This window comes from Pseudomonas sp. CJQ_9 (assembly GCF_043106615.1).
Lineage (GTDB): Bacteria > Pseudomonadota > Gammaproteobacteria > Pseudomonadales > Pseudomonadaceae > Aquipseudomonas > Aquipseudomonas juntendi.
This window is the reverse complement of the sequence record NZ_JBICMS010000055.1, coordinates 54,559-107,829: the sequence shown is the minus strand read 5'-3', so window position 1 is coordinate 107,829 and position 53,271 is coordinate 54,559. Positions and strand designations below refer to the sequence as shown.

At 62.3% G+C, this 53,271-nt stretch carries 61 protein-coding genes and 3 pseudogenes (2 of these 64 cut by a window edge); 33 read left to right on the top strand and 31 right to left on the bottom strand.

Going from position 1 to position 53,271, the window contains the following annotated elements; genetic code table 11:
- Positions 1 to 295: the 5' end (the start) of an ATP-binding protein gene (locus ACF8SD_RS10555; protein WP_392484865.1), read on the bottom strand. The gene continues 1,322 nt to the left of window position 1, outside the view; only the first 295 of its 1,617 coding nucleotides appear in the window; it begins with the start codon at positions 293 to 295; its stop codon lies off the left edge, out of view.
- Between the two features lie 78 nt (positions 296 to 373).
- On the bottom strand, positions 374 to 1,429 hold the full coding sequence (locus tag ACF8SD_RS10550) for a HEAT repeat domain-containing protein (protein ID WP_144188517.1): 1,056 nt from the start codon (positions 1,427 to 1,429) through the stop codon (positions 374 to 376).
- Between the two features lie 168 nt (positions 1,430 to 1,597).
- Here ACF8SD_RS10550 and ACF8SD_RS10545 point away from each other — a divergent pair, with 168 nt between their 5' ends.
- From ACF8SD_RS10545 to ACF8SD_RS10490, 12 genes are all read left to right on the top strand, one after another.
- A complete protein-coding gene (locus ACF8SD_RS10545) occupies positions 1,598 to 2,275 on the top strand; it encodes a thermostable hemolysin (protein ID WP_125854253.1) in 678 nt (225 codons plus the stop codon).
- Entirely contained in the window at positions 2,265 to 3,716 is a 1,452-nt protein-coding gene (locus ACF8SD_RS10540; RefSeq protein ID WP_173889601.1) for an AMP-binding protein, read from the top strand. Before ACF8SD_RS10545 ends, ACF8SD_RS10540 begins: the two co-directional genes overlap by 11 nt.
- 8 nt (positions 3,717 to 3,724) lie before the next feature.
- Positions 3,725 to 4,405, top strand: a complete 681-nt coding sequence (locus ACF8SD_RS10535; RefSeq protein WP_029887138.1) for a TenA family transcriptional regulator — start codon at positions 3,725 to 3,727, stop codon at positions 4,403 to 4,405.
- Positions 4,392 to 5,198 (top strand): SDR family oxidoreductase, encoded by an 807-nt coding sequence (locus ACF8SD_RS10530; RefSeq protein WP_054912784.1) that lies wholly within the window; start codon positions 4,392 to 4,394, stop codon positions 5,196 to 5,198. The genes ACF8SD_RS10535 and ACF8SD_RS10530 overlap by 14 nt, the downstream gene beginning before the upstream one ends.
- Entirely contained in the window at positions 5,195 to 5,836 is a 642-nt protein-coding gene (locus ACF8SD_RS10525; RefSeq protein ID WP_173889597.1) for a hypothetical protein, read from the top strand. The genes ACF8SD_RS10530 and ACF8SD_RS10525 overlap by 4 nt, the downstream gene beginning before the upstream one ends.
- Positions 5,837 to 5,838: 2 nt before the next feature.
- The gene (locus ACF8SD_RS10520) at positions 5,839 to 6,501 is read left to right on the top strand and encodes a response regulator (protein WP_173889595.1); all 663 of its coding nucleotides are present in this window, start codon (positions 5,839 to 5,841) and stop codon (positions 6,499 to 6,501) included.
- Positions 6,498 to 7,862 carry a sensor histidine kinase gene (locus ACF8SD_RS10515; RefSeq protein ID WP_173889593.1) on the top strand — a complete coding sequence of 455 codons (1,365 nt, stop codon included), beginning with the start codon at positions 6,498 to 6,500 and terminating at the stop codon, positions 7,860 to 7,862. The genes ACF8SD_RS10520 and ACF8SD_RS10515 overlap by 4 nt, the downstream gene beginning before the upstream one ends.
- Positions 7,863 to 7,945: 83 nt before the next feature.
- Positions 7,946 to 8,488 (top strand): chalcone isomerase family protein, encoded by a 543-nt coding sequence (locus ACF8SD_RS10510; RefSeq protein WP_173889592.1) that lies wholly within the window; start codon positions 7,946 to 7,948, stop codon positions 8,486 to 8,488.
- Between the two features lies 1 nt (position 8,489).
- Positions 8,490 to 9,032, top strand: coding sequence for a DUF3833 domain-containing protein (locus tag ACF8SD_RS10505; RefSeq protein ID WP_173889591.1), 543 nt, complete (start codon positions 8,490 to 8,492; stop codon positions 9,030 to 9,032).
- On the top strand, positions 9,029 to 9,334 hold the full coding sequence (locus ACF8SD_RS10500; RefSeq protein ID WP_173889589.1) for a DUF6482 family protein: 306 nt from the start codon (positions 9,029 to 9,031) through the stop codon (positions 9,332 to 9,334). The genes ACF8SD_RS10505 and ACF8SD_RS10500 overlap by 4 nt, the downstream gene beginning before the upstream one ends.
- An 8-nt stretch (positions 9,335 to 9,342) precedes the next feature.
- Positions 9,343 to 10,869: a cryptochrome/photolyase family protein gene (locus ACF8SD_RS10495; protein WP_392484864.1), complete on the top strand. Its 1,527-nt coding sequence runs from the start codon at positions 9,343 to 9,345 to the stop codon at positions 10,867 to 10,869.
- Positions 10,866 to 11,045, top strand: a complete 180-nt coding sequence (locus ACF8SD_RS10490) for a DUF2256 domain-containing protein (protein ID WP_173889586.1) — start codon at positions 10,866 to 10,868, stop codon at positions 11,043 to 11,045. The genes ACF8SD_RS10495 and ACF8SD_RS10490 overlap by 4 nt, the downstream gene beginning before the upstream one ends.
- Here the strand turns inward: ACF8SD_RS10490 and ACF8SD_RS10485 are convergent.
- The 7 genes from ACF8SD_RS10485 to ACF8SD_RS10455 form a co-directional block, all read right to left on the bottom strand.
- A complete protein-coding gene (locus ACF8SD_RS10485; RefSeq protein ID WP_392484900.1) occupies positions 10,986 to 11,474 on the bottom strand; it encodes a DUF2878 domain-containing protein in 489 nt (162 codons plus the stop codon). The genes ACF8SD_RS10490 and ACF8SD_RS10485 overlap by 60 nt on opposite strands.
- Positions 11,474 to 12,736, bottom strand: coding sequence for a cyclopropane-fatty-acyl-phospholipid synthase family protein (locus ACF8SD_RS10480; protein ID WP_173889584.1), 1,263 nt, complete (start codon positions 12,734 to 12,736; stop codon positions 11,474 to 11,476). Before ACF8SD_RS10480 ends, ACF8SD_RS10485 begins: the two co-directional genes overlap by 1 nt.
- Positions 12,711 to 13,520, bottom strand: coding sequence for a DUF1365 domain-containing protein (locus tag ACF8SD_RS10475; protein WP_392484863.1), 810 nt, complete (start codon positions 13,518 to 13,520; stop codon positions 12,711 to 12,713). Before ACF8SD_RS10475 ends, ACF8SD_RS10480 begins: the two co-directional genes overlap by 26 nt.
- The gene (locus ACF8SD_RS10470; RefSeq protein ID WP_392484862.1) at positions 13,517 to 14,764 is read right to left on the bottom strand and encodes an NAD(P)/FAD-dependent oxidoreductase; all 1,248 of its coding nucleotides are present in this window, start codon (positions 14,762 to 14,764) and stop codon (positions 13,517 to 13,519) included. The genes ACF8SD_RS10475 and ACF8SD_RS10470 overlap by 4 nt, the downstream gene beginning before the upstream one ends.
- 3 nt (positions 14,765 to 14,767) lie before the next feature.
- Positions 14,768 to 15,520 (bottom strand): SDR family oxidoreductase, encoded by a 753-nt coding sequence (locus ACF8SD_RS10465; RefSeq protein WP_173889578.1) that lies wholly within the window; start codon positions 15,518 to 15,520, stop codon positions 14,768 to 14,770.
- On the bottom strand, positions 15,517 to 15,939 hold the full coding sequence (locus ACF8SD_RS10460; RefSeq protein WP_392484861.1) for a nuclear transport factor 2 family protein: 423 nt from the start codon (positions 15,937 to 15,939) through the stop codon (positions 15,517 to 15,519). The genes ACF8SD_RS10465 and ACF8SD_RS10460 overlap by 4 nt, the downstream gene beginning before the upstream one ends.
- Before the next feature lie 101 nt (positions 15,940 to 16,040).
- On the bottom strand, positions 16,041 to 16,487 hold the full coding sequence (locus ACF8SD_RS10455) for a PAS domain-containing protein (RefSeq protein ID WP_173889574.1): 447 nt from the start codon (positions 16,485 to 16,487) through the stop codon (positions 16,041 to 16,043).
- A gap of 152 nt (positions 16,488 to 16,639) precedes the next feature.
- Between ACF8SD_RS10455 and ACF8SD_RS10450 the strand changes: the two genes are divergently transcribed.
- Entirely contained in the window at positions 16,640 to 17,527 is an 888-nt protein-coding gene (locus ACF8SD_RS10450) for a MerR family transcriptional regulator (RefSeq protein WP_173889572.1), read from the top strand.
- 73 nt (positions 17,528 to 17,600) lie between these two features.
- Here the strand turns inward: ACF8SD_RS10450 and ACF8SD_RS10445 are convergent, their stop codons facing one another.
- Positions 17,601 to 18,140: a type 1 glutamine amidotransferase domain-containing protein gene (locus ACF8SD_RS10445; RefSeq protein WP_173889570.1), complete on the bottom strand. Its 540-nt coding sequence runs from the start codon at positions 18,138 to 18,140 to the stop codon at positions 17,601 to 17,603.
- A gap of 178 nt (positions 18,141 to 18,318) precedes the next feature.
- On the opposite strand from ACF8SD_RS10445, the gene ACF8SD_RS10440 reads away from it, so the two are divergent.
- The 3 genes from ACF8SD_RS10440 to xth all read left to right on the top strand — a co-directional run bounded on the left by ACF8SD_RS10440 (position 18,319) and on the right by xth (position 19,799).
- Positions 18,319 to 18,591 carry a PepSY domain-containing protein gene (locus ACF8SD_RS10440; protein WP_392484860.1) on the top strand — a complete coding sequence of 91 codons (273 nt, stop codon included), beginning with the start codon at positions 18,319 to 18,321 and terminating at the stop codon, positions 18,589 to 18,591.
- A 174-nt stretch (positions 18,592 to 18,765) separates the two neighbouring features.
- Positions 18,766 to 19,008 (top strand): hypothetical protein, encoded by a 243-nt coding sequence (locus tag ACF8SD_RS10435; protein ID WP_173889567.1) that lies wholly within the window; start codon positions 18,766 to 18,768, stop codon positions 19,006 to 19,008.
- On the top strand, positions 19,005 to 19,799 hold the full coding sequence (gene xth / locus ACF8SD_RS10430; protein ID WP_392484859.1) for an exodeoxyribonuclease III: 795 nt from the start codon (positions 19,005 to 19,007) through the stop codon (positions 19,797 to 19,799). Before ACF8SD_RS10435 ends, xth begins: the two co-directional genes overlap by 4 nt.
- 77 nt (positions 19,800 to 19,876) lie before the next feature.
- On the opposite strand, the gene ACF8SD_RS10425 is transcribed toward xth, so the two are convergent.
- The 3 genes from ACF8SD_RS10425 to ACF8SD_RS10415 form a co-directional block, all read right to left on the bottom strand.
- On the bottom strand, positions 19,877 to 21,664 hold the full coding sequence (locus tag ACF8SD_RS10425; protein ID WP_392484858.1) for a thiamine pyrophosphate-requiring protein: 1,788 nt from the start codon (positions 21,662 to 21,664) through the stop codon (positions 19,877 to 19,879).
- A gap of 116 nt (positions 21,665 to 21,780) precedes the next feature.
- Positions 21,781 to 22,113: a hypothetical protein gene (locus ACF8SD_RS10420; protein WP_173889561.1), complete on the bottom strand. Its 333-nt coding sequence runs from the start codon at positions 22,111 to 22,113 to the stop codon at positions 21,781 to 21,783.
- A gap of 91 nt (positions 22,114 to 22,204) precedes the next feature.
- Positions 22,205 to 22,348, bottom strand: a complete 144-nt coding sequence (locus ACF8SD_RS10415; protein ID WP_173889559.1) for a hypothetical protein — start codon at positions 22,346 to 22,348, stop codon at positions 22,205 to 22,207.
- A 194-nt stretch (positions 22,349 to 22,542) separates the two neighbouring features.
- Between ACF8SD_RS10415 and ACF8SD_RS10410 the strand changes: the two genes are divergently transcribed.
- Positions 22,543 to 22,770, top strand: a complete 228-nt coding sequence (locus ACF8SD_RS10410) for a hypothetical protein (RefSeq protein WP_173889557.1) — start codon at positions 22,543 to 22,545, stop codon at positions 22,768 to 22,770.
- A 95-nt stretch (positions 22,771 to 22,865) separates the two neighbouring features.
- Here ACF8SD_RS10410 and ACF8SD_RS10405 read toward each other — a convergent pair whose 3' ends face one another.
- Positions 22,866 to 23,111, bottom strand: coding sequence for a hypothetical protein (locus ACF8SD_RS10405; RefSeq protein WP_173889556.1), 246 nt, complete (start codon positions 23,109 to 23,111; stop codon positions 22,866 to 22,868).
- Positions 23,112 to 23,279: 168 nt separating this feature from the next.
- Here ACF8SD_RS10405 and ACF8SD_RS10400 point away from each other — a divergent pair, with 168 nt between their 5' ends.
- Positions 23,280 to 24,389: a Gfo/Idh/MocA family protein gene (locus tag ACF8SD_RS10400; protein WP_173889554.1), complete on the top strand. Its 1,110-nt coding sequence runs from the start codon at positions 23,280 to 23,282 to the stop codon at positions 24,387 to 24,389.
- A 41-nt stretch (positions 24,390 to 24,430) separates the two neighbouring features.
- On the opposite strand, the gene ACF8SD_RS10395 is transcribed toward ACF8SD_RS10400, so the two are convergent.
- Complete coding sequence (locus tag ACF8SD_RS10395) at positions 24,431 to 24,895, bottom strand: hemerythrin domain-containing protein (protein WP_009685522.1); 465 nt, start codon at positions 24,893 to 24,895, stop codon at positions 24,431 to 24,433.
- A gap of 188 nt (positions 24,896 to 25,083) precedes the next feature.
- On the opposite strand from ACF8SD_RS10395, the gene ACF8SD_RS10390 reads away from it, so the two are divergent.
- The 4 genes from ACF8SD_RS10390 to ACF8SD_RS10375 all read left to right on the top strand — a co-directional run bounded on the left by ACF8SD_RS10390 (position 25,084) and on the right by ACF8SD_RS10375 (position 26,479).
- Positions 25,084 to 25,380, top strand: a complete 297-nt coding sequence (locus ACF8SD_RS10390) for a DUF6555 family protein (protein ID WP_173889552.1) — start codon at positions 25,084 to 25,086, stop codon at positions 25,378 to 25,380.
- Between the two features lie 126 nt (positions 25,381 to 25,506).
- On the top strand, positions 25,507 to 25,740 hold the full coding sequence (locus ACF8SD_RS10385; protein ID WP_173889550.1) for a PLDc N-terminal domain-containing protein: 234 nt from the start codon (positions 25,507 to 25,509) through the stop codon (positions 25,738 to 25,740).
- Between the two features lie 5 nt (positions 25,741 to 25,745).
- Positions 25,746 to 25,904 carry a hypothetical protein gene (locus ACF8SD_RS10380; protein ID WP_173889548.1) on the top strand — a complete coding sequence of 53 codons (159 nt, stop codon included), beginning with the start codon at positions 25,746 to 25,748 and terminating at the stop codon, positions 25,902 to 25,904.
- Positions 25,905 to 25,954: 50 nt separating this feature from the next.
- Positions 25,955 to 26,479, top strand: a complete 525-nt coding sequence (locus ACF8SD_RS10375; protein WP_274410433.1) for a hypothetical protein — start codon at positions 25,955 to 25,957, stop codon at positions 26,477 to 26,479.
- 27 nt (positions 26,480 to 26,506) lie between these two features.
- Here the strand turns inward: ACF8SD_RS10375 and ACF8SD_RS10370 are convergent, their stop codons facing one another.
- Complete coding sequence (locus tag ACF8SD_RS10370; RefSeq protein WP_392484857.1) at positions 26,507 to 27,730, bottom strand: zinc-dependent alcohol dehydrogenase; 1,224 nt, start codon at positions 27,728 to 27,730, stop codon at positions 26,507 to 26,509.
- Between the two features lie 212 nt (positions 27,731 to 27,942).
- Between ACF8SD_RS10370 and ACF8SD_RS10365 the strand changes: the two genes are divergently transcribed.
- Positions 27,943 to 29,541 carry a histidine kinase famiy protein gene (locus ACF8SD_RS10365; protein ID WP_173889543.1) on the top strand — a complete coding sequence of 533 codons (1,599 nt, stop codon included), beginning with the start codon at positions 27,943 to 27,945 and terminating at the stop codon, positions 29,539 to 29,541.
- A 195-nt stretch (positions 29,542 to 29,736) separates the two neighbouring features.
- Positions 29,737 to 31,827 (top strand): PAS domain-containing protein, encoded by a 2,091-nt coding sequence (locus ACF8SD_RS10360; RefSeq protein ID WP_392484856.1) that lies wholly within the window; start codon positions 29,737 to 29,739, stop codon positions 31,825 to 31,827.
- A 37-nt stretch (positions 31,828 to 31,864) separates the two neighbouring features.
- Here the strand turns inward: ACF8SD_RS10360 and ACF8SD_RS10355 are convergent, their stop codons facing one another.
- The 3 genes from ACF8SD_RS10355 to ACF8SD_RS10345 form a co-directional block, all read right to left on the bottom strand.
- Positions 31,865 to 32,368 carry a CinA family protein gene (locus tag ACF8SD_RS10355; RefSeq protein WP_392484855.1) on the bottom strand — a complete coding sequence of 168 codons (504 nt, stop codon included), beginning with the start codon at positions 32,366 to 32,368 and terminating at the stop codon, positions 31,865 to 31,867.
- 114 nt (positions 32,369 to 32,482) lie between these two features.
- Positions 32,483 to 33,340: an SDR family oxidoreductase gene (locus ACF8SD_RS10350; protein ID WP_392484854.1), complete on the bottom strand. Its 858-nt coding sequence runs from the start codon at positions 33,338 to 33,340 to the stop codon at positions 32,483 to 32,485.
- 137 nt (positions 33,341 to 33,477) lie between these two features.
- Positions 33,478 to 34,485: a zinc-binding alcohol dehydrogenase family protein gene (locus tag ACF8SD_RS10345; RefSeq protein ID WP_173889535.1), complete on the bottom strand. Its 1,008-nt coding sequence runs from the start codon at positions 34,483 to 34,485 to the stop codon at positions 33,478 to 33,480.
- A 195-nt stretch (positions 34,486 to 34,680) separates the two neighbouring features.
- Here ACF8SD_RS10345 and ACF8SD_RS10340 point away from each other — a divergent pair, with 195 nt between their 5' ends.
- The gene (locus ACF8SD_RS10340; RefSeq protein WP_392484853.1) at positions 34,681 to 35,040 is read left to right on the top strand and encodes a hypothetical protein; all 360 of its coding nucleotides are present in this window, start codon (positions 34,681 to 34,683) and stop codon (positions 35,038 to 35,040) included.
- Positions 35,041 to 35,305: 265 nt separating this feature from the next.
- Entirely contained in the window at positions 35,306 to 36,853 is a 1,548-nt protein-coding gene (locus tag ACF8SD_RS10335; RefSeq protein ID WP_392484852.1) for a sensor histidine kinase, read from the top strand.
- 24 nt (positions 36,854 to 36,877) lie between these two features.
- Here ACF8SD_RS10335 and ACF8SD_RS10330 read toward each other — a convergent pair whose 3' ends face one another.
- From ACF8SD_RS10330 to ACF8SD_RS10310, 5 genes are all read right to left on the bottom strand, one after another.
- Entirely contained in the window at positions 36,878 to 37,570 is a 693-nt protein-coding gene (locus tag ACF8SD_RS10330) for a DUF421 domain-containing protein (protein WP_392484851.1), read from the bottom strand.
- 184 nt (positions 37,571 to 37,754) lie between these two features.
- Positions 37,755 to 37,991, bottom strand: a complete 237-nt coding sequence (locus ACF8SD_RS10325; protein WP_392484850.1) for a hypothetical protein — start codon at positions 37,989 to 37,991, stop codon at positions 37,755 to 37,757.
- Between the two features lie 89 nt (positions 37,992 to 38,080).
- Positions 38,081 to 39,319 (bottom strand): MgtC/SapB family protein, encoded by a 1,239-nt coding sequence (locus tag ACF8SD_RS10320; RefSeq protein WP_392484849.1) that lies wholly within the window; start codon positions 39,317 to 39,319, stop codon positions 38,081 to 38,083.
- On the bottom strand, positions 39,304 to 40,113 hold the full coding sequence (locus ACF8SD_RS10315) for a helix-turn-helix domain-containing protein (RefSeq protein ID WP_249414273.1): 810 nt from the start codon (positions 40,111 to 40,113) through the stop codon (positions 39,304 to 39,306). The genes ACF8SD_RS10320 and ACF8SD_RS10315 overlap by 16 nt, the downstream gene beginning before the upstream one ends.
- Positions 40,114 to 40,115: 2 nt before the next feature.
- Entirely contained in the window at positions 40,116 to 40,334 is a 219-nt protein-coding gene (locus ACF8SD_RS10310) for a hypothetical protein (protein ID WP_392484848.1), read from the bottom strand.
- A 248-nt stretch (positions 40,335 to 40,582) separates the two neighbouring features.
- On the opposite strand from ACF8SD_RS10310, the gene ACF8SD_RS10305 reads away from it, so the two are divergent.
- Positions 40,583 to 41,509, top strand: coding sequence for a universal stress protein (locus ACF8SD_RS10305; RefSeq protein WP_392484847.1), 927 nt, complete (start codon positions 40,583 to 40,585; stop codon positions 41,507 to 41,509).
- Positions 41,510 to 41,612: 103 nt separating this feature from the next.
- Positions 41,613 to 41,786, top strand: a pseudogene (locus ACF8SD_RS10300) (DUF6691 family protein); the annotation flags it as partial.
- Positions 41,787 to 41,817: 31 nt separating this feature from the next.
- Here ACF8SD_RS10300 and ACF8SD_RS10295 read toward each other — a convergent pair.
- The 4 genes from ACF8SD_RS10295 to ACF8SD_RS10280 all read right to left on the bottom strand — a co-directional run bounded on the left by ACF8SD_RS10295 (position 41,818) and on the right by ACF8SD_RS10280 (position 45,466).
- Complete coding sequence (locus ACF8SD_RS10295; protein ID WP_173889520.1) at positions 41,818 to 42,177, bottom strand: cupin domain-containing protein; 360 nt, start codon at positions 42,175 to 42,177, stop codon at positions 41,818 to 41,820.
- Positions 42,178 to 42,179: 2 nt separating this feature from the next.
- Positions 42,180 to 42,782 carry a GNAT family N-acetyltransferase gene (locus ACF8SD_RS10290; RefSeq protein ID WP_392484899.1) on the bottom strand — a complete coding sequence of 201 codons (603 nt, stop codon included), beginning with the start codon at positions 42,780 to 42,782 and terminating at the stop codon, positions 42,180 to 42,182.
- 224 nt (positions 42,783 to 43,006) lie between these two features.
- Entirely contained in the window at positions 43,007 to 44,350 is a 1,344-nt protein-coding gene (locus ACF8SD_RS10285) for a chloride channel protein (protein ID WP_392484846.1), read from the bottom strand.
- Between the two features lie 174 nt (positions 44,351 to 44,524).
- Positions 44,525 to 45,466, bottom strand: coding sequence for an aromatic alcohol reductase (locus ACF8SD_RS10280; protein ID WP_392484845.1), 942 nt, complete (start codon positions 45,464 to 45,466; stop codon positions 44,525 to 44,527).
- A gap of 98 nt (positions 45,467 to 45,564) precedes the next feature.
- On the opposite strand from ACF8SD_RS10280, the gene ACF8SD_RS10275 reads away from it, so the two are divergent.
- Positions 45,565 to 46,014: a helix-turn-helix domain-containing protein gene (locus tag ACF8SD_RS10275; protein WP_173889514.1), complete on the top strand. Its 450-nt coding sequence runs from the start codon at positions 45,565 to 45,567 to the stop codon at positions 46,012 to 46,014.
- 2 nt (positions 46,015 to 46,016) lie between these two features.
- On the opposite strand, the pseudogene ACF8SD_RS10270 reads toward ACF8SD_RS10275, so the two are convergent.
- The 3 genes and pseudogenes from ACF8SD_RS10270 to ACF8SD_RS10260 all read right to left on the bottom strand — a co-directional run.
- Positions 46,017 to 46,139: pseudogene (locus ACF8SD_RS10270) on the bottom strand (toxin YhaV); the annotation flags it as partial.
- Positions 46,139 to 46,324 (bottom strand): annotated as a pseudogene (locus tag ACF8SD_RS10265) (AbrB family transcriptional regulator); the annotation flags it as partial. The pseudogenes ACF8SD_RS10265 and ACF8SD_RS10270, both read right to left, overlap by 1 nt.
- 294 nt (positions 46,325 to 46,618) lie before the next feature.
- Complete coding sequence (locus ACF8SD_RS10260) at positions 46,619 to 47,533, bottom strand: LysR family transcriptional regulator (RefSeq protein WP_029884809.1); 915 nt, start codon at positions 47,531 to 47,533, stop codon at positions 46,619 to 46,621.
- 206 nt (positions 47,534 to 47,739) lie between these two features.
- Here ACF8SD_RS10260 and ACF8SD_RS10255 point away from each other — a divergent pair, with 206 nt between their 5' ends.
- The 4 genes from ACF8SD_RS10255 to ACF8SD_RS10240 all read left to right on the top strand — a co-directional run.
- Entirely contained in the window at positions 47,740 to 48,762 is a 1,023-nt protein-coding gene (locus ACF8SD_RS10255) for a zinc-dependent alcohol dehydrogenase family protein (protein ID WP_392484844.1), read from the top strand.
- Positions 48,763 to 49,246: 484 nt separating this feature from the next.
- Positions 49,247 to 50,635 (top strand): hypothetical protein, encoded by a 1,389-nt coding sequence (locus ACF8SD_RS10250; RefSeq protein WP_173889508.1) that lies wholly within the window; start codon positions 49,247 to 49,249, stop codon positions 50,633 to 50,635.
- Positions 50,635 to 51,996: an aminotransferase class I/II-fold pyridoxal phosphate-dependent enzyme gene (locus tag ACF8SD_RS10245; protein ID WP_392484843.1), complete on the top strand. Its 1,362-nt coding sequence runs from the start codon at positions 50,635 to 50,637 to the stop codon at positions 51,994 to 51,996. Before ACF8SD_RS10250 ends, ACF8SD_RS10245 begins: the two co-directional genes overlap by 1 nt.
- A 125-nt stretch (positions 51,997 to 52,121) precedes the next feature.
- Positions 52,122 to 53,271: the 5' portion of a VRR-NUC domain-containing protein gene (locus ACF8SD_RS10240; protein ID WP_392484842.1), read on the top strand. 500 nt of this gene lie beyond the right edge of the window; only the first 1,150 of its 1,650 coding nucleotides appear in the window; it begins with the start codon at positions 52,122 to 52,124; its stop codon lies beyond the right edge, outside the window.

The window sequence follows — 53,271 nt, the reverse complement described above, 5'->3', positions numbered from 1 at the left end:
TGTGCACGCGGCTGGCCGACCATGCACCCTGGGTCACCAGCACGATGGGCAGATCCGACCAGTGCGGTTGCTGGTCGATAAAGGCCTGCAGCAGGGCACTAGGGCCTGCGTTGAACACCTGCTCGGCGATGATCGCCAGGCCGGCGCCTTCTGCCAGGCGCGCATGCAGGTGCCCCAGGTCGGTGGCACACAGGCAATCGATGCCGGCCGCCGACAGCAGGTGTGAGGTTTGCGCCGCCAACGGCGGTGGGGCGAGGATCAACGCACGTTCATCCAGCGCCAACGAACTGGCCAAGGCAATTCTCCTGCAGAGTGGCCTGATAACCACTGGACCCTGGGCACAGGCTCAGGGTTCAACAGGTTTCAGGCAGGCCTAGAGGCCTTGCTGCAGGGCGGGGTCATCCGGGTTTTGCTGCTCCAGCTCGGCCAGCAGCACCTGCACGTTCTGAAGTTGGCCGGATTCTTTCCAGTACTGGATCAGCAACACCCGCGCGCGACGGTTGGCCGGTTGCTGGCTGAGCACGGTTTCCAGCTGCTTCTGCGCCGCATCAACTTGCTCCAGCGCATGCAGGGTCACCGCCAGGGTATAGCGGTAATCGACGTTGTCCGGGTCCAGTTCAACCGCGCGGGACAGTGCCAGCAAGGCGTACTCACGTTGCTGGTGGCGGATCAGCCAGCGCCCCAGCTGGTATTGCAGGAAGGCCGAGTCCGGGCTGAGGGCCAATGCCTTGCCGAGCACCTGGCGTGAGGCATCGTGCTGGCCTTGACGTTCCAGCAGGCGCACCTGGGTGGCTAGCGCGTCGAGGTTGCCTGGGGCGACGGTCAATGCACGTTGCAGGGCTACCGCAGCTTGGGTGTAGTCATTTTCGTGCATGTACAAGCGCGCCAGGTGCACTTGCGCGTCTGCTTCCTCGGGTTGTTGCGCCAGCGCTTGCTGGTATTGCTCCAGGGCCGCCTGCAGCGGGCCGAAATACAGGCCTATGTCATCCGGGGAAAGGCCAAGCAAGGCGTCCACGGCAGCGAAGCGCACGCTTTGGTCGTCATCGTCCAGCAGCGGGCCAAGCACCAGGCTGCGCTGCGCGGCAGGCAGCAGCCGGCGGATACCTGCGATGGCGGCACGGCGCACCAGTGGCTCGGCGTGTTCCAGGTCTTGCCGGGCGATTTTCAAGGCCAGTGGCGAAGGGTAGTTGGGCAGCTCGGCGTACAGGGCTGCGCGCCGGATGGCGGGCAAGTCGGTGCGTTGCAACTGCTGGTAAAGCACCCTGGCAGCGCCGGGCCGACCGTCGTGCGCCTGGCGCAGGGCCTTGGCATAGCTATGCGCCGGCAAGGCCGGCTGGGCTGGCGGGGTATCGCGCCACAGGTACCCGAACAGCGCCGATACCAGGATCAACAGCAGCACGGCGATCAGGTAGCGGTTGCGTCTGGGCATCGTGGGGTCCATGGCGGCAAGAAGGGCTGAGCTTGGGCCAGGCGATAGATAAAAGCAACGGCTTGGCTATCGCCCCTTCGGTTTCCCGGCGTTTGTTCAGCCAGCTTCAGATTCCCTTCAGATTCGTCACTGATACTTCGCTCAACCCATTCATTAGGGGGGAGTCCCATGACCCATACCCTGTGGAGCAGCCTGCTCCCACTGCCGATAGGCACCCATGCAGCGCATCACGGCTGTTTGTCCCTGCACCTGCCGGGCGACCCTGACCGGGAAGAACTCGAGCACTTCATTCATCGCTGTTTCGCTGAAGTTCACCACGCTGATGTGCACCACTACTTGCCCGAATTGTTGGCATTGCGGGATAGCCATGGGCACTTGATTGCGGCGGCGGGTCTGCGCCCGGCCAGCAGTGGGCCGTTGTTTCTCGAGCATTACCTGGACGTCCCCCTGGAAACGGCGATTTCGCGACTGACCAGCCTGCCCGTTGCGCGCGAGTGCATGGTCGAGGTCGGCAACCTGGCGTCGCTGAGCGCCGGCAGCGCACGCATCATGATTACCGCCGTGACCTGGCTGCTTGCCACCCGCGGGCTGAAGTGGGTGGCGTTCACCGGTGCCTCCACCTTGATCAACAGTTTCCAGCGCCTGGGCCTGGCACCTACAGTGCTGGCGCAGGCCGACCCGGCACGCCTGGACGAGCCCGTTGCGCAATGGGGCAGCTATTACGCCCAGCATCCGCAGGTGTACGCGGGCGAAATCGGCCAAGGCTTCGACTTGCTGCGTAGCGCTGGTGTGTTTCGCCGCCTGGGCTTTCCGGTGCTGGACGAGGAGACCGGCCATGCCGCTTGAACTTGAACGTTTCTGGCAGGCATTGCTGGCCCATGGTGATGCGCCCGCGCTGGAAGGGGCCAGTGCACGCTACACCTACAAGCAGTTGCTTGCCGAGGTGCTACAGCGTGCCGAGGCCCTGCGCCAGCGTCAGGCCGGTGTGCTGGTGCTGGGGCTGGATAACGGTCCCGAACTGCTGTTGTGGGACCTGGCCGCGCTGGTCTCGGGGCGCGCCTGCGTGACGGTGCCCACCTTCTTCAGCCCAACCCAGTTGGAGCATTGCCTGCAACAGAGCGGCGCCAGCCTGGTGCTCGGCCCGCCCGCCTGGGAGAGCTTGCTCGGGCGGCTGGGTTTCGTCGACCAGCACGGCTTCTGGTCGCGGCCAGCGCTGCCTGCGGTGGCCCTGCCTGAAGGCACCGCCAAGGTCACCTACACCTCTGGCAGTACCGGCAACCCCAAAGGCGTGTGCCTGAGCGCGCAGGCCATGTTGCGGGTCGCACACGAACTGGAACAGGCCAGCCGGCCTACGCAGCCTCGGCGCTACCTCGCTGTGCTTCCGCTGGGCGTGTTGCTGGAGAACCTGGGCGTTTACGCCGCCTTGCTGGCAGGGGCCAGTGTCATGCTGTACCCACAGGCCCAGTTGGGCATGGGGGGGGCAAGCCAGGTCGATTTCAAGCGGCTGCTCGGGGCCATCGCCTTGAGCGGCGCACAAAGCCTGATTCTGGTTCCTCAACTGCTGCTGGGGCTGGTCACTGCAATCGAGCGCGGGCTGATGGGGGTTGGCATGCTGCGTTTCGTTGCGGTGGGTGGCGCCCGTGTGGCGCCCAGCCTGCTGGCGCGGGCCGAGGCCGTAGGCTTGCCGGTATTCGAGGGCTACGGGCTGTCGGAATGTGCCTCTGTGGTGGCGCTGAACCGCCCCGGTGCGGTGCGCCCGGGCAGTGTCGGCCGGCCATTGCCGCATGTGCAGGTGCGTATCGCCGAAGACGGTGAGGTGCTGGTTGCCGGGACCCTGCTGCTTGGCTATCTGGGCGACACGCCCAGCCAAACCGCGTGGTGGGCCACCGGCGACCTGGGCTTTTTCGATGATGAAGGCTACCTGCACCTGAACGGGCGCAAGAAACACCAGTTCATCACCAGCTTCGGGCGCAACGTCAACCCTGAATGGGTAGAAGCCGAGCTGACCCAGAGCGGGGTGATCGCCCAGGCGTTCGTTCATGGCGAGGGCATGCCGCGCAACGTGGCCTTGCTCTGGCCGCTCGCCCCGGGCACCACGGACGCGGCTATCGAGCAGGCCGTGCAGCACAGTAATGCCAGTTTGCCCGACTACGCCAGGGTGCATGCCTGGCGGCGTTTGCCAGCGCCATTCTCGGTCGCCGAGCACACCCTGACCGCCAATGGCCGCCCACGCCGTGAGGCGATCCTGCAGCGTTATCAATCCTTGTTGTCCGACATTCCGTCATGAGGTCTACCATGTCATTTTTCGACACCCTGCAGCTGCAAACCAGCCACGAACGTCAGGCTTTGTTCGCGGTGCCGGTCATTCGCGAGGCGCTGGCCGGCCAGGTCAGCCGGGCCAGCTACATCGCCTTCCTCACCCAGGCCTATTACCACGTTCGCCATACCGTACCGCTGATGATGGCGTGCGGCGCGCGGCTGCCGGCGCGGCTGGAGTGGTTGCGCGGCGCGGTGTGCGAGTACATCCAGGAGGAGTACGGCCACGAGCAGTGGATCCTCAACGATATCAAGGCCTGTGGCGGGGACTGGGAGGCGGTACGCGACGGCCGGCCTGCCTTGCCTATCGAGTTGATGGTTGCCTATCTGTACGACCTTATCGCACGGGGCAACCCGGTGGGGTTGTTCGGCATGGTCAACGTGCTGGAGGGCACCAGCATCGCCCTGGCCACCCATGCTGCCGGGGCGATCCAGAGCACCCTCGGGTTGCCCAACCAGGCCTTCAGCTACCTCAGTTCCCACGGCGCGCTGGACCAGGACCACATGGTCACCTACAAAAGCCTGATGGACCGGCTGGACGACGTGGCCGACCAGCAGGCGGTGCTGCACGCCGCCAAGGTGGTGTACCAGCTGTATACCGCCATGTTCGAAGGTTTGCCACGCACTGAGCATGCCGAGGTGCAGCATGCGCTTGCATGAGTCGGTGGTGGTGCTGACCGGGGCCAGTGGCGGCATCGGCCTGGAACTGGCCGAGCAATTGTGTGCAGCCGGTGCCCGGGTCCTGGCGGTAAGCCGGCACATGGGCAAGCTGGCGGGTCTGATGAACCGCTACCCTGAGCGCCTGCGTTGGCAAACGGCCGACCTGCGTACGCCGACCGGGCGTGAACAGGTGGTCAGCCGCGCCCGTGAAATGGGCGGGGTCAATGTGCTGATCAATGCCGCCGGTGTAAACCGTTTTGCCTTGCTGGACCAGTTGGACGAGTACGCGCTGGATGAATTGCTCGACATCAACATCAAGGCGCCCCTGCAGCTGACCCGTGCCTGCCTGCCCCTGCTGCGCGAGCAACCCAAGGCGCTGGTGGTGAATGTCGGTTCCACTTACGGCTCGATCGGCTACCCCGGCTACGCCACCTACTGTGCCAGCAAGTTCGCCCTGCGCGGTTTCTCCGAGGCGTTGCGCCGTGAGTTGGCCGATACCACGGTGAATGTGCTGTATGCCGCCCCGCGGGCCACCCGCACCACCATGAACAGCAGCGCCGCGACCGCGCTCAACCAGGCGCTGAAGGTTGGCATGGACGACCCGGCTGATGTCGCCCGCGCCGTGCTCGTGGCCGTCCAGTCGGAACGCAGCGAGCTGTATCTGGGGTGGCCGGAAAAGCTCTTCGTACGCATCAACGGCATGTTGCCTGGGGTGGTCGACCGTGCCCTGCGCAAGCAATTGCCTGTCATTCGCCGCTACATTGGCGGCCATATCAAGGAGTCGAGCAAATGAAGCGACTGGCCTTCATCAGCCTGCTGGCGTTCACCCCGTTCACCTGGGCACTGGACCCAGCCGGCAACCAGCAACTCAGCGCGCTGCAACAGCGTTGGGCACAAATCCAGTACCAGACCCCCAAGGCCCAACGTGCCGATGCCTTCGAGCAGTTGTCCGGTGATGCGGCGGCATTCGTCAGGCAGCACCCCGGCACCCCCGAGCCGCTGATCTGGGAAGGCATCATCAACAGCAGCTGGGCTGGCGCCGTGGGCGGGCTCGGTGCGCTGGGCAAGGTCAAGTCAGCCAAGGCGAGCCTGGAGCAGGCCATGAAGCTGGACCCTGATGCGCTGCAGGGCTCGGCCTATACCAGCCTTGGCACGCTCTACGATCAGGTGCCGGGCTGGCCGATAGGCTTCGGTGACAGCGACAAGGCGGACCAGCTGTTGCGCGAAGCCCTCAAGATCAACCCCAACGGCATCGACAGCAACTATTTCTGGGCCGACCACTTGTACCGGCAAAAGCGCTACGCTGAAGCCACTGCTGCCTTGCACAAGGCTATGCAGGCGCCGCCGCGGCCGGGCCGTGAACTGGCGGACCAAGGCCGGCGGGCGGATATCGCGGCTTTACTCAAGGCAATCAAGGACAAACAGGACTGAACATGCGGCTACTGCTGGTTGAGGACGATACCGCACTGGGGGAGGGGATCTGCGATGGCTTGCGCCAGGAGGGTTATACGCTCGACTGGTTGCGCGACGGGCAGAATGGCATGCACGCGTTGCTGCATGAAACATTCGACCTGGCCATCCTGGACCTGGGCTTGCCGCGCCTGGATGGCATCGAGGTACTGCGGCGCGTGAGAGGCGCTGGCAATAGCTTGCCGGTACTGATCCTCACCGCGCGGGACGCTCTGGATGATCGCATCGCCGGGCTGGATGCCGGCGCTGACGACTACCTGGTCAAGCCGTTCGACCTCAACGAGCTGAAGGCCCGCTTGCGGGCTTTGCTCAGGCGCAGCGCCGGGCGTGCCAAGGTATTGATCGAGCATGCGGGGGTCATGCTCGACCCCGCTACCCAGCAGGTGCATTACAAAGGGCTGGAAGTGATATTGACCCCCAAGGAGTACCGCTTGCTGCATGAATTGCTGGCCCAGCCGGGCAAGGTGTTCACCCGCGAACGCCTGACACAGCTGCTGTATGGCTGGGATGAAGAGCCTGAGAGCAATACCCTGGAAGTGCACATCTACCACCTGCGCAAAAAGCTCTACAACGGCCTGATCCGCACGGTGCGGGGCATTGGCTACCTGGTCGAGGGCAAGGCATGACCTCGTTGCGGCGAAGGACGTTGTGGCGGGTCATGCTGCTGTTGCTGCTGGGCACAGGCCTGCTGACGCTGTACAACTACCATGACAGTCGCCATGAAATCAACGAAGTGTACGACGCCCACCTGGCGCAGAATGCCCGCCTGCTACAGGGGGTCATGAGCCTGCCGGTCCAGGGCGGCTCGCGCCAGGCCATGTACCAGGCTTTCAACGACGCCTTGGCCCAGGCCGGCCACCACCGGGTTGGCCACCCCTACGAGAGCAAGCTGGCATTCCAGGTATGGGGTGAGGGGGGCGTGTTGCTGGTGCATACACCCAGTGCCCCGCAGCTGTCGCTGCCGCCATCCGAACCCGGGTTCTACGACTTTTCCAGTGGTGACCGACAATGGCGCGGCTTCGTGTTACCGGTGCCCGAAAAGCACTGGGTCATCTGGGTGGGTGAACGCGATGATGTGCGCTACGACCTGATCGACCGGATCGTGCGCCATACCTTGTTCCCCTTCCTGCTCGGCAGCCTGGCCCTGGTGTTGCTGGTATGGGTAGCGATCGGCTGGGGGCTGCGCCCCTTGCAGAACATGGCCACGGTCATTCGCGCGCGCCACGCCGATTCACTCGAACCCTTGCGCCTGGCGCCATTGCCCTCGGAGCTGGAACCCATGCAAGCGGCCATCAACCGCCTGCTGGCGCAGATCGAAGACATGTTGCGGCGCGAGCACCGCTTCATTGCCGACGCCGCCCATGAAATGCGCACGCCGCTGGCGGTATTGCGCCTGCATGCCCAGAACGCACTCGAGGCCGCGAGCGAGGCCGAACGGCACAAGGCGCTGGGCTTTCTGATTGGCGGTGTGGACCGGCTGACCCGGGTGGTCAACCAGTTGCTGACCCTGGCCCGTGTCGAACCGCGCCTGGGCCAGCACGCCGCGGTCAAGGTCGACCTGGGTGAAGTGGTCACCGACACGATGGCCGAGCTGACCCCCTGGATACTCGACCGCGGCCTGGAGCCATCGCTGGATATCGGTGAGGGTGATCACCACCTAGGCATCGACGCCGGTGCGTTGACCATCGCGTTCCAGAACCTGGTTTCCAACGCCGTCGAGCACTCGCCCCCGGGAGGGCGCATCAGCGTACTGCTCAGGCGCCTGGAAAACCGTTTCGAGCTGATCGTGGAGGACGATGGCCCAGGTATCGAACCGGCCGACATCGCGCGCGTATTCGAGCGCTTCTACAGCCGTAACAGCCCCAACGGTGCCGGGCTGGGGCTGTCCATTGTCGCCACCATCATTGACCGCCTGGGCGGTCATGTTCACCTTGAGAACCGACCGAGCGGGGGCTTGGCGGCAACCCTGCGGCTGCCTTTGAAGTGATGCAAAAAACTGTACGTTCTGGGTGACAAACCTGTACAAGCTGCTATGTTTGTACAATATTAGTCACGGCAGCCGAGGCCAGCATGGCAGTCCCAGCCCGATTCGCATCCCTGTGTCTGTTGCTGACCGCCCTGGCCACGGCGGCTGTGGCGGACTGGCGCGTGGATGTGCCGGCCGCACAACGGCTGGGTGAAGGCGATTTCAGCTGGTGGGGCCTGCGTTTGTACAGTGCGCGGCTGTGGGCAGCTGGCCCCGTGCAGCGCTGGGATGAGCCGTTCGCGCTGGAGCTGCGATACCACCGCTCGCTGTCCAGAGACACCTTGGTCGAAGCCAGCCTTGCAGAAATGCGCAGGCTCGACGGGGGCAGCATGACGGCACAACGCAGCGCGCAATTGACCGGGCTATTGCAACAGGCATTCGTCGACGTGCACCCCGGCATGCGCATCACGGGTGTTTACCTGCCGGGCCAAGGCTGCCGGTTTTACGTTGACGGCAAACTCAGCCGCGCAATCACCGACCCTGTCTTCGCACGGGCATTCTTCGCCATCTGGCTTGGCCCGAATGCCAGGGACCCACAATTACGGCAGCGCTTGCTTGGGCTGGCCGGCACCGATGGAGAGCCGTGACATGAACGTTGGCAAAGCGCTGTTACTGGTTGGCTGCCTGCTGTTGGGCAGTTGCGGCAACGTGGGGGTCGAGCATTATGCCGGTGAGCAACCCAAGTTCGACCTGGCTGCGTTCTTCTCCCGACCGGTTCAGGCCTGGGGCATGTTCCAGAAGCGTTCCGGCGAGGTGGTCAAGCGGTTTCATGTGCGCATCGACAGCCGCCGGGAAGGTGAGCGGCTGATTCTCGACGAGCACTTCGTGTACAGCGACGGTACGCGCCAACAGCGCACTTGGACCTTGGTGCCGGATGGGCCTGGGCGCTGGCGGGGCACGGCCGGCGACGTGATCGGCGAGGCCCGCGGCGAAGTGGCGGGCAATGCGCTGCGCTGGCGCTACCGGCTGGACTTGCCGGTGGACGGCAAGCACTGGGAGGTGGACCTGGACGACTGGATGTACCTGATGGATGACGACACGCTGATCAACCGCTCGAGCATGAGCAAACTAGGTGTGGAGATCGGCCAGATCACGCTGTTCTTCCGCCGTCTGCCGGAGGCTACGCCATGAACCTGAATGCATTGGCCCAGCACGTGGATGCGGGCGAGATCGAAGAGCTTGAAGTGCTGTCGCTGGAAGGTGGCTTCTACGTTCTGCGTGCCATTACCGCAACCGGCCCGGTTACCTTGAGCGATGCGCAAGGGCAGCCTGTGCGGGTGCGCTCCACCACCGAACTGCGCGATTTGCTGGCCGACATGGCAGAGGTGCCATGCGTGCTGGTGCAGCAGTTGGTGCATGATGAAATGTGCGGGCAACGTGACGGCCCCATCGCGCCATTGCGCGTGCCGATTACCTTGGCCAGCCAGTGGTAGGCCGCCCCATGCGCCTGGGCCTGGTCCTGGGCGACCAATTATCGCTGGAGCTGCCAAGCCTTAGGGCACTGGACCCTGCTCAGGACGCTATCCTGATGGCAGAGGTGGAGGGCGAAGCGCGCTATGTGCCCCACCATCCGCAAAAGATCGTGCTCATCTTCAGCGCCATGCGCCATTTTGCCCAGGCGCTGCGCGAGCGCGGCTGGCAAGTGCACTACGTGCCGATTGATGACAGCGAAAACAGCGGCAGCATCGTTGGCGAATTGCGACGCTGGCAACAACAGCTTGGCGCGGCACAGATCGACCTGACCGAATGTGGCGAGTGGCGGCTCGAGCACGCGTTGCGCGATTCCGGGCTGCCCTTGACGTGGCACCGCGACACCCGCTTCCTGTGCTCGCGTGAGGCCTTCGCGCGCTGGGCCGAGGGTCGCCGGCAGTTGCGCATGGAGCATTTCTATCGCGGTATGCGCAAGCGGTGCGGCCTGTTGCTGGAGCCCGATGGCAGCCCTGCCGGGGGGGCTTGGAACTTCGACAGCGAAAACCGCAAGCCACTGCCTCGCAACCTGGGCGCTCCGTTCGCGGCGCGCTTCACGCCCGATGCCATTACCCTGGCGGTCATGGCGCTGGTACGCCAGCGCTTCGGCGACCATTATGGCGAGATAGACGGGTTCGAGTACCCCGTCACCCAGCAGCAGGCGGGTGAGCTGTGGCAGCATTTTCTCGACTTCGGTCTGGCCGCATTCGGTGACTATCAGGACGCCATGGCCGAAGGTGAACCTTATCTTTTCCATTCACGCATCAGCGCGGCCCTGAACATAGGCTTGCTCGATGTGCGGCAGTTGTGCGAAGACGTGCAACGGGCCTGGCGCGACGGCAGGGTGCCGCTCAACGCGGCCGAAGGTTTCATCCGCCAACTGATCGGTTGGCGTGAGTATGTGCGCGGCGTGTATTGGCTGCGCATGCCGGACTACGCCGCACTGAACCATTTCGGCAACGCCCGCGCCTTGCCCGAGTTCTACTGGACCGGCAACACCCGCATGCGCTGCATGGCGCAAGCGATAGGGCAAACGCTGCGGCTTGGGTACGCGCACCACGTGCAGCGGCTGATGGTGACCGGCAACTTTGCGCTGTTGGCAGGCATCGCGCCTGCCGCCATCTGTGAATGGTACCTGGCGGTTTACATCGACGCATTCGACTGGGTCGAACTGCCCAACACGCTTGGCATGGTGATGCATGCCGACGGTGGCTACCTGGGCTCCAAACCGTATTGCGCCAGTGGGCGCTACATCCAGCGGATGTCCGACCACTGCAAGGCCTGCAGCTATCGGGTAGACAAGGTGGTGGAAGCCGATGCCTGCCCGTTCAATGCGTTGTACTGGCATTTTCTTATCCGCCACCGTCAACGCCTGTCAGCCAACCCGCGCCTGGCAATGGTGTACCGCAACCTCGACCGCATGGCTGCCGCGCGCCGTGATGGTGTGTGGCAACGTGGCGAGCAGTTGCTCGCCGAGCTGGATGCAGGCAGGCCGCTGTGAAGAAGCAAAACCTGCCAAGCAAGGTGTGCGTGGTGTGTGGCCGGCCATTCACCTGGCGCAAGCGCTGGGCGCGTTGCTGGGACGAGGTGCATTATTGTTCCGAGCGCTGTCGCCGCTCAGCGCCACGCAGCCAGGCGCACCAGCAAGGGCAGGGCCAAGGCCCAGATCGGCACTAGAACCAGGGTGGTTGCCAAAGGCCCCAGGGGCAGCGCGACATCGGCCAGCCTGGCGCCGCCCAGATACGCCAGGGGGCCGGCAACCGCGCCGACCACGGCGCCGCGCAAAAACGGCCGACCAGCCCAAGCCAGGCTATGGCGCAAACCGCTGGCCAGCACCAACCACATCGATGCCAGCCACAAGGGTAACGGCCAGGCATGAAAATCAAATACACCAAGGCCGCCTAGCAGGCTGTCCAGCAGGCACCCAGCCATGGTCACGCGTAACAGCGCCCAAGCTTCTGCCCGCGGTTGTGTGCATGTCCATAGGTGCAGCGCCAGCCCCAAAGGCACCAGCATCAGCACCCAAGGTGTGCTGGCACCCCATACGCACAACCACCAGCCCAATTGCAGCCACAGCCCATTGGCAACCTGGCCGCGGGTAACCATCACGCCGGTACAGGCAGCGGCGCGCGACGCGCGTTCGGCGCCGCCCACAGCAGCTGCGCCACGCCAATGGCACGCTCCTCGAAACCGCCCTGGCAGTAGCACAGATAAAACTCCCACAGGCGCTGGAACGTCTCGTCATAACCCAACGCCGCGAGCGAGGCGCGCGACTGCTTCAGGTTGTCGTGCCAGTGCCGCAGCGTCAGGGCGTAGTCGACACCGAAATCCTCCAGGTGAACCAGGTTCAGCGCTGTCTGGCGGCTGGCCGTATCGACTAGCACGCTGAGCGAGGGCAGGGCGCCGCCGGGGAAAATATAGCGCTGGATGAAGTCCACCGAGCGCCGTGCCTGGGCATAGCGCTGATCGCGAATGGTGATCGCCTGGATCAGCATCAGGCCATCGGGCTTGAGCAGCGCCCCACACTGACGGAAGTACGTGGGTAGGTAGCGGTGGCCTACAGCCTCGATCATCTCGATCGACACCAGTTTATCGAATGTGCCGCGCAGGTCGCGGTAGTCCTCCTGCAGCACGGTGATCTGCCGCTCCAGCCCCAAGTCTTTGACCCGTTGCAGGGTATGGCTGTACTGGGCCTGTGACAGGGTCGTGGTAGTGACCCGGCAACCATGATGGCTGGCGGCATGGATGGCAAGGCTGCCCCAGCCAGTGCCGATTTCCAGCAGGTGGTCTTCCGGGCCCAGTTCAAGCTTCTCGCAGATGCGTTGCAGCTTGCGAAGCTGGGCTTGTTCAAGGGGTTGGTCGGGGTGCTCGAACTGCGCAGCCGAGTACATCATGGTCGGGTCCAGCAGTTGTTCGAACAATGCGTTGCCCAAGTCATAGTGGGCCAGTATGTTGCGTCGCGCACCGCGCCTGCTGTTACGGTTGAGCCGGTGCAGCAGGCGCAGGGCGGGCCGGCCCAACCGCGCCAGGCCCCCTTCGAGGGCGTCGAGCACCTCGAGGTTGGCGACAAACAGACGGGTGACCAGGGCCAGGTCGGGGCTGCGCCAGTAACCATGGATATAGCCCTCACCGGCACCGATCGAACCATTGCTCGCCAGCAGGTTCCAGGCAGCATCATCGAGAATTTCCACCTCCGCCTGCAGGGCACTGGCGGCATCACCGAAGGCCCATTGTTGCCCATGGCACAGCACACGAAGGTGGCCATGGCGCAGCTTGCCCAGTTGTGCCAGTACAGCGTTGCGCGCCAGCGCGCCCAACCAAGGGGCGATGCCTGCTGACTTGCTAACGCTCAGGGTGGGATTGGACATGATCGGAGTCCTCGCAAGGTTGGCCAAGGGCCAGGTCAGCCTGGCTGGCGGTGTGGTCGTGAATAGGCGTGCGCTTGCAGAAAAGGCGCAGGGCTTGCCAGTAGATACCCGTCAGGGTGCGCAGGCTCATCCAGGGGAAGGCCAGGATGTAGCGGTGCAAGGCGGGGCGGTCCAAGGGTTGGCGCCGTAATGCCAGGTCGGCTTCGAAGACCTTGAGACCGCTTTGCCAGTTTTCCATGTGGATGCGTACCCGGCTCTCGTCGAGGTGGAAGCGCAAGCGGTAGTCCATGTCCAGCGGCATGAACGGCGACACGTGAAAGGCCTTGTTCACCGCGAACGGCTGGGCCCGCCCGCCCTGTACGGGCAGCACATAGTGGAAGCGCTCTTGCCAAGGGGTGTTGCGTACTTCCAGCAGGATTGCCGCCAGGTGCCCATCGCGGTCGTGGCAAAAGTAGAAGCTCACCGGGTTGAAGGCCAGTCCCCAGCAACGCAGCTGGGTCAGCAGACGTACCGGCCCTTCGGGCACCTGGCCCGTGGCCCGGCCCACCAACCGCCGCGCGGCACCGGCCAGCGATTGCCCTTGGCCGGTAAAGGCCGGCAGGTAATCGGTTTCTCGGAAGCTCAGCGGCGCCAGGCGCGAGCGCCGTAACCAGCGCGACAGGGTCATCAGCCAGGCTTGCTCGTCCAGGTCCAGGTAGAACATGCCGACCCGGTAGCGGAATGCGTGCGGCCGCGGGCTCAGGCGCCGGTGGCTGAGCCAGCCCAGGCACAGACCGCTGTTCATAGCTGTTCCCCGAAGTGGCTGGCCACCTGCAGCGCGCTGTTGACGCCGTCTTCGTGAAAGCCATTGCCCCAGTAGGCCCCGCAGAAATAGCTGTGCAGACCGCCTTGCAGCTGCGCATGCCGCGCCTGTGCCGCCAGCGCCGCCAGGCTGTATTGCGGATGGGCGTAGCTGAAGCGGGCGATGATCTGGGTGGGGTCGATCAGGGCGGTCTGGTTCAGGCTCACGCAGAACGTTACCGGCGCCTGCAGGCCTTGCAGGATATTCATGTTGTAGGTCAGCGCGGCCGGTGCCTGACCGTCGCCGGCCAGGCGGTAGTTCCAACTGGCCCAGGCTTTGCGCCGGCGGGGCAGCAGGCGGGTGTCGGTGTGCAGCACCACATCATTGTCGGCGTAGCCGATGGCACCCAGTACTGCCTGCTCCTGTGTGCTCGGTGCTTGCAGCAGGGCAAGCGCCTGGTCACTGTGACAGGCGAACACCACCTTGTCGAAGCGCTCGGTGCCGGCAGCGCTGTGCAGGGTCACCCCATCCTGATCTCGGTCGACGCGGTGAACCTTGCAGTCGAGCCGCACCTGTTCGGCGAACCGCCGGCTCAGCGGGCCGATATAGCTGCGCGAACCACCTTTTACTACCCGCCATTGCGGCCGCTGATTGACCGACAGCAGGCCATGGTTGCGGCAAAAGCGCACGAAGAACTGCAACGGAAAAGCCAGCATGTCGGCCCGGGACATCGACCAGATCGCCGAGCCCATGGGCACCACGTAGTGATCGACAAAACGTTGCCCGTAGCCTTGTGCCTGAAGATAGCTGCCCAGTGTGGTGTGATCGGCTATGCGCCCTGCATCCAGATCAGCGATGGCTTGCCGGTTGAAGCGCAGGATTTCGCGCAGCATTCCCCAGAAACCCGGTGACAGCAGATTGCTGCGTTGGGCGAACAGGGTGTTCAGGCTGTGACCGTTGTATTCCAGGCCGCTGAGTGGGTCGTTTACGGAGAAGCTCATCTGCGTGGGTTGTGAGCCCACATTCAGTTGGCCCAGCAAACGAATGAAGTTCGGGTAGGTCCAGTCGTTGAACACGATGAAGCCAGTATCGATGGCATAGCGCTCGCCTGCCCAGTCCACGTCCACGGTGTGGGTGTGGCCGCCGACCCAGCTGGCGGCTTCGAACACCGTGACCGCGTGGCGACGGGAGAGCAGGTAGGCACAGGTGAGGCCGGCAATGCCGCTTCCAATAATGGCGATGCGCATGGGTCAGTCCTGTTCGTGGCGGGCCAGGCGCAGGCCCAGGGCCAGGCGCAGACGCGGGGGCAGGGCCCCGAGCACGCGCAAGCCCCAGGTGAAAAGGCCCGGGAAGTTGATTTCGAGGGGGCGCCGGGGCAAGCGCTTGGCAATATGTTGTGCCGCGCGCTCGGCAGACCACATTTGCGGCATGGGGAAGTCGTTGCGACGGGTCAACGGCGTGTCGATAAAGCCCGGGCTGACCAACGTCACGTCGATACCCTCGCGTGCCAGATCGATCCGCTGCGACTCCACCAAGTACCGCACGGCGGCCTTGGACGCCCCGTAGGCCCCGGCACGGGGCAATGCCAGCCAGGTTACCGAACTGCCGACCACCACCAGGTGCGGGCGCTTGCCTGCCCGCAGCAAGGGCAGGGCGGCGGCTAGGCAGTTGCTCACGCCCATCAGGTTGGTGCGCACCACGCGCTCGACAAGCGCTGGGTCGAAGTGGCCGGGCTCCAGGTATTCACAAGTGCCTGCATTGAACACCGCCATGTCCAGCCCCCCCCAGGCTTGCTCGATGCGGGCGGCGATCTGTGCCACTTGTGCAGGATCGGCAATGTCGCCTTCGGCCAACAGTACCTGCCCCGGGTAACGTTCGGCCAACGGCAGCAGTGCCTGGCTGCGACGACCGCCCAACGCGACTTGGTGGCCTTGTTCCAGCAGCGTTTGCGCAAGGGCTGCGCCAAGCCCGCTGCTAGCACCTGTCAACCAGCAGCGGCTCATGCCAGCCTGCCTTTGAGCCAGCGAATGGCCCCGCCCACCAGTGGAACGTGCTCATACAACAGCGCGCCGGCGTCGAAGAAATCCTGGTGAAAATGGACGCGGTCGCGCCACTGTAGATAACTGCAGCCTTGCACCGTTATCGGTGCGCCCCGTGCCAGCCGTGGGTGACGAAACTCAAGGGTCCAGCGCAGGTATCCCTGGCCGGGTAGAACCTCGTCCGCCGCGGCAAAGGCATAGCGGATATCGCGGGCATTGGCGTACAACTGGGCGAAATAGGCCTGCAGGGCATCCAGCCCGTGAATCTGATGCAGGGGGTCGCGGAAGACAACATCTTCGCTGTACAGGGTGTTCAGTGAACCAAGGCTGTTCACGTCAAGGTGGGCAAAGCGTTCAGCGAACTGCTGCAGGTAAGCGGACATGCTCGGCTCCGGATAATCCTGTACAACACCAGATTGTTGTACAGGTATACTCGAAGCCTACGACAAAAATTGTACAAGTCAAAGTTTTTGTATAGCTATTTTCAGCTTTCGCGTTGCGCCAACTGCCGCCGCAGTTCAGCAACCTCGGCTTCCAGGGCCTTGATCCGCGCCTCGGCCTCTACCTGCCGGGAAACATCGTGTTGGATACCGATATAGTAGGTCAGTTGATCCGCCCAGTTGAATACTGGGCTGATGGACAATTCGTTCCAGAACGGGCTGCCATCCTTGCGGTAGTTGCGCAGGACTTCCCGGCAGGGCTCGCCCTTGCGAATCGCCTCGCGGATGCGGTCTACCGCTTCCTGGTCATGGTCGGCGCCCTGCAAAAAGCGGCAGTCCTGGTACAGGATGTCCCTGGCCTGGTAGCCCGTCAGCTGCTCGAAGGCTGTGTTGGCATAGATGAGGATGCTGTCTTCGCCTTCCTGCTCGGCTACGACGATGCCGTCGTTGGATTGCTCGACCATCAGTTGCAGGAGTTTTGCAGTGATCATGTAGCGCTACCTACGCAAATGTCATGTTCAGTAAGCGCAGCGTAGCCCTGTGCAGGGCTTCGCGCGCAGTTTGCTGCATGATGACCCAGTTCGGCACTGCGCAGAAGGTGTGTATCGGTTTAGAATGGGGCACTTCCCGGACGACCCGTGCAATGACTGACAATACTCAAGCTGACCTGCTGCCCATGCGCGATGTGGTCACCCTGACGGGCATCAACCCGGTGACCCTGCGCGCCTGGGAGCGGCGCCATGGCTTGCTCCGCCCGCAGCGCACCGACGGTGGTCACCGGCTGTACACGACGGAGGACGTGCAGCGTATTCGCGACATTCTGCACTGGACCAACCACGGGCTGCCGATCAGCAAGGTCGGTGAGCGCCTCGCCGCCCAGCCCAAAGCCGCCGTGCAGTCGGATTCGGCCTTCGCCGATTGGCGGGCTGCGCTGCTGCGTGCTACCCAGGCGTTCGATGCCCAAACGCTGGATGCGCTGCACGGCCAGTTGTTCACGTTGTTGCCCAAGGCTACGGTGCTGCGCGAAGTGCTGATGCCGGTCTGGCAGCAACTGGCCGCCGGGCGAGCCTTTGGCCAACGCAGCCAATGGGTGTTCTTCGATAATTTCTTGCGTGCGCGCTTACTGATGCGCCTGCAGATGAACCAGGCCAATGCGCCGCGCGTGATAATGGCGGGCACTGAAGGGCATGCTGAAGCGCAGTTGCTGTGCACCGGTCTGTTGCTGAGCAGTGAGCAACAGCGCATTGATGTGCTTGGCTGTGATCAGCCACTGGAAGAGCTGGCGCTGGTCTGCGCCGCCGTGCAGCCTGCGGCGCTGGTGATTGCCCTAAAGGGCCCGGTGAGCGCAACACTGGCCCGCCAGCTGCGCGCCTTGCAGATGGACATCGCGTGCCCGCTGGCATTGGTCGGTGCGGGGCTTCCCGCTTCAGAATCGGTCTTGCAAGGCATACCGCTGCGGCTGCTGGATGAACAGGGGGATGACCTTGCGGGGGTGTTGAGTGCCTTGCTGGCAGGCCGGTTGGAGCTTTGAGCACCCGCTGCATGATCGGGTGCGCAAAGCTCACAGCATCAACGCGACCTCGGCCTGCGTTGGCTGACGCGGTTCATTCGCTCAGTGCTTTGATCAACTGATCGTTGAAGGCCGGGATATCGTCCGGCTTGCGGCTACTGATCAGGTGGCCGTCTACCACCACCTTCTCATCCACCCACTCACCCCCGGCATTGCGGATATCGTCCTCCAAGGTCTGGTAGCTGGTCATCCGCTTGCCCTTCACCAGGCCCGCCGATATCAGCAGCCAGGCCCCGTGGCAGATCACTGCCAGTGGCTTGTTTGCCGCAGCGTGGCTTTTCACCAGCGCTTGCGCGCCCTTGATCAGGCGAATGGTATCGGAGTTCTGCACCCCGCCCGGCAACACAATGGCGTCGTACAGATCCACCTGCGCGCTGTCGAATGTCGCATCCACCGTAAACTCATCAGCCGGTTTGTCATGGTTCCAGCCGCGTACCGTGCCTTCTTTTTCACTGAGGACATCGACCACAGCGCCGCTTTTTTCCAAGGCTTCACGCGGGCCGGTCAACTCGACCTGTTCAAAACCGTCAGTCACCAGGAATGCTACGCGCTTGCCGTTGAGTTTGTTGTTCATCGTGATTCTCCGTTTTCGATAGGCCTTAGAAGGAGGCCATCGCCCCACCATGAAGTTCCAACGCGATTCACCAGCGGTGCTGGTTGATGACAACGCATCCATGCCCCGGTAATAAAACTGAACGCTGCAGTGCGGTCGCCAGTCGTACCGCTAACTTTCATGAAAAAGGATGGTGGCGATGAAGATGATGACTCGATTGTTCACTGGCCTGGCACTGGCGGCCGCGCTGGGCAGTACGGCGGCATGGGCGGACCAGCCTGGTGCTGACTGGAAGGTGAGCAAAGACCAGGCGCAAGCGACGCTGAGGGGTGCTGGCTACACGCAAATCACCAAGATCGAAGCCGATGACGGCCATTGGGAAGGTGAGGGCATCAAAGCGGATGGCAAGCACTACGAGTTCAAGGTCGATCCGCGCGACGGCAAGATCGTCAAGGACGAACTGGATAACTGATCCAGAGCGGGTGTTGCTCACTGAGCGGCCCGTGCTTGAAGCACGGGTTTTTTTGCCGATTCATGCTCCGTTCTGCTGTGCAGTGGCCGGCCACTTTCTACCGCCGATGCACCCCGAATGAACATCGTATGACGAACGGGCTCTCATATTTAATGATTGAGCGAGGGCAGCGCCATGAGTATCGAACGCAGCATTCCCGAACTGGAAGCGTGGTACGCGCAGTACGATGACGTCAGTTACCGCAGCGAGTCGCCAGACGCCTACCATCATGAACTACTGCGCACCGCCGAGGCCCTGCGCGACGATGGCAGCCTCGACTGGGACGACTGGCTGGCGCTCAAGGCACTGGCCGACGAGGCTCATGTGCGAGCGCTGCAAGACGCAGTTCAGGCCCACGTGAATGACCCTGACGCATGAAAAAACTCCGGATCGCCACCTTCAACATCAATGGTATCGGCAGCCGCTTGCCCGCATTGCTGGAGTGGTTGAAGCGCGAACGGCCCGACATCGCCTGCCTGCAGGAATTGAAGGCCGCGGATCACAAGTTTCCGCGCCAGGAGATCGAGGCAGCGGGTTACGGCTGTGTTTACCAGGGCCAGCCTGCCTGGAACGGCGTGGCCATTCTGGCGCGTGACAGCGAGCCGCTGGAGGTGCGCCGTGGCCTGCCAGGCATGGAGGACGACACCCAGAGCCGTTATTTGGAAGCAGCGGCGCATGGGGTGCTGGTCGGGTGCTTGTACCTGCCCAACGGTAATCCGCAGCCTGGGCCGAAATTCGATTACAAGTTGCGCTGGTTCGAATGCCTGATCCAGCATGCGCAAACGCTGTATGCCAATGGGCACCCAGCGCTCCTGGCGGGTGATTTCAACGTGGTGCCCACGGACCTGGACATCTACGACACACGTTCCTGGCTCAAGGATGCCCTGTTGCAGCCAGAGTCCCGTGCCTGTTTCGAGCAACTGCTGACGCAAGGTTGGACGGATGCCGTTCGCCACCTGTACCCCGACGAGCGCGTGTACACCTTCTGGGATTACTTTCGCAATCACTGGGCGCGCAACGCCGGGCTGCGCATCGACCACCTGCTGCTCAACCGCCAGCTCGCCCCTTACCTGAAAGGGGCGGGGGTAGATGGCTGGGTGCGCAATGAGGCCAAGGCCAGCGATCACGCCCCTGTGTGGGTGGAATTGGGCGGCCGCCGCCGCAGCTGAGGCAACGGGCAAAGCGCTCTGCCTGGTGGCTACCGGAACAGGCGAGGCCCATGCCGGTAGCGCAGTCACGTAGTGCGTTACTTCTTGCCCGGCAGCACCGAGCTGAGCACCTGTTTGGCGGCCTGCACGATGACCCCAGCCTGGTCAGGGTCGCCCTTGAGCAGGCTGCTGGCGAAGTTCTTGGCCTGCTCCAACTTGATGTGCGGGGGCAGGGGAGGAACGTTCGGGTCGGTCTTGAACTCGATCAAAACTGGCCGGTCAGCCGCCAGCGCCCGCTCCCACGCGTCGGCGATATCCTCCTCTCGCTCCACGTAGATACCCTGCAGGCCGATGGAGATGGCGAACAGGTGGTAAGGCACATCAGGAATTGACTGTGAAGCCTCGAACTTCGGGTCGCCTTCCATGACCCGTTGCTCCCAGGTGACCTGGTTGAGGTCTTCGTTGTTGAACACGGCGCAGATCCACTGCGGGTTGTCCCATTGCTGCCAGTACTTGGCAACGGTAATCAGCTCGGCCAGGTTGCTCATCTGCATCGCGCCGTCACCTACCAGCGCGACCACGCCACGCTGCGGGTGGGCGAACTTGGCGGCGATGGCATAAGGTACCGCCGCGCCCATGCTCGCCAGGCCCCCTGACAACGAACACTGCATGCCTTGGCGCACCATGAGGTCGCGGGCATACCAATTGGCGCAGGAACCCGAATCGCTGGTGACAATGGCATGGGCGGGGAGGCGCGGGGAAAGTTCGTGCACGACCCGCTGCGGGTTGATAGGGTCTGCCTTGGCCATGGCCCGCTTGGCCAAGGTCTTGTCCCACTTGCCGCGCCAGCCTTCGACCTTGTGCCGCCAGCGCCGGTCGGCCTTGTGCTCCAGTAGCGGCAGCAGGGCCTGCAGTGTTTCGCTGGCATCTCCCACCAGGTTGACTTCCATCGGGTAGCGCAAGCTGAGCATGTCCGGCTGCAGGTCGATCTGCACGCCACGGGCCTGGCCTTCCTTGGGCATGAACTCGGCGTAGGGAAAGCCAGAGCCGATCATCAGCAAAGTGTCGCACTCGTTCATAAGCTGCGCACTGGGCTCGGTGCCTAGCAGGCCTATCGCCCCGGTGACCCACGGCAAATCGTCGGGCAATACCGCCTTGCCCAGCAGCGCCTTGGCCACGCCAGCACCCAGTGCTTCAGCCACCGCCATCACCTGTTCGCTGGCCTGCAGCGCGCCGGCGCCCACCAGTATCGCCACCTTGCGCCCCGCGTTCAGAACCTCGGCGGCGCGTTGCAGGTCGGCTGCGAAGGGCACCACCTTGGGCTTGCTGTAGCCAACGCCGGAGTGCACGGTGCCGTGGGCCCGCGGTGGGTCCTCATAAGGCAGGTCCTGCAAGTCGTTGGGGAGAATGACAGCGGTGACCCGGCGCTCGCCGACGGCCGTGCGCACCGCGCGGTCAAGCAGGTGCCGTACTTGCGCTGGGGTCGACGCCTGCTGCACGAAGGCCCCGGCAACGTCCTTGAACATCGACACCAGGTCCAGCTCCTGCTGATAGTGCCCGCCGAGCGCGGCGCGCGCCTGCTGGCCGACAATCGCCAGAACCGGCTGGTGATCCATGCGCGCGTCATACAAGCCCGTCAGCAGGTGCGAAGCGCCTGGGCCGGAAGTCGCGATGCACACGCCCAGTTCACCGGTGAACTTGGCGTGTGCACTGGCCATGAATGCGGCCATCTCCTCATGCCGTGCCTGCACGAACTGGATCTTGCCCTCAGCTCGCCGCAAGGCACCGAACACCCCGTTGATACCGTCCCCGGGGTAGCCAAAGATACGCCGCACACCCCATTGGTACAGACGCTCCACCAGAAAGTCACCTACTGTGCTGCTCATCATGTTCTCCCTAGGCGTGATCGATAGGGGTCTGGACTGAGCAGCAGGCGGTAAAGTTTCAAGTGAGTGCGCGCGGGCCACCCGAGTGGGCGCATACCGCGCTACCGCCGGCTGGCTCAACCACCGGCGCCGCTGCCACCTGTGCCAGATCCGCCACCCTGGCCTGTTCCGGTGCCGTTCCCCGTCCCCCCACTACCCGAGCCGTGGGTGGTGCCATCTCCGCCTGTTTTATCCGTGTCGTTGCTGTCGGTACCGCCGGAGCCGGTGCCCATGCCATCGCTGGGTGTGCCGGACCCGGTCGCGCCGCCGTTGCCGTTCATGTGGCCGCTGTCATCCGTATGGGTAGCAGGGGCACGCTGGTCATTCATGTCCGTGGCGGCCAGGGCCAGCGGCGCACTGGCTCCAAGGCACAGCGCCAACAACAGCGTGTGGGGCTTGTAAGTTTTCATGGTGAGTCTCCATCGAGGTTGATCACCTTTATTTGGTCCTGGTCAGCGCATCTTCCGTGCGTTGCTGCCGACGGATGGCGCAACGCTGGGTTCAACCATCGGACTGTTCCTCAGGCGGAACCTGGCCTTCCGGCCAATCGGGCGCCTGCTTCGGTGGCTTGGGTTCGGGTACCGGCTCGCCGGGGTTGTGGGGTATCTCGTCAACATAGGGGTCGGGATGAGAAGGGTCGATCATGCTGGTTCTCCGCTGGGTGAGTGAGCAAGGCGTTAGGCGGTGTCGCCACGTCGACCGTTCCATCAAATCTGCCCAAGGGTACAGAAACTGACGATTTGACGACGCTGTCGCTACGCCAGTGGGGCAATGCAAATCAAACTTTTACCAGCCTGCATGCTCTTCTGAATACACCTGACGCAGCTGAGGAGAAACTCATGAAACACACCGATGGCAAGACTGGCGACAAGGTTCCACGCCCCATTTCCTCGGACGAGGCACAACGTGGCGAGCAGGTGCCTGGCCATGTTTTGGAGAAACCCGACCCCAAGACCGAAACGGTAGACAAGGTGATTACGCCTACGTCCATCAAAGAGCAGGAAGCAGAGACCGAGGCCATCAAGCGGCAGTTGGCGCAGGTCGATGAAAAGGTGGGCAAAAGTTGAGCTGTTGATCGACTGAAGGTTGACGGCCGTGAGCCAGGGTTGCGCGGCAGCCCTGGCTGAACGCAAACAGCCTATGGCTGCAGATGCGTAAGGGCTCAGCCCGCTTCCATGGCTGTGTTTTTCTTCCAGCCGCGCAAGTTCATGCCGCACAGGCATACCTGCAGAATGATCAGTGCCCAGGCTTGTGCCTGCCAGCCCCATATCGCCCACAGCACATTGCTGCCAATGAAGCAACAGAACCCCAGCTTACGCCTGCCGGGCCGGCGTGAGCCGATACACCAGGCGGCCAACACTGTCAGGATCATGGCAGGCCATTCAAGCCAGTCGATCAAGTCGGTCATCAAAGCTACCCAAACACATGCATTTGATGGTGGGACCGCAGTCTTTCTGGCGTGGTTCACAATACCTGACGGCCCGGGGCAGGCAGATTTATGGAACCTCTCAACCTGTGGGCTTGCCCATTTCCATGACTCAAGTGCTCAACCATCCTGATGAAAAGGAGCAGTTCAATGCCCACCGCAGCAGGCAAGATCCGCTATGGCGTAGTGGCCGGTGGTTCGATTTCCCAAGGTGCGTTCATGCCCGGCATCGGCCAGACCGACAACTCGGTAATCACTGCACTGGTCACCGGCGATGCGCAGAAGGCTACTCACCTGGCCGCCCACTATGGGCTCAAAGCCTATGCCTACGAGGAGTACACGACGCTGCTAAGCGCCGGTGAGGTGGACGCGGTATATGTCGCCACGCCTAATTTTCGCCATCGCGAGTTTGTGATCCCCGCACTGGAGGCCGGTATCCATGTGCTGCTGGAGAAGCCGATGGGCACCAGCGAGGCTGATTGCCAAGCGATGATCGAGGCGGCGCACCGCTCGGGGGCAAAGCTGATGATCGCCTACCGCTTGCACTGCGAGCCTGGCACGCTGGACATGATCGAGCGTGTGCATGCAGGCCATTTCGGCGACCCGCGGTTGTTTACCTCGACCTTCACCCAACGTGTCAAACCCGGCAACCACCGAGCCCATAACGGTTTTGCTGCCGGGCCGGTGCCTGATATGGGCCCTTATCCGCTGAACATGGCCCGCCAGTTGTTCAATGCCGAGCCGATCGAGGTCAGCGCCGTGGGGGTCCACTCGCCGGGCAGCACCCTGCACACCTGGGACACGGTCACTGTCAGCCTGCGCTTTCCCGAGGAGCGGCTGGCGCAGTTCACCATCAGCTACACGTTGCCAGACACGGAGCGCTTCCAGCTGTTGGGTACGGAAGGCGAGATCGAAGCTTCGCCTTGCTTCGGCTACGGGGAAGGGGTCGCTATCAGTTACCGTGCCACGATCGGTGGCGAAACGCGTGTGCACGTCAACCCGATTGTCGACCAGTTTGCCGGGGAGACCGCTTACTTCTCCGATTGCATTTTGCGCAATGAAATGCCGGAACCTGACGGTGAAGAAGGCTGGCGCGACGTGCGGGTGGTGGCGGCAATCGAGCGCGCCTTGCTGAGCGGCCAGCCGCAACGCCTGGAACCGTTGCCTGCGCGCCCGTTCGCCCGGCGGCGTGAGCAGCGTCGGGCGTTTTCGCTGGCAGATGCAGTGCCGATGATCAACACCGAAAACCCTACGGAATAAAGCCGGTGGCTGCGCGCCCTGGGAGGGCGCGCAGGCCAAGGTCATGCCGCTCGCTGTTCTTCCTTGAGCAGTTTCTTCTGCGCCTCCATGGCCAGCCCCATTTCCTCCAGCTCCTGCTTGCCCAAGAGCTTACGGGCAGTCGGGAACAGTTCGCTTTCCTCCTCCTCGATATGGTGCTCGAGCAGCTCCTTCATCACTTTGACCCGGCCGGCGAACTCCACGGTGCCGGTTTCGGTATGCAGCAAATCCGGAATGACCAGCGAGTCGACAGTGCGGTGTTCCTCTTTGGCCTCGTAATACATCTTGGCCTCTTCCTTGCCGCCGGCCTGCTTGATCGCCGGGTACAGGATCTCTTCTTCCAAGGCCGTGTGGATGTCGACCTCCTGCTTGATCCGGGCAAGCAGCTCTGCACGCTTCTTGACCGCGCGCTCGGTGGTCGAGGACAGTTCTTCGAGCAGTTTCTTCACCAGTTGGTGGTCCTGGATCAACAGTTCGATTGCGTTCATGGGGTACCCCTCATAGGCGGGAAAAAGTTCACGGTTGCGAAGTGTTGAGCCAGTGGCAAGCGGCAAGGTTCAATGCGGTTGATCAGCGAACCGGCGTGCTGAGCAGGGCAATGACCAAGTGGTCAAAAATTTCTGAATTTTCTCGCGTCGGTTTACTCCATTAGCCTGAATCGATGGAGGAGAGTCCAATGGCAGGGCAGCAGTTGTATGTGATCGAGTATGAGCTTCACGGTGAATTCCGCACCTTCATCATCCGCCTGGAGCGTATGGACAACGCCGAAGCCTGGCACTGGGCGAGCTGTGACGCAGGGGTGGGGATTATCCCCCGCTTTGGCCAGCACACGATCAAGAAGGTCAGCCGCCCCATGGCTGAGCGCTATGGCATCGGAAACGTGCGCTGGCGCGCCTCGGGCGATGGCCCTGAGTTCGTTGCGCAGCCCATTGATGTGAAGAAGTTCTCGAACGGCGGGCCGGGCAAAAGCTGATACCTGCCTGCACGCCGCCTGCCGTTGGTCCAGCTTCAGCAAGACCCGCTGAACTTCGTGGCGCGCTAAAGCTTCAGCTGATTAAGAGGCCGTTGTTCAAACCGGCCCTTTACCAGGAGAGCTGAGATGAATGAGCCGGTGACATATTTCTGGATCGCTGTGATGGTGATCATCCTGCTGGTCGATCTTTGGGCAATTGTCAGTGTCTTTCGTAGCGACAAGGCCGATGCAACCAAGGCGATGTGGGCCTTGCTACTGCTCGCGCTGCCAATTGTCGGCCTGGCCGTCTGGGGTATCTGGGGGCCACGGGGCATCAAGCGCGGTACCGGCCCCTCATCACCAGAACACAGTAAAGGATAAGCACCATGAGACCTTCCGAAAAAGACAAAACTGTCAAACAGGCCAAAACCACCGGCGAACAGGAGCGCGACAACGATGCCCAGCGGCCGGATGGCTCCGGGGGCACTTCGCATGACTCCACCGCCCAGAAGGAAGCGCGCGAGAAGGGTGTGCATAGCGCCTGAGGCGTGGGCTGTTTTGCAACCAATAACTCACCCCCTTCAGGAGCCGACCTGTGCCGCGCATAATCACCCCCACTACGCCGGAGCATGAGATCAGCGCGCACAACGCTCGTATGTTCGGCTCACCCAAGGAGCGGCTGGATTTTTATCGCGGTGAAATCCAGTATGAGACCAGTATTCTTGCCAACCGCACCGACGCCTACCTGGCCGCACAGTCATTTCTGGTGATCGCGTTCGTGTCATCGATGGGCAACCTCAACCAGAGCTGGGGCGAAATGTTCACCCTGGTGGTGCCGCCGTTTCTGGCCCTGCTTGGCATACTCAGCTCGCTCAATGCCTGGCCAGGTATCCGCGCCGCCTACAGGATCATCGAGCACTGGCAACTCAAACAAAGCCATTTGCTACGCAGCGAGCCGTTGATGGGCTTGGCCTATGACGAGTCGCCACTGTTCAGTGAGACGGAAACATCACAGGCCGGGCACCGCAAGTCTCTGCTGTTCTCGCTGCGTACACCCTGGATATTCCTGGTGTTCTGGCTAATCCTGGGTGCCTATGCAGTGTTCATCCAGCTGGCCTGAGCAACGCCGCCGCTAGCAACCCTCGGCTTAACGATGACCTGGTCCCCCTGTGCCAACATCAGCGGCCAGGCCACTTGGCGCAGCACCTGGAACCAGTATGACCTTACGGCAGTTGTCACGTTTCTGATCGAACATCTTGTAGGCCGCGGCCGCCTCTTCCAGTGCCATGCGATGGGTCACGATCAGTTCGGGTTGCAGGCGCCCATTCTCGATGTAGGTGAGCAGTTCGGGCAGGAACTTCTGCACATGTGTCTGGCCCATCTTGAAGGTCAGGCCTTTGTCGAAGGCATCGCCGAACATGAACCCGTGAACGTACCCGGCGTACACCCCTGGCACACTGACAATCCCCCCGCGGCGTACGGCGGCAATGCTCTGGCGCAGCGCCTTGCCGTTACTGCCTTCGATCTTCAATGCGGTCAACACCGCTTCGGCGGTACTGCCCTTGGCTTCGAAACCTACTGCGTCAATCACTGCATCTACCCCGCGCATACCCGGGGTGTGGCGGATGATGCTGTCGGCCGGGTCGTCGTTTTCCTCGATGTTGATCGGCACGACGCCATAGGCGTCGCGGGCGAACGCCAGGCGGTGTTTGTTGGCATCGACCATGAAGATGGTTTCGGCGCCCAGCATGCGCGCGCAGGCGGCACTCAGCAGCCCGACCGGCCCGGCACCGTAGATCGCCAGCGTCGAACCCTGACCCACCTGGGCGTTGGTCACCGCTTGCCAGGCGGTGGGCAGGATATCGGAGAGGAACAACACCTTGTCGTCGGGCAGCGCCGTCGGCACCTTGAACGGGCCGACATTGGCCTTCGGCACGCGCACATACTCGGCTTGGCCGCCGGGCACGCCACCGTACAGGTGGCTGTAACCGAACAGGGCGGCGCCGGGTGGTATGCCTTTTTTGTTGAGGATGGCGCCGGGGCCGCGGTTGGTGGTCTCGCAGGCGGCGAATTGGTCGAGCTGGCAGAAGAAGCAGCTACCACAGGCGATCACGAACGGGATCACCACGCGGTCACCGGCCTGCAAGTGGGTCACTCCGCGGCCGGTTTCTTCGACGATACCCATGAATTCGTGGCCGAAAATGTCGCCATCTTTGGTCTGCGGGATCCTGCCGTGGTACAGGTGCAAGTCAGAACCGCAAATGGCCGTGGCGGTGACTCGCAAGATGACGTCGTCGTCGTGCTTGAGGATGGGATCCGGAACATTGTCGACGCGAACGTCCTGTGGCCCGTGGTAAGTCAGTGCTCTCATGGATACGACTCCTGCGGTGGCTGCTTTCAAGATGGTCCATGCCGGGGAACTCGGCAAGTCGGCAACGTTCAGAAACGGCGATTTATTGGCAAATTCAGTGGGCCACATACACCGGCAGCGCAGGCCCGGCGACGTTGCTGTCTGCATTGAGCAATCTGCCCGCTGTCGGTGTCCAGATGGGACCTGCATCGGTAATGATCGAGGAGTTTTCCGTGAGCAGTAAAAAGGCCCGCGTCAGTAACCAGGCTTCAGGGGATATTTCCGAGCTGCCCCACGACATGTTCTTCGCGGCCGTGGAAACTACGCGGATGCCCATGATCGTCACCGACCCCAACCGTGACGATAACCCCATCATTTTCGCCAACCGGGCGTTCCTCGACATGACCGGCTATGAGCTGGCAGAGATCCACGGGCGCAATTGCCGGTTCCTGCAAGGCCCGGAAACCGATACCGAGGTGGTGGCAACCTTGCGCGATAGCATCGAGCGGCGTGTGGATATCGCCACGGAAATTCTCAATTACCGCAAGGATGGCTCCAGCTTCTGGAACGCGCTGTTCATCTCGCCGATCTTCAACGAGCGCGGCGACCTGATCTATCACTTTGCCTCGCAGCTGGACGTCAGCCGCCGTCGCGATGCCGAGGACGCCTTGCGCCAGGCCCAGAAAATGGAGGCGCTGGGCCAACTCACAGGCGGTATCGCCCATGATTTCAATAACCTGTTGCAGGTGATGGGTGGGTACTTGGGTCTGATTGCCAACGAAGCCGACAAGACCCAGGTCGACCTGAATCGCATCCGGCGCAGTGTGGGGCACGCGCAGACGGCGGTGGAGCGCGCCAGCACGCTGACCAAGCAATTGCTGGCCTTTGCCCGCAAGCAGAAACTGCATGGGCGCGTGCTCAACCTCAACCACCTGGTCGAAGACCTGCGGCCCATGATGGAACGGACCTTCGGCGCCGATGTGCTGGTGGAGTTCGATTTCGAGGCCAACCTGCGCAATTGTCGCATCGACCCCACGCAGGCCGAGGTGGCACTACTCAATATCTTCATGAACGCGCGCGACGCGCTGATAGGGCGCAAGCGCCCGCACGTGTTCATTGAAACCCGCAATGTGCTGGTCACCGACATCAATCATTCCTTCGACGGCCTTTTGCCCGGCAACTATGTCAGCCTGTCCGTGACCGACAATGGCATTGGCATGCCGGCCAGCATCCGTGACCGGGTCATGGACCCGTTCTTCACCACCAAGGAAGAGGGCAAGGGCTCGGGGCTGGGCCTGTCGATGGTTTACGGCTTCGCCAGGCAATCCGGTGGGGCTGCACGCATCTACACCGAGGAGGGGGAAGGCACGACCCTGCGCCTCTACTTCCCGGTCGACGATGCCAAGATCGTCCAGCAGCCCGCCGTGAAGACCGTCGAACGCAGTGGCGGCTCAGAACGTATTCTGATCGTCGAAGACCGGCCGGATGTGGCAGAGCTGGCAAAAATGGTGCTCGAGGATTACGGCTACGCTGCCGACATGGTGCTCAATGCGCGGGAAGCGTTGAAGCTCATACAGGCCGGCGAGCGCTACGACCTGCTGTTCACCGACCTGATCATGCCAGGCGGCATGAACGGCGTCATGCTTGCCCGGGAGGTGCGCCGGTTGCAACCGCAGATCAAGGTATTGCTCACGACTGGCTATGCCGAAAATTCGATCGAGCGCACCGACATCGGCGGCTCGGAGTTCGAGGTGATATCCAAGCCTTGCCAGCCCCATGACCTCGCCCGCCGGGTCCGGCAGGTGCTGGATGGGCCAACCGGCGTTACTTGAGCCGCCGGCAACGGCTGCACCCTACCAGTAATTGAATTGTTTGCAGCTGCTTGCGGTCCAACCCATTGCGTTAGCGTAATAGTCTCTGTACACCTTCATCTACAGCCTGGTCCGTGACCTGTACCCAGCGTCATATGTCGGTGAGCAGCGGCTACCGAGATTGCCAGGATTATGAGGCTCCCACAGAGGTGGATCATGAATAAAGAAGGGGTTGCCGCACAGTCGGCATTGAATGCCCGTTCTGAATTACTCCCTATTGCAGATGATTCCTCGGAAAAATTGCGGCTTGTTCTGCAGGCGGCCGCTGTAGTGGGTACTTGGGTCTGGGATATCCCCAACGACCGGGTAACGGCAGATGAGCGCTTCTCCCGGTCGTTCGGGATCTCTGCCCAGCTATGTCAGGCAGGCATTCCGCTGGCTGAAGCTTTTACGGCGATCTATCCCGATGACCGTGAACGTGTGCACCGCGATATTCAGGACGCGGTGGCCCGCGGCGGGGCATTCCGCTGTGAATATCGGGTCCGCAACGAGGAGGGTATCTACCACTGGATCGAGGCCAACGGGCATGCTGAACTGGACGCCGCCGGGCGGGCCGTACGCTTTCCGGGGGTGCTCATGGACATCGAGGCGCGCAGGGCGGCAGAGGCGGAGCGCGATCGAGTTTCGGCTTTGCTGCGTACGTTCACTGCCGCCGTGCCGGGTGTGGTGTACGCCAAGGACCTCGACGGCAGGATGCTCATCGCCAACCACGGCGCGACGCAGCTGATCGGCAAACCGCCCGAATTCTACCTGGGCAAGACCGACCTGGAATTTCTGGAAGACAAAGACCAGGCGCGTCAAGTGATGGAAACGGACCGGCAGGTCATGCGCAGCGGCAAGACTGTGCAGGTTGAAGAGCGGGTCGACATGCCTGACGGCTCGGCAACGACCTGGTTGTCGGTAAAGGCCCCGCTTGTGGATGAAGCCGGGCAGATCATCGGCCTGATCGGCTCTTCCATTGATGTATCCGCCCGCAAGCAGGCAGAGGCTGAACTGCTGGACCTTAACCGCACGCTGGAGAAGCGGGTCAGCGAAGCGGTTGCTGCGCGTGAGGCGGCACAGGAGGCACTGCGCCAGTCGCAGAAAATGGAGGCTATAGGTCAGCTCACCGGTGGCATCGCCCACGATTTCAACAACCTGCTGGCCGGCATCATTGGCAGCCTCGACCTTGCCCGGATGCGCGGCAAGGCTGGGCGGACTGCGGACGTTGAGCGGTACCTCGACGTCGCGCACCGGGCCGCGCAGAAAGCCGCTGCGTTGACGCATCGGTTACTGGCGTTCTCTCGTCGGCAGCCCCTGCTGCCGGTGCGCACCGATGTCAATGAGCTGGTCGATGGCCTGAAGGACCTTATCAGTCGCACCGTCGGCCCGTCGATTGCCCTCAAGGTCAAGCTGAACGCGCAGTCGGCCACGTGCCTGGTTGACCCGGTACAGGTCGAGAACTCCCTGTTGAACCTGTGCATCAATGCGCGGGATGCCCTTGCGCAGAAGCCTGGCAAGATCACGATCGCCACGATCAACCACACCTTGGTAGCCGGCCCTGGGCTGGATGCCGAACTGCAGCCAGGCGAATACTTGACCATCAGCGTCACCGACAACGGCACGGGCATGTCTGCAGATACGCTAGCCAAGGCGTGCGAGCCGTTCTTCACCACAAAGTCGATAGGTGAGGGCACTGGGCTGGGCTTGTCGATGGTCTATGGCTTTGCCAAGCAGTCGGGTGGCCAGGTGCGGATCAGCTCCGAGAAGGGGGTGGGGACGCGGGTTGAATTGTCGCTGCCGGCAGAAAGGGGCCAGCCGCAGTTGGCGGGCCGTGCAGCACTTGACCACGGCCTGTGTGGCCGGTGGTCTGACCGTACTGTGTTGATCGTCGATGATGAGCCTTCTGTGCGCCTGTTCGTCAGTGATGTGCTGGGCGGGTTGGGCTGCACCGTCATCGAGGCGGCTGATAGCCAAGCCGGCTTGCAGCTGCTGTCCTCGGACACGCGCATTGATTTGCTGGTGACTGACATTGGGCTGCCTGGCGGCATAGACGGCCGAGAGATGGCGGCGGCCGGCTGCCAGATTCGCCAGGGGCTGCCCGTGATTTTCATGACCGGCTACACAAACCCCACACTGTTCGAACATGAGCTGTTGCGTGACCCCTCGGCTTTATTGACCAAGCCTTTCGCCGTTGACGAGTTGATTGGCAGGGTGCATGCGATGCTTGGCGCGAAGCCTGAGGGTGAAGCGGGGTCTAAGACATAGCCGGCCGACGCTGCTACCAGGCCCTAGTGGATACGCCTCAGGCGCGTTCCCCCCGAAGCCAGCGTTGATGGTAGTGAGCAAGGCGGGTTAGACCGAACAAGGCGCCTTGCCGCATGACCTCGGCGCGCTCGCCGAAGAATCGTTGGGTGCGGGTAAAAACCCCCACCGGTTCGCCAGCGAAGGCCCAGGCAAAGCATAGCGTGCCCGGCGGTATCCCAGATTCGGCGCCGGGGCCTGCCACGCCAGTCGTGGCGATCACGGCATTGGCCTGGCTGTCGCGTAAGGCGCCCAAGGCCATTTCCCAGGCAACGGCTTCGCTGGTCAGGCCATAGCGCTCGATGGTTTCGGCGCTTACGCCAAGCAAGCGCTTCTTGGCGCTAGGGGAGTAGACTACATAGCCACTTTCCAGAACCTCGCCCGTACCGGGCAAAGCAGCCAACAACGCGACCATGCACCCAGCTGTGCATGACTCAGCGGTGGTGAGGATCAAATGGTTGTCTTTAAGGTAGCCGAGCACGGCCATCACCGGGTCTGTTGCCATGGCAGAGCGACTCACTGTGGTGTGGCAGTAGACGCACATACAAGGCCATTGGTTCAGCGCAATGGGCCACACAGCTGTCGAAGCAGGGCTCGCCTACTGACGAGCCCTGTGCAGTCAAAGAATCGGTTTACCGCCAGTGACGGCATAGCGCGACCCGCTGATGTAGCTGGCTTCGTCAGACGCCAGCAGCACGTAGATCGGCGCAACCTCCACGGGTTGCCCAGGGCGCCCCATGGGGTAGCCGGAGCCGAAGTGCCTGACCGCCTCATCCGGCATGGTCGCCGGAATCAACGGGGTCCAGATGGGCCCTGGGGCTACGCTGTTCACGCGAATACCCTTTTTGCCCAGCAACTGCGCCAGGCCCGCCGTGAAGTTGGCGATGGCACCTTTGGTCGCCGCATACGGCAGCAGGCTGGGGGATGGGTCGTCGGAGTTGACCGAACTGGTATTGATGATCGAGCTGCCCTTGGGCATGGAAGGCAGCGCCGCCTTGCAGATGCGGAAAATGGCGGTGATGTTGATATCGAAGGTTTTCACCCATTCATCATCGTCAATGTCCTCCAGGGTTTCGTGGGCCATCTGGAACGCTGCATTGTTCACCAGGATATCGATGCGGCCAAACCGCTCGACGGTCTTGGCCACGATGGCCTGGCAGTGTTGCTTGTGCGCCAGGTCACCAGGCAGCAGCAGGCATTGGCGGCCTGCAGCCTCGACCCAGCGTGCGGTTTCCTGCGCATCCTCATGCTCATCGAGGTAGCCGATGGCAACGTCTGCACCTTCACGGGCATAGGCGATGGCCACAGCCCGGCCGATGCCACTGTCGGCCCCTGTGATCAGGGCGATCTTGCCTGTGAGCCGGCCATGGCCGGTATAGGTCTGCTCGCCGCAATCCGGGTATGGCTCCATCTTGCGCTGCGTACCAGGAACGCTTTGCGGTTGAGACGGGAACGGCGGGGTAGGGTAGTCGCGCATGGTAAAAGCTCCTGCAGTTGAGAACGCTCATACCGGTTCGAGGAGGCTGGTACGCACGCGTTGGTTCCAATGCGCCGATCAAGCGACGAGCGGTGCCACCGCCCCGTGAAACGGGCGCTGATCGCTTCGCGCTCCGCTCAGAAGCTTTCCAGCACGATCTTGCCTCGGGCCTTGCCGCTCTCGATGACGGCGTGCGCACGCCTGAGGTTCTCGGCATTGATTGCACCGAAGTGCTCGCCCAGGGTTGTCCGCAGAACCCCCTCATCGACCAGGCTGGAGACACGTTCGAGCAGATCGTGTTGCTTGATCATGTCGTGGGTCTGGTACAGCGAGCGGGTGAACATCAGCTCCCAGTGCAACGACAGTGACTTGCGTTTGAGGGGCACGACATCCAGCTGCGCCGGATCGTCGATCAGCGCCAGCTTGCCTTGTGGGCGAAGCACCTCGATCAACTGGTCCAGGTACGCGTCGGTGTGCGTCAGGCTGATCACATAATCGACAGACTCGAGGTCATGGGTTGCAAGCTGAGGGGCAAGCGGCCGGGTGTGGTCGATGACATGGTCCGCACCCAAGTCCTCGATCCACTTTTGGCTTTCAGCCCTTGACGCGGTACCGATCACCGTCAATTGCGTAAGCTTGCTGGCAAGCTGGATCAGGATGGAGCCCACCCCGCCGGCAGCGCCGACCACCAGCAGACTTTGCCCTTGGCCAGCCTGCTCCTCGATGCCCAGGCGGTCGAACAGCAACTCCCAAGCGGTGATGGAGGTCAGCGGCAACGCCGCAGCATCGGCGTTATCCAGGCTACGAGGCTTGTGCCCGACGATACGCTCGTCGACAACATGCAGCTCGCTGTAGCTGCCGGGGCGATCGATGGCGCCCGCGTAGAACACCTCATCCCCGGGCTTGAACAGGGTCACTTCACTGCCCACCTCGCGCACGATGCCGACGGTGTCCCAGCCAAGCACTTGTGGCTGCTCGCCACCACGGCTTGCCCGTATTTTCGTATCGACAGGGTTTACCGCAATGGCCTTGACCTCGACCAACAGGTCCCTGGCACCCGCCAGGGGAGCGGGCAATTCGGTGTCATAGAGCGACTGTGGGTTTTGAATGGGTAAACCGGGCTGGCTATAAACGACGGCTTTCATGAGCTGTATCCAGAGAGGAAAGAACATGGGTGCAGGCTATGCGTTTCAATTCACTGAAAAAATAGCCTGCATGAAACAAGACTTTATCTGCAGGAATGAAAATGGGCTGATGCCTCGCGATTGGAAAGTCGATTTGCACGTGGCCGGAGCGGAGCCGGGCAGGACTCTGCCTTCTGATGTGGGCGAATAGATAATGTGCTGATAGCGATCAAAGCGAATAATCAATCGAAAATAGCTTTCCACGGGGTGTTTTTAGGCATCACATTTCCCCTTGCGCGCATCATTATATTGACCAGCATGTTGCCTGACCCGGGCAGCGGGCTTGAGGGCGTGAACCTCACCCCAATCGAACATCCCAAAAGGAAAGCCATCGTGCACCAAGTTAAATATGACCTGTCCGAAGCCCAGACCAGCCTTGAGTACATCCTGGAACAAGTCATCTATGGCACGGTGGTTGTCATCGTCCGCAATGGTATTGAAATTGCCCGGGTTACAGCGGTGGAAGGGTTGAGCGATCGTGCTACGCGGCTCATGGTCAGCCCGTACGAACTGTAACCACCGCGGGTGGGCGCCTGCTGTGAACAGCGCCTTACTCACCGGCCAAACAAGGGAAGTGCCGCTGCGACGCCTCGTCATGTTATGCACCGCGTCCTGTGTTTACGGCGTACAGTGACCAGTGATGATCAGCCCTGCGCTTAAGCGGTGAGTCGAGCACTGGCGCACGGAAATGGATTACGGCTATCGTAGGGAGGCGGTAAGCGAACCGCCTTCGCTATGGGTGGAGGCTGGGCGCGTTCCTGCACACTACAAAGGGAACCCTATGCAGCAGCTACCTACGGACGAAACAATCCGTGCAGCCTTGAATCGAACCCATGCACGCCTGCACCGCCAACACGAACTGGTCGTCGAATTTGGCGTGGTGTCGCTGCAAGTCACGGAGCTTGATCACTTGCTGACGCGGGCCTGTGAGGTCGTTGCCGAGGGCATGAACACACGCTATGCCAAGGTCCTCCAACCTGAATTGGACGGCGATGGCTTCGTCTTGTCCCATGGGGTTGGTTGGGACCCGGCAGACATCGGCAGAGCTACCGTGGGAGGGGACGAGGCCAGCCCGGCGGGGTATGCGCTGGCAACTTACAGGCCAGTACTGTCGAATCATCTTGGCATGGAAAATCGGTTCCGCACCCCTGAGCTGCTGAAAAAATATGGTATCGAGCGAGCGATCAACGTACCAATCCGCGGTGTGCTTGGGCCATTCGGCGTACTCGAGGCCGACAGCAGCAACGGCGAGGATTTCGTTGAAAGCGACCTGGTGTTTCTGGAGGGCATTGCCACCGTCATTTCACTCGCCGCTGAACGCATTGCCGCAGGGAGCGAGGTGCATCACCCTGACCCTTATTCCGAGACAATCCTCAACGCCAGCCCTGATTGGGTGGAGATCATGTCTGCCGATGGCCACATCGAGTTCATGAACGAAGCTGGGTTGACGTTAATGAATGCCCGCGCCGCTGAGGTTGTAGGCCAGCGCTGGCATGAGCTATGGCCAGAGGAATCCAGGTCACTGGTATGGGAGGCGCTCGGCAAAGTCGGCGCAGGTGAGACCATGCGGTTCGAGGCGTACTGCCCTCTATCGCCCGCTGAGCCGAAATGGTGGGATGTGACGGTGGCGCCGATCATGGCCGTGGATGGTCAGGTTGAACGGGTGATCGCCGTGTCGCGGGACATCACCGCACGTCATCAGTACGAGGCCCAACTGCTGTCACTGATCGAGGCGCAGAACACCCGGCAAGACCGCAGCGACCTCTACCTGGAGGAGATTCATCATCGGGTCAGGAACAGCCTGCATCTGGTGAACACATTATTGCTGTTGCAGGCAAACCTGGCAGCTGACGCGGCGGTCAAGCTGCAGCTCGAAACAGCGGCTGGTCGGGTAGTCACCATTGCCAGTGTTCACGAGCGGCTGTACCAGGCCGCTGAAGACCAGGGCGTGCATGCTGCAGATTACCTGAACGCATTGCTCGAGGATTTGGGCAAGGCCTTGGCAGACCGCAAAATCTTGCTGGAGGCCGATGATTTCGTGCTGCCGCCTGAACGAATGGCGCCCCTGGGCCTGGTCATCTCCGAGCTGATCACCAACGCGCTCAAGTACGGCAAAGGCACCATTGACGTGCTGGTCAAGCATGCAGGCGACCATGCATTGCTCACCGTTCGCGATGAAGGCGATGGCTTCCCGGACAACTACCCCAAGCCGACGGGCACCGGCCTGGGTATGCGCCTGGTCAAAAGCTACTCTGGTTATGGTAGCGCCGCGGTGAGCGTTGACCGCCAGGATAGCAAGAGCTGTATTCATGTCCGCTTCAAGCTTTAGCCTCGCCGGCTTGGGCAGCCTGCCTTATCGACTGCGCAAGGTGTCCAGTGCCGGCGACCAGACGCCGTGGCCACAACGTGCGCAGCAGCGCGTATCTTCAGCCTCATGGTAGGTTGGAAAGCCGCAGCCCACGCAGCTGTATAGCCCGGCCGCGGGTGGGGATCTGTATTCCGGGCGGTGTTCGGCAGGCAGCACTGACAAGCCCGGCCGGGTGTCCTCGGCAGTGTAGAAATACAGGCTGAGGTCGCCATCGGTCTCCAGCAGGCCCAAGCGGACTTGCCCCAGATGCTCTACGCCTTGTTGGCGCAGCTCCATGAACAGTTCATTGGCTGAAATGTTCAGGTTGCGCAGCGAATGGACCTCGTACATCCCGTCCTTGACCACGGTGATGGGCAGGCCATCAATCCACGCCTCGCAGGTTTTGCTTCGTTTCATGAGGTAGATGGTGCCGCGGTACAGCAGCAGCAGCGAAATGAACACCAGGGCTACCGGCAGAAGCGGCACATCCTCATAAAACGTCACATCGCCCGCCGCAGACCCCAGCGTCAGAATCACTACCAGTTCAAAGCGTGACAGCTGCTTGATCCCACGGCGCCCGCTGAACTTGAGAAAATAAAAAACGGCCAGGAAAGCCGCTAATACCCGGACGGCGACCTCCAACAGGAAGGTTAATGGGAATTCGCCTAGCAACATCCTGTGCAGATCAAATGCGACCATACTTGTCTTTTCCCTGCCGTTTAGCCTTTGTGTGAGCCGAATCACGCCTGGCACACGCTAAATGGCAGGTGGGGTACCCGCCATCAGGAAGCAGTGCCAGAAGTCTGTTAGCAATTCGACCGCGGGAAACATCGCAATGCTCCGCACACGGCTGCCCGACAGTTGTTGAGGCGGGTTTTTGACCTTATTCGCTGGCCCCCAGTTTCGCCCATCGGCGGTAGGCCGCTTTCAAGCTGGCAGGCAAGCTGGGTGGCTTTTTGCCGATAGGCATACGTGCAAGGTCAGTTTGCTTGATCTGCGTTAGCCACGCGATCAGCACTGGGCGTGTAGTGGGGCAAGGGCCTACTTGCTGCTCGAGAGCATCGGCGATGGGACCGAGTGATTCGATGTAGTGGTCGAGTTTGGCGAGTGGGTCATCCATGCTATTGAACCTCTATCGGTTGCGCAGCAGCGGCGCTGTTGCCATTGCACAAAGCGTAGGGCAGGTTGGCAGGCTCATCGAAATGGCGCTCAAATCAGCATGCCCAGCCACATCGCCGCCAGTATGCCGAGCTGCGCCGGCACCAGGTAACGCGCGAAGTCGTAGCCACCGTTGCTGAACGCCAACACGCATTTGCTCAGCGTGTTGCCCGTCAGTGCCATCATGCCTGGTACCTGAAGATCAGTCACCTGCAGCCGGCCCGCGACCACCAGCGCGGCCGCCGACGCTGTGGCGGCGTGGGCATCGCCCAGACCGCTGAGGAACGCTGCGATGCTCGCGCCGCTGTGGCCCAGGTGCTCCAGCAGAAAGGCCGAGAGCAACGCGATACCGGTGAGGGCAAGGGTGATGATGAGCGCTGTCCATAAACTGAAGGCACCAGCGCTGGGGCTCACAGCCGGGCTGCTGGAAATGGCCCGCCAAGGGGCCAGCAGCGTCAGGCCGTAAGCGGCGGTAACCAGGGCGCCGAGGCCGAGCGCGGGCAGAAAAGGGCCGAGCAGGTGGTGGTCGATGACGCTGAGCACCAAGGCGAACTGCGTGACTGTCGCCAGGTTGGACAAAACCGCCGCCGCCGCGATGGGCCGCACCGCTGCGCGCTGGCGCCTGGCGTCATGGGCCAGCAGGGCGATGGTCGCCGAACCGGACGCGAAGCCAGATGCGATCGCGCTCAATGGCAGGCCGTAGCGGGTGCCCACCAGGCGCATGGCGATATGGCCCATGGCGCCAACCGCCATCAGCAGGACCACCAGGGTACAGAGCGTGCGTGGGTTGAGCACGTGGTAGGGGCCCAGCAGGCGGTCCGGAGTCAGTGGCAGTACCACCAGGGCCACCGTCAGCAACGTCAGGCCATTGCGCAGGTCCTGCTCACTCAGTTGCTGCAATACGAAATGATGCAACTCGCGGCGCAGGGCCAGCAAGACGGTCGAGACCACCCCTGCCGCAGCGGCAAGTTCGGGCTCGGCAACGCTTGACGCACCCAGGGCAAGCACCAGCAACAGGGCGATCTGGCCGGTGACATCTGGCGTTGCCGCGGGTGCGTTGCGCCACTGCAGGTAGAGCAGCAGCACCAGGCCAAGGCTGCTGATCCCGACCAGCATCGGGCCGCCCAGCCGCATGCTGATGTAACCGAGCAACGCCGTGATGGCGAAGGTCCTGAGCCCGGCGGCGGCCTGTTCCTCATCGCCACGTTTCTTGCGCTCCCGCTCCAGGCCAACCAGCATGCCGATGCCCAGCGCCACGGCGCCGTGGCCGACATTCAGCGTATCGAGCATGGCACGTTCAGGGCTCGCAGGCACTCATTGCCTGGCTCGCCTTTTTCCAGGGCCATCAGGGCCGGCATGTCGAGTATTTCCACCAGCCTGCCGTGCAGGTTGACGATACCTTGCGCGCGCAGGCGGGCGACCGCTCGGCACACCGTTTCCAGGCGCAGGCCCAGGTACGAAGCCATGTCCTCGCGCGACATGCGCAACAGGAAGCCGTGGGCAGAGTAGCCGCGGTTGACGAACCGCCTGGACAGCCCGATCAGCAAGTTGGCCAGGCGCTGCTCGGCGGTCAGGTTGCACAGCATCAACACGCGCTCATGCTCTCGGACGATCTCCCGGCTCATCAAGCGGTTCAGGCTTTGCTGCAATACCGGAAAGTCGCGTGCCAGCGTTTGCAAGCGCCGGTATGGGATGGGGCAGACTTCGCTGTCCTCCAGGGCGATGGCGTCACAGACATGGTGGTCGGTGGCGATGGCATCCAGCCCCAGCACGTCACCCGGCATCCAGAAATTGATCACCACCCCTTGCCCATCGGCGGTATTGAGGCTGGTCTTGAAACTGCCACAACGCACGGCATATAGCGTGGTGAGCGGATCATGGGCGTTGAACAACGAGGCGCCCTTGCGCATGCGCAAGCGCGGCCCGATCAGTGCGCCAAGGCAGCTGTTGTCATACAGGGGCAGGCCGGTGGGCAGGCACAGGCCGCTGACCCGGCATTCACTGCACAGCGTGGTCAATGGTTTCAGGTGAACCGGCGGGCAAGCTGGCGGTTCCAGCGGTTTACAGTTCGGTTGACCCTGCATGCTCATGCCTCCCTTGCCCATTGCTTATCCGCCTGGCCAGTGACGCCTGTATGCGCAGACCAGCTGGCGAGCATGTGCGGCGAATGGGGTGCGTTGAGGCGGGCGTTGAGCCGGTCGACGAACTGTTGGGCTTCAGCGAGCGTGCTGAAACGTACCTGCCAACTGTCCATGTGGACCCAGTAGCGGTTGTCTTCGGTGTTGGTGGCGATAAACACGTTCATAGGGGTCTCCAAAGCCTGTACTGGCAAGGAACCACTGCTGCTTGCAACTGGCCGACAAGGTCTGACGGATTAGGGCGTTGCGGTGGGGTTAGGTTGCGCCTGTCATCCGGCAACAGTTTGATCTGTGTCAAATAACCTCGGTGTGACGGATGCCGTTGGTCCGTGAGCGGGTCGGTTGACAAACGTCAAGTCTGCCAAGCACGGCTGAACGATGCTGCGAGCAAGTCACGCAACCGTTGAGGTGTGCCATGCAAACCCCGCAAAGACTGCTGTTGATAGCGTCGCCGCTGATGCGCCGAACCCCCGTCTACGACCGCGCCGCCGCGCTGGCCAAGGCCAAGGGCATGGCGCTGCATATTGTGGCGTTCGACTATGTGGAAGGCCTTGCGACCGCAGGCCTGGTCAATGAACAGGCACTGGCCGCGATGCGCGAAGGCTATGTGCAGCAGCACCGCGACTGGCTTGAAGCCCAAGCGCAACCGATGCGCCGCACCGGTCTCACCGTGACCACCGAAGTGCTGTGGGTGCAGCACCCGCTCAACGAGATTCTGGTGCACCTGCGCGAACAGCCCTTCGCCATGCTGATCAAGGCCTTCGAGCATGAGCCTTGGTGGGCACGCGCCATGTTCACTTCCCTGGATATACAACTGCTGCGCGAAACCCGCGTCCCGCTGCACCTGGTGCACAAGGCCAGCCATGCGTTGCCGCGCAGGATCCTGGCAGCTGTGGACCTGTCCAGGCCAGAGGATCAGATCGAAGGTTTCAATGACCAGATCATCAGCGAGGCGCTGAAACTGGCCTTGCAGTGCAATGCGCAAATCGAGTTGCTGTATGCCTACGATCTGGGCTCGATGTACCTGGACGCCGACGGTAGTCGGGAACACGCGTTTCTGTTCGATTCCAACTTGGCGCACACACTGCATGAAGCCCAGAGCGATGCCTTCCAGGCACTTGCCGAGCGCAACGGCATAGCGGTCGAGCACCGCCATATGCGCATTGGTGACCCTGCCAAGGCGCTGGCCCTGTTCATGGACAACCATGACACCGATGTGCTGGTGATGGGCAGTTATCACCACCGTGGTATCGGCTGGTTCATCGGCAGTACTGCCGAACGGGTACTGCACCGCTTGTCGTCCAGTGTGCTGGTGATCTCGCCCAAGCGCTCCCAGGGGTGACGTGGCAGTTGTCAAAGGGCTGCACGACAACACCTGGGGTGCGCTGGCACGGGCACTGTTCGCGACCTTCAATGGAGGCTGCCTGCCCGCAATGCCATAATGACAGCGGCTGGTGGGCGGCAGCCTCATGTTTGGGGTCGGCTGGGGGATCGCTGGCATCTGCCCGGGCCCGGCACTGGTGCTGCTGATTGGCGGCTACTGGCAGGCTTGGCTGTTCGTGGCGGCCATGCTCGTGGGCATGCTGGTATTCAGCGCCGTGGAAGCTTCACGCCGCTGAATTGACAGGCTCGCTGACGCGCCTGCGCTGGCTAGTTTGCGGGCACGAGGATCACGAAGTTCTTTTTCATGTCCTCCAGCACAGTCCACTTGCCTTTGGCGCCGGGCTCGATGATGAACGTGTCGCCAGCGGCGAGGGTGACCGGCGCACAGCCGTCGAGCTCGATCACGCAGCGCCCGCTCAACACATGGCAGAATTCCCAGACTTTGTAGTCGATACGCCACGCTCCGAGACTGGCTTCCCATTCGCCGGAAATACGACCTTGCTGTTCATCGTGGTAGTACTTGGACGTCAGCGTGTGCGGGTCGCCTTCCACCACCTCTTCGAAGAAGGGCAGGTCGCGCACCGGTTGGATATCCATCTCGCGGAACACGGTCAGTTTCTGGGTCATGGTTATTTCTCGAGCGGGTTAGGGTTAGGGCGATACATCAAATAGGCTTCGCCGGTGACGGCGAGCATCGGGTGCGGCACGATCTGGCAGGTTTTCACGATCTTGAAGCCATGGCGTTCGTAGAAGCGCCGTGCACCGTGGTTTTGCGCGTAGTCGATCAGGCACAGGCCCTGCAAGCCAAGGTCCTCAGCGCGTTGCTGGGCGTGGCGAAGGAACTGCACGCCCAGGCCCTGGCTGCGCCAGGCCTCATCCAGGGCCAGGCTTGAGATGTACAAGGTGTCGGGTATTTCCATGTCGGCGTAAGGCGCGAGTACCGGGTCGGTCTCGACCTGCCGGTCAGGGGCCGCGTGCAGTGCATAGCTGTGCATCATGCCGATGACGCGACCTTCGCAGGTGGCCATCAGGCAGTTCTTGTATGAAAAATCACCCTGTTCCCTGGCATAGCGAGCTGTACCCACAGTCAGCAATGCTTCTCCCGGCGCGGCCAGCTTGCTCCATATGTAATCGGCCATGCCTTCTGATGTCAGTTGAAAGAAGCGCGCGATATCGGGCGCGTCCGAGGCCTCGGCAGGTCTGAAGTGGGTAAGCATGTCCAGGGCTTCCATGGGATCGGGTGGCGGGGTGGCGGGTTTACACCGTTGACTGGGGGAGGGTAGGTGCTTTGCAGGGCGGGCATGATGCTCCAGGCGAACACTGTCGGCACAATGCGCGACGGTATGAACATGCACTTGGGTGCATCCGCTGGTCAGGACCTTGGCCAACACGCCTTTTTTCGGCCCGAATGCTCGAGCCCCAGGCGCGTGTCATCAGGCCGGAAAAGCAGGATGGTTCACTGTTCGCGACTGCCAGGTTTGGGCACGACCGGCGCCGGGACATGAAGCTTGTCGATGATCTGCTTGGCCAGGGCATGATAGAGCGAGACGGGCGATACCCAGCCAGAGATGGCGGCGGCCATCAGTGTTGCTGCCAGCATGGGAATGGCCAGGTCCGGGCTGTGCGTCAGTTCAAGCACGATGACCGAGGCAGTGAGTGGCGAGCGCGTGACACCCGCCAGGTAGGCACCCATGCCGAGTAGTGCGCATGCTTGCGGGTCGACACTGGGGATCAAACCCAACACGGGCGCAAATGCCGCACCTATGCTGAGCGAGGGCGAAAACAGACCGCCAGGAATACCGGAGAGGTAGGAAACGACATTGGCCAAGAACTTCCACAGCAGAAAGCTTGAGTCCGTGATCGGCTGGCCTTCAAGCAAGGCGCGTGTTTCTTCGTACCCAGTGCCAAATACATGATTGCCAGACACGAGCCCAAAAGTGGCCAGCAACAGCCCACAGATTGCAGCGAAACGCACGGGGTAACGCCCGCGTGCCGCACATAGGCGGCCTAGCAACCCCTTGTCGGTTGGCAGCACAAGCTTGGCGTAAAAGCCACCCAGCAGCCCACCCAGCACTGCACAAGCCGGTACGACGCTCCAGCCCCAGCCCGTCGGCACCCGACCGCTGATTTCGCCAAAATAGGCGTAATGCCCCATCAAGCCGAGGGTAACGGCGCCGCCGATCAGCACCGCAGTGAGCACCAGCCCGCTGAATCGTTGCTCGAACGTGCGGCTCAATTCCTCGATGGCAAACACAATGCCCGCCAATGGGGTATTGAAGGCCGCTGCGATACCTGCTGCGCCGCCGGCGAGCACCAGGCCTGCGATTGTTCGCCGGCCATGCAGGCCCAGGCGCCGGCCAAAGGTATAGAGCACAGCCGCGCCGATGTGCACGGTGGGGCCTTCGCGGCCAACCGAGCCTCCGACCAGCAGCGCGCCCAAAGTCAGGCTCATGCGAGCGGCAGCCACAGGGAGCGAGAGTAATCGGGCTCGCAGCCGTCGAGAGGGTATTTCCAAGGCAGCGATGACTTGGGGAATACCACTGCCTTTGGCATTCTCAAACCAGCGTTGCGTCAGACAGGCCAGCAAGGCGAAACCCACTGGGGTTATCAGCAGGGGAGCCCAGGGTGCCCGGCCCACCAAGCGCTTGAACGAGGCGAAGGCCTCGTCGGCCAGCCAAGCGAAAGCCAGCGCAACCAGCCCTACCAGCAGCGCTCCGATCCAGAACGCCAGCCGCTGACGCCATTCTCGCCAGCGTGAATGACGAAAGAGGGAAGGGACTGGACGGCTCGGTTCGGACATTGGCCACACATGGCTGAGTTGTAAAGCCGTGAGTATGGCGTGTTTTCGCAGGCTGGCCTACTCAAATACGGCGCAGGGATCGGATGTGCTGTGTGGATAGCCTTGGGTTTTTCGTCGTTCAGCATCCCCTGTCGAGCCGAGGCGTTTCTCGCAAGTCAGCTTCTGTCGTCGCGCTCACTTGCTCGCAAGATTCGCCCGCGCCCACTGCTCGGCGGTGGTGACTGGAATCCCCTGCTGTTCGTTGAAGGTTCCCGCTTTTGGCCAAGCCACACCTCTGCCTTGAGCGAATACAGCACGGTACTTTTTGATGTGATGAGTAGGGTCTTTTCTCAATTCGTCCATCAGGTGCGGGACAGTCCACACGTTGGTTTTGAAAGGACGACCCAGCGCGTGCTCGAGGATGTGCGCGACTTGCCCATACGACACCGTGTCCCCTGCAAGATAGACAATCTCGTTGCGCAAGCGAGGTTCGAAGAAGACGATTTCCGCCGTGAGAGCGCCGATGTCGTCTGGGGTAGTCAGCGTCACGCTGTTCTCGAGACCGCCGAGAGCGTTAACGGTGTCATTGTCGAAATCGACGACTTCAAACACGGGCTCGAAAAGGAAGCTGGTGAACATGCCCGTCGAGATAATCACCCATTCAGTTTTATCTTGCGCACGAAGCGCCTCGCGTACGTCGAGTTGAGCATCGAAAAGATCCTGGGGGCTGCCCCGACCGATCACTTCGAAATCCACACCAAACTGCCATGGAAAGTAGCGCTTCACGCCCGACCTCAGCGCTGCTGTTGCCAACTTCATCGGGGTTTCCCGGCCCGCGACCATGCCGGCACAGCCTATGACGGTATCGAACCCAGCGAACACGCCAGCTAGCTGTTCAACTGAATCGTTCACCAGATCCGCAGTGACCATCTGGATGCCCAGCCCCCGAAGCTCGTCGATTTCGGCCTTTTTCTCCGGCACCTGGGTGTTGATGGTCGAGCCCCGGAGAAGAACGCTAATTTGGGAGCCGGGTGCGCGTTTGGCCACTCGCGCGAGGTTGCGCAACACCGGGAGACCCAGTTCACCGGCGCCGAGAACCAGAATGGATTGAGGGGATAGTGGGGTTGTTTCGATCATGATTTCTCCTGAGGTGTGGGGCCTGTACCATGAGCGAATGCTGGCATGGCCAAGCCGTACTCGTAAGAAGGCACACGTGTGATACCTGGGAGGAATAAATGGCTAATCAGGATACTCTGAGCCAGGCAGAAGCTATCTGCCAAACGCTCCGAGAAGAGGATGATGGCGTCAGGCGGGAAGTCCTCGCTCACGCAGGTAGCCGATGGTCATTGGGCATCCTGCATGCCTTGGGTGTGTACGGCTCGATGCGCCACGCCGAGATAAAAAGGCAGATGACCGGGGTAACCCAGCGAATGCTGACCAAGACGCTACGCGCCATGCAACGGGATGGATTACTGCTTCGACGGGAGTTCGGGGACATACCGCCGCGCGTCGAATATGAGCTGACGCCGCTGGGGATGGAACTGTTGGTACGGATGTCCCCCGTTTGGATGTGGGTTGTCGAAAACGCCGAGGAATTCCGCGCGGCGCGTCGCGCTTTCGACAGTCAAGAAGACAGAAAGCCCGCCTGGCAAAACCCCACCCCGGCACGCTTTGATCCGGAATAATCGTTAGGGTTGCTCTCAAAACCTTGCGGGTCGTTCTGCTCGGCCCGGGCGGCGGCTTCTTGCAATTTGCGTAGCTGTAAAGTCACACCGTCATGCAATAACAGTGTCCAGCTATGTCGCACCATCAGAGCGCGACCTCACCGTCGATATCTTCGTCCAGGTTTACGGAGTGGGTTGTGTTGGCGAGCATGGTTTGCGCCAAATCTTTCGGTAGGGTGGTGAGGTTGCGTCCGTTTCGGACATCAGCCTCCAGCAAACCCAGGAACGCACCGATGGCAGGGTCTTCGTGGGTGGTTTCTACGCGGCTGATTCGGTGCTCTCTCATGTAACAATCCACAACATATCGATTTAACGGGGACTTGTGGGAGCGGGCATGCCCGCGAACACCGGCGTAGCCGGCGCCAGCCACCGCGTTGGATTCTTCGCGGCGGTTGGACGCCTCGACACGCCCGCCCCCATACAGCCCGCGAGGCGCTTACGAATTGGGATCTCTGCGCGACAGCGCAACCCGTAGGGCTGTGTGATCGCCCAGGTTAGTGAGAACTGTGCAAGCGATGTGTCGGTTCTTGTAGTGAAGCTCAGTCATTAACCGAATCCATCGCCCCTAAAGACTGTCAGGGTCGCCAAAAAACATCTGTATCCGTGACCGCAGCCAGCGCTCCGCCGGGTCGTTATCCTGCGCGCCGCGCCAAGCCATGTGCAGCTCGAAACTACGTACCGGTATCGGCAAGTCCTCCGCCCGCAAGCCACCGGCAGCCGTCAGCGCATCGGCGGTGTAGTCCGGTACGGTCGCCACGATATCGGTACCCGCCAGCAAGCTCCCCAGCCCGTTGAATTGCGGTACCGCCAGCACGACATGGCGCTTGCGACCCAGCTCGTCCAGCGCCTCGTCGATAAAGCCCGACAAGTCCCCGGCGAATGACACCAATGCATGTGGCCGCGCGCAAAAATCGTCCAGGGTGATGCTGCCAGGCACGCTGTCGGCGCGCAGCAGTTTCGGCGCGCTGCGGCGCAGCACCTTGCGCTTGGCGTTGGCGGGCAGTTCGCTGGTGTAGCTGACGCCCACCGAGATTTCCCCTGAGGCCAGCAGGGTCGGCATCAGCAGGTAGTTCACCCGGCGCACCACCAGCACGATGCCAGGGGCCTCGGCGCGAATGCGCTTGAGCAGTTGCGGCAGCAGGGCGAACTCGGCGTCGTCCGACAGGCCGATGCGGAATACGGCATTGCTGGTGGCAGGGTCGAATTCGGCTGCGCGGCTGACCGCGGTGGAAATCGAATCCAGCGCCGGCGACAACAGCGCGAAGATTTCGTGGGCCCGCGCCGAGGGTTCCATGCTGCGGCCTGTGCGCACGAATAGCGGGTCGTCGAACAGGTTGCGCAGGCGCGACAAGGCCGCGCTGATGGCCGGCTGGCCCAGGAACAGTTTTTCCGCGGCACGGGTCACGCTGCGCTCGTGCATCAGCGTTTCGAACACAATCAGCAAGTTGAGGTCTACACGACGCAGGTCGTTTCGATTCATCGGTGCGCTTCGCCTGAAGGGGGGCAGGGGTGAATATTAAGGCCAAAGGCTGTTACCCTGCACGGCTTTACGGGAGCCAATTGCACGGAAAGCCAGGTGCCCAATCGATGACAGGCATGTCGACTATTAATGACCACTGGTGGTCTTACTGCAAAAGCCCGGATAGAGTCAGTGGTAATTAGAGGTTCACAAAGGCGAGGTATGCGATGTCCCGCATGATCCGTTTCCACAAGTTCGGCGCTGCCGATGTGCTCCGTTGCGAGGAGCAGGCCGAACCGTCTCCCGCTGCCGACGAAGTGCAAATTCGCGTCGAGGCGGTTGGCGTCAGCTGGTATGACGTGCTCTGGCGGCAGAACCTGGCGCCGTCGCAGGCACGCCTGCCGGCCGGTATCGGCCATGAGATGGCGGGTGTGGTGACGGCGGTCGGTGAAGGGATCGCAGACATTGCCGTGGGTGACCGGATTGCCAGTTTTCCCGCTACCAGCGCCAATGACCACCCGGTATACGGCGATGTCATCGTGCTGCCACGGACCGCGATCACACGCTATCCGCAGGTGCTTACCCCGATCGAGGCCAGCGTGCATTATACGCCGCTGCTGATTGCCTATTTCGCCTACGTTGACCTGGCACGGGCCAAGGCCGGGCAGACTGCCTTGGTCACCGACGCCAGCCACTGTGCCGGCCCCGCTTTCGTACAGTTGGGCAAGGCGCTGGGGCTTAAAGTGTTCGCTGCCACCAAGGATGCCGAGCAGCGTGACTACCTGCTGGGCCTGGGCGCCGACAAGGTGATCGTCACCGAAGAGCAGGACCTGTTGATGCAGGTTGGCAAGTACACCGATGGGCGCGGCGTGGACATGGTTCTGGACGGCATGGGCGGGCCGCAGATGTCGTTGCTTGGCGATGTGCTGGCACCGCGTGGCAGCCTGGTACTGTATGGCCTGCAAGGCGGCAACCAGACGCCGTTCCCAGCCTGCGCGGCCTTCCAGAAGAACATCCAGTTCTATGTGCACTGCATCGGTAACTTCACTGGCAAGCCGGAGCTGGGTATCAGCCAGGACCAGGTGGCGCTGCAGCGTGCCTTGCGCGACATCAACCAGTTCACCGCCGACCAGTTGCTGACCCCGCAGATCATCAAGGTGTACCCGTTCGAGCAGGTGGTGGAGGCGCATCGCTACATGGACCAGTGCCCCTGCGGTGGGCGCGTGGTGTTGGATATGGCGTCACACTGACCACTGCAGTTCACCGTGAACCCGGGCCAGCCCCGGGTTTTTTGTGCGCGGAATAAAGTAGCGTCATTGTTAAAGTGGGAATATTCCTACAATAAAAGACGAAGCGGACTACATATAATTCATTAATTAAATGCCACTGGAAACATGCCGCCAATCATTTGCGGTTGCATGTGCGTGGTTAGAGGGTCAAGGTGAATTTGGCGCTTTGCTGAATGGTTTTTTTACCGTGATCTGTATCTTCAATTCGCTTCGCATCACTCGATAATGGCGCAATGATACTTTGTGCAAAGGAGTGGGGGATGCGTACGGCTAGGCCTGAATCAGAGCATTGCAGGGGTATGTTTTTCTCCATGGCCTGGCGACAGTGAAGGCTCACGTCACTTTATTCAATTGTAGGAAGTTTCTTCTGTAAAAGCCTGGCGCAGAGTAAGCCTGAACAACTTGCTTGGGTATGCGCCGGCTACTCGAAGTGGTGAGGTGATCCGTGACTGCTATTCACGACCAGGCAATGCATTATATCTACCAGCAAGTACTCGAGCGCTTGCTCGCCCATATGTCTCAGGCGCAACGGGCCTCCTTGCAGTTGTTGATACAACGTTTATTGGTAGCCGCAGGCGGGCCTGAATATATCGGCACCTTTCGCCTGCAGGTATTGCAGGGCAGTGATCGTCAGGGTGCGCGGCTACTGGCGATGTTGCGTGCTGCGCAGTTGAGCATCGCCATGCGTGCGCCGGTTACTTTCCAACTGCGCGTGCTGGTGGTGAGTTTGCCGGTGGCCGGTAGCCCTACGTTGCACGGGCTCGATCAAGGCTTCAGCGCGCTGTTCATGCAGGATGATCCGCGGGTGCAACTGCAAATGATCGAGGGGCGCGAAGTGGTACCGTTCAGTTGCCGCCCCCGTGCAGCGTCCGAGCGCTGGTTGCCGACCAGGGAAGCGCTGCTGATGTTTGGCCACCTGATCGATGCCAGGCCAGAAGCCTTGCTGGGCAGCCGCCTGCACCTGGAACTGGCGGCGGCCGTAAGCTTCGCGCTGCAGGCCCAGGCGCCCGCCGACGCAATGGTCACCGCCTTGCCCGCAGGGCAGCGCCGGCGGTACCTGGCGTGGGCGCTGCATAGCCAGCGCCTGGCGGGTCAACGTGGCCCTTACCTGGCGCACCACTGCCTGTCGACGCTGGCCGAGGGCCTGGCGCGCTTGCAAGGGGCTGTGGGGCTGGCGCCCGGCAACCCGGCGGATCAGCCTGCGGGGTCTGCGCTCAAGGGGGGGCCGGTGCGGTTGATAGCCATTGATGACCTGCTGCCGCCGTTGCTGGACGGGCAGCAGTTGGATGCCATGCTGGGCTGGCACTTCGCGGCGGACGACGAGGCCTGCTCGCCGTTGGCCGCGTTCGTCGACCCATTGGCGTTGGCTCAGTTGCAGGAGCTGCGGACCCGCAGCCTGGAGCCTCAGGCCACTCGGCCGCCCTTGAGCCTGGCTGGGGCGCCGGGCAACAGCAAGCCTGCCGCAGACCCTGTGCTGCAGTTTGGCAAGGCCTATGGCCTCAGCCAGGCCCAACTGGAATGCCTGCTCTGCAAACCGTTCGCCAGGCAGGGCAAGAACCTCGAGCGTTTTCTGCGCGCTCGCCATGCCGACATGCTGGTGGCGTTGCCATACCTGCACAGAGCAATGCAGGGCAAACCGTGCCCTGCGGCGGTCAAAGCCTGGCTGGTGAACACCAGCGGGCTGTCACTGGCGCAACTGCGGGCAGTCTATGGCGGTAAGATGCCGCTACCTGCGTGGCGCCTGCTCAGTGCGTTGGCGCGCCGCGACGCGCACTTGCGGCTGTTGCCGCGCCACGCCGCTGAACGGCGGCACAGCCCCGCGAGGCACCTTTAATGGCGCGAACAGCGGCCGGCGAGTTCGCTTATCGGCGGGTCTACCGCTACCTGGAAGCGTTGATTGGCCAGGCGGCGGCCGGTGGTCCGAACCGGCTACCGTCCTTGCGTGAGCTGTCGCGGCGGCTGCGGGTATCGCTGGCAACGGTGCAGAGCGCCTACAGCCTGCTGGAAGAGGAGGGCCGCGTGCACTGCCTGCCACGCTCGGGCTATTTCGTTCGCCTGGCTGACCTGCAGCAAGGTGGCATGCCCCGGCAGGCGCCCCAGCCCGCACAACCGTTGCTGGAGCGCGCCTTGTTCGCCCACGAGCGGCGCCTGGCCCGCCAGCGCGAGCGCGGCGCTGGCCCTTGGGAAGTGCAGGGCAGTGCGCGCCTGCGTGACGCCCTGGCGGAGCGTTACACCCGTTGCTCGCGCCAGTACTGGCGGGCCAATGACGTCCACTTGGCCCCGGAAGTGCCGGCGTTGCTGGAAACGCTGCTCCCAGCGCTGGCCCTGCACAGGGGCACCACGGTGCTGGTACAGTCGCCCTGTTGCGGGCACGTGCTGCGTGCTTTGGCGCGCGCTGGCATGCGGGTGTTGGAGGTGCCACCCGATCCACGTGGCAACCCGGACCTGCAGGCCGTGGCCAGGCTGTTGGGCTGCGAGCCGGTACGCCTGCTGGTGATGCCGTCCTGCCTTGGCCTGCCGCAAGGGCGGTTGGTCTCCCTGCATTACCAGCAGCAGCTTGGCCTGCTGTTGAGTCAGCACAGCGTATGGCTGCTGGAGAACGACCTGGACAGCGAACTTTGCTACAACGGCCCGCCCGCGACCCGCCTGCGCGATTGGGTCGATCCGCGCAGGCTGCTGATCATGGGGGCGTTCGAGGCTGCAGTAGGGCCCGAAGCGCCGTATGCCTACGTACTGAGCCTGGATGCCGCCCTGGCCAAGGCGTTCTGCGAGCGGGCGTTCCGCCTTGCGCCGCTGCGGCTGTTGGCGCTGGCCCACCTGTTGGCCAAGGGCGATATCGAAGCGCAACTGGTGGCGTTGCGCAGCAACCAGCAGCAGCGCACGCAAAACCTCGCCTGTGCGTTGCGCGCGCAGTTCGCCCAGCGGGTGGCGCTGGAGCCCCCGCAAGGCGGGCGCATGCTGTGGGTGCGCTTCGAGCAGCCGCTGGCCTGGGATGCCATTGCCACGGCCTTGGCAGGTTGCGCATTGCATGCATTGCCGGGGGAACAGTTCAGCTTGCAGGGCCGCTACCGGCAGCACCTGGCGCTGATTTGGCTGGGCGACTGCCCAGGTGACCTGCAACAAGCCGTGCAGCGCCTGGCCCAGGCCCTGGAACTTCGCCGCAGGCGGGTGCGGCGGTTCCCCGCTGAATCATAGGGCACTGCATGCCCAAGGGCGCGTTCGCGGCCGTTCTTGCAGGGGCGAGCTGACCCACGGCACTTGCCAGGCCCATGGGTCTGTATGTATAACCAGTACCTTGTTTCCGCTACCTGACCCAGTCCGTGATTGCCCACTCCGTCGACGACCCGTTCTATTACCTGCACAACTTCCGCCAGGTACTGCTGTGGGTCGAACAGCGCTACCAGGACCTGCTCGATGAACAGGAACTGGCGTTCATCCATGCCTTCGGCCAACTGAGCGCGCCAGCCCAGGCCTTGATGGTGCGCATGGTGATGCGCAAGGGCGAATTGTTTCGCAGCGACCGCCTCGTCTATGAGGAAATAGGCGACACCGAACTGGCCCTGCAGCCGCTCAAGGCCCTGGGCTGGGTCCGCGAGCCCGAGCAACTGCAGTTGGAGCAACTGTTCGCCTTGCTGCGCAAAGACGAACTGGCGTGCTGTTTCGCCGCCCAATTGACCCGCCCGCGTGCCGCCAAGCATGACTTGCTGGCCCAGTTGCAGCCGTTGCAGCTGGCCGCCCGGTCTCTGGCCGAGTGGTACCCGGGCAGTGAGTTGCGCATCTTGCAGTGGTGCCTGCAACCGCTCTGCGACCGCATGCGGCTGCTGTTCTTCGGCAACCTCTACCAGGATTGGTCAGACTTCGTGCTTGCCGACCTGGGGCTGCTGCGCTACGAGCAGGTGCCCTTCAGCGCGGATTCGCGCGCCCTGCAGCAGCGCGCCGATATCGACCTGGCCATGGTGCTGCATGAGTGTGCCGAGCGCCTGGAGCAGGGCGAACACCCTCAGTCGATAATCACGGCAATACAGCACCTGCACTGCGACAACCCTTGGCTGGCCCGGCGCCGTGCGCGGTTGCAGTTCGCCCTGGGCCAGCAATGCGAGCGCCTGGGTGACTGGGACCAGGCCATGGCGGTTTATGCGCAGTGCAGCCATGCCCAGGCGCGTATTCGCCAGGTGCGGGTGCTTGAGCGCAGTGAACGTTGGCCGCAGGCCCATGCCCTGGCGTTGCAACTGGCAGCGGCACCGGCCAACGCACTGGAGGTCCAGGCGCTGGAGCGTATGCTGCCACGCCTGGCGCGCAAGCTCGGTGGCCCGCCACAGCGCCGCCAGCGCGTGGCGCCGCTGGCACTGATCGAACTGGAATTGCCCCGCGAGCACGCCGCGCTAGGCGTTGAAGAGGCTGTGCGGCAGCATTTGGCCGCCGAGGGCGGGCAGGCCCACTATGTGGAGAACACGCTGTTCAACAGCCTGT

Bases quoted from the DNA above. Each gene is read 5' to 3' on its own strand.
- ACF8SD_RS10255 (WP_392484844.1), top strand. From the start codon at position 47,740: ATGTCCCGCATGATCCGTTTCCACAAGTTCGGCGCTGCCGATGTGCTC.
- ACF8SD_RS10550 (WP_144188517.1), bottom strand. From the start codon at position 1,429: ATGCCCAGACGCAACCGCTACCTGATCGCCGTGCTGCTGTTGATCCTG.
- xth (WP_392484859.1), top strand. From the start codon at position 19,005: ATGAAAAAACTCCGGATCGCCACCTTCAACATCAATGGTATCGGCAGC.
- ACF8SD_RS10500 (WP_173889589.1), top strand. From the start codon at position 9,029: ATGAACCTGAATGCATTGGCCCAGCACGTGGATGCGGGCGAGATCGAA.
- ACF8SD_RS10295 (WP_173889520.1), bottom strand. From the start codon at position 42,177: ATGACCCAGAAACTGACCGTGTTCCGCGAGATGGATATCCAACCGGTG.
- ACF8SD_RS10325 (WP_392484850.1), bottom strand. From the start codon at position 37,991: ATGGATGACCCACTCGCCAAACTCGACCACTACATCGAATCACTCGGT.
- ACF8SD_RS10350 (WP_392484854.1), bottom strand. From the start codon at position 33,340: ATGCGCGACTACCCTACCCCGCCGTTCCCGTCTCAACCGCAAAGCGTT.
- ACF8SD_RS10425 (WP_392484858.1), bottom strand. From the start codon at position 21,664: ATGAGCAGCACAGTAGGTGACTTTCTGGTGGAGCGTCTGTACCAATGG.
- ACF8SD_RS10260 (WP_029884809.1), bottom strand. From the start codon at position 47,533: ATGAATCGAAACGACCTGCGTCGTGTAGACCTCAACTTGCTGATTGTG.
- ACF8SD_RS10510 (WP_173889592.1), top strand. From the start codon at position 7,946: ATGGCAGTCCCAGCCCGATTCGCATCCCTGTGTCTGTTGCTGACCGCC.
- ACF8SD_RS10310 (WP_392484848.1), bottom strand. From the start codon at position 40,334: ATGAACGTGTTTATCGCCACCAACACCGAAGACAACCGCTACTGGGTC.
- ACF8SD_RS10460 (WP_392484861.1), bottom strand. From the start codon at position 15,939: ATGTCCGCTTACCTGCAGCAGTTCGCTGAACGCTTTGCCCACCTTGAC.
- ACF8SD_RS10345 (WP_173889535.1), bottom strand. From the start codon at position 34,485: ATGAAAGCCGTCGTTTATAGCCAGCCCGGTTTACCCATTCAAAACCCA.
- ACF8SD_RS10410 (WP_173889557.1), top strand. From the start codon at position 22,543: ATGAAACACACCGATGGCAAGACTGGCGACAAGGTTCCACGCCCCATT.
- ACF8SD_RS10475 (WP_392484863.1), bottom strand. From the start codon at position 13,520: ATGAACAGCGGTCTGTGCCTGGGCTGGCTCAGCCACCGGCGCCTGAGC.
- ACF8SD_RS10545 (WP_125854253.1), top strand. From the start codon at position 1,598: ATGACCCATACCCTGTGGAGCAGCCTGCTCCCACTGCCGATAGGCACC.
- ACF8SD_RS10245 (WP_392484843.1), top strand. From the start codon at position 50,635: ATGGCGCGAACAGCGGCCGGCGAGTTCGCTTATCGGCGGGTCTACCGC.
- ACF8SD_RS10540 (WP_173889601.1), top strand. From the start codon at position 2,265: ATGCCGCTTGAACTTGAACGTTTCTGGCAGGCATTGCTGGCCCATGGT.
- ACF8SD_RS10525 (WP_173889597.1), top strand. From the start codon at position 5,195: ATGAAGCGACTGGCCTTCATCAGCCTGCTGGCGTTCACCCCGTTCACC.
- ACF8SD_RS10480 (WP_173889584.1), bottom strand. From the start codon at position 12,736: ATGTCCAATCCCACCCTGAGCGTTAGCAAGTCAGCAGGCATCGCCCCT.
- ACF8SD_RS10330 (WP_392484851.1), bottom strand. From the start codon at position 37,570: ATGGTCGCATTTGATCTGCACAGGATGTTGCTAGGCGAATTCCCATTA.
- ACF8SD_RS10450 (WP_173889572.1), top strand. From the start codon at position 16,640: ATGACTGACAATACTCAAGCTGACCTGCTGCCCATGCGCGATGTGGTC.
- ACF8SD_RS10495 (WP_392484864.1), top strand. From the start codon at position 9,343: ATGCGCCTGGGCCTGGTCCTGGGCGACCAATTATCGCTGGAGCTGCCA.
- ACF8SD_RS10420 (WP_173889561.1), bottom strand. From the start codon at position 22,113: ATGAAAACTTACAAGCCCCACACGCTGTTGTTGGCGCTGTGCCTTGGA.
- ACF8SD_RS10515 (WP_173889593.1), top strand. From the start codon at position 6,498: ATGACCTCGTTGCGGCGAAGGACGTTGTGGCGGGTCATGCTGCTGTTG.
- ACF8SD_RS10395 (WP_009685522.1), bottom strand. From the start codon at position 24,895: ATGAACGCAATCGAACTGTTGATCCAGGACCACCAACTGGTGAAGAAA.
- ACF8SD_RS10380 (WP_173889548.1), top strand. From the start codon at position 25,746: ATGAGACCTTCCGAAAAAGACAAAACTGTCAAACAGGCCAAAACCACC.
- ACF8SD_RS10285 (WP_392484846.1), bottom strand. From the start codon at position 44,350: ATGTCCGAACCGAGCCGTCCAGTCCCTTCCCTCTTTCGTCATTCACGC.
- ACF8SD_RS10385 (WP_173889550.1), top strand. From the start codon at position 25,507: ATGAATGAGCCGGTGACATATTTCTGGATCGCTGTGATGGTGATCATC.
- ACF8SD_RS10360 (WP_392484856.1), top strand. From the start codon at position 29,737: ATGAATAAAGAAGGGGTTGCCGCACAGTCGGCATTGAATGCCCGTTCT.
- ACF8SD_RS10280 (WP_392484845.1), bottom strand. From the start codon at position 45,466: ATGATCGAAACAACCCCACTATCCCCTCAATCCATTCTGGTTCTCGGC.
- ACF8SD_RS10320 (WP_392484849.1), bottom strand. From the start codon at position 39,319: ATGCTCGATACGCTGAATGTCGGCCACGGCGCCGTGGCGCTGGGCATC.
- ACF8SD_RS10400 (WP_173889554.1), top strand. From the start codon at position 23,280: ATGCCCACCGCAGCAGGCAAGATCCGCTATGGCGTAGTGGCCGGTGGT.
- ACF8SD_RS10505 (WP_173889591.1), top strand. From the start codon at position 8,490: ATGAACGTTGGCAAAGCGCTGTTACTGGTTGGCTGCCTGCTGTTGGGC.
- ACF8SD_RS10275 (WP_173889514.1), top strand. From the start codon at position 45,565: ATGGCTAATCAGGATACTCTGAGCCAGGCAGAAGCTATCTGCCAAACG.
- ACF8SD_RS10355 (WP_392484855.1), bottom strand. From the start codon at position 32,368: ATGGCAACAGACCCGGTGATGGCCGTGCTCGGCTACCTTAAAGACAAC.
- ACF8SD_RS10440 (WP_392484860.1), top strand. From the start codon at position 18,319: ATGAAGATGATGACTCGATTGTTCACTGGCCTGGCACTGGCGGCCGCG.
- ACF8SD_RS10530 (WP_054912784.1), top strand. From the start codon at position 4,392: ATGCGCTTGCATGAGTCGGTGGTGGTGCTGACCGGGGCCAGTGGCGGC.
- ACF8SD_RS10445 (WP_173889570.1), bottom strand. From the start codon at position 18,140: ATGAACAACAAACTCAACGGCAAGCGCGTAGCATTCCTGGTGACTGAC.
- ACF8SD_RS10315 (WP_249414273.1), bottom strand. From the start codon at position 40,113: ATGCAGGGTCAACCGAACTGTAAACCGCTGGAACCGCCAGCTTGCCCG.
- ACF8SD_RS10405 (WP_173889556.1), bottom strand. From the start codon at position 23,111: ATGACCGACTTGATCGACTGGCTTGAATGGCCTGCCATGATCCTGACA.
- ACF8SD_RS10435 (WP_173889567.1), top strand. From the start codon at position 18,766: ATGAGTATCGAACGCAGCATTCCCGAACTGGAAGCGTGGTACGCGCAG.
- ACF8SD_RS10305 (WP_392484847.1), top strand. From the start codon at position 40,583: ATGCAAACCCCGCAAAGACTGCTGTTGATAGCGTCGCCGCTGATGCGC.
- ACF8SD_RS10335 (WP_392484852.1), top strand. From the start codon at position 35,306: ATGCAGCAGCTACCTACGGACGAAACAATCCGTGCAGCCTTGAATCGA.
- ACF8SD_RS10290 (WP_392484899.1), bottom strand. From the start codon at position 42,782: ATGGAAGCCCTGGACATGCTTACCCACTTCAGACCTGCCGAGGCCTCG.
- ACF8SD_RS10470 (WP_392484862.1), bottom strand. From the start codon at position 14,764: ATGCGCATCGCCATTATTGGAAGCGGCATTGCCGGCCTCACCTGTGCC.
- ACF8SD_RS10415 (WP_173889559.1), bottom strand. From the start codon at position 22,348: ATGATCGACCCTTCTCATCCCGACCCCTATGTTGACGAGATACCCCAC.
- ACF8SD_RS10370 (WP_392484857.1), bottom strand. From the start codon at position 27,730: ATGAGAGCACTGACTTACCACGGGCCACAGGACGTTCGCGTCGACAAT.
- ACF8SD_RS10455 (WP_173889574.1), bottom strand. From the start codon at position 16,487: ATGATCACTGCAAAACTCCTGCAACTGATGGTCGAGCAATCCAACGAC.
- ACF8SD_RS10485 (WP_392484900.1), bottom strand. From the start codon at position 11,474: ATGGTTACCCGCGGCCAGGTTGCCAATGGGCTGTGGCTGCAATTGGGC.
- ACF8SD_RS10535 (WP_029887138.1), top strand. From the start codon at position 3,725: ATGTCATTTTTCGACACCCTGCAGCTGCAAACCAGCCACGAACGTCAG.
- ACF8SD_RS10465 (WP_173889578.1), bottom strand. From the start codon at position 15,520: ATGAGCCGCTGCTGGTTGACAGGTGCTAGCAGCGGGCTTGGCGCAGCC.
- ACF8SD_RS10520 (WP_173889595.1), top strand. From the start codon at position 5,839: ATGCGGCTACTGCTGGTTGAGGACGATACCGCACTGGGGGAGGGGATC.
- ACF8SD_RS10390 (WP_173889552.1), top strand. From the start codon at position 25,084: ATGGCAGGGCAGCAGTTGTATGTGATCGAGTATGAGCTTCACGGTGAA.